At 69.2% G+C, this 54716-nt stretch carries 59 protein-coding genes (1 of these 59 only partly in view); 36 read left to right on the top strand and 23 right to left on the bottom strand.

Annotated elements, in window-relative coordinates; all coding sequences use genetic code 11:
• Positions 1-85 precede the first annotated feature (85 nt).
• Positions 86-1999: a galactose oxidase-like domain-containing protein gene (locus tag Ahu01nite_RS32935; RefSeq protein WP_203840601.1), complete on the bottom strand. Its 1914-nt coding sequence runs from the start codon at positions 1997-1999 to the stop codon at positions 86-88.
• A gap of 543 nt (positions 2000-2542) precedes the next feature.
• On the opposite strand from Ahu01nite_RS32935, the gene Ahu01nite_RS32930 reads away from it, so the two are divergent.
• Positions 2543-2974: a hypothetical protein gene (locus Ahu01nite_RS32930; protein ID WP_203840600.1), complete on the top strand. Its 432-nt coding sequence runs from the start codon at positions 2543-2545 to the stop codon at positions 2972-2974.
• A 47-nt stretch (positions 2975-3021) separates the two neighbouring features.
• Here the strand turns inward: Ahu01nite_RS32930 and Ahu01nite_RS50740 are convergent, their stop codons facing one another.
• Entirely contained in the window at positions 3022-3276 is a 255-nt protein-coding gene (locus tag Ahu01nite_RS50740) for a hypothetical protein (RefSeq protein WP_239159322.1), read from the bottom strand.
• Positions 3277-3566: 290 nt separating this feature from the next.
• A complete protein-coding gene (locus tag Ahu01nite_RS32920) occupies positions 3567-3860 on the bottom strand; it encodes a hypothetical protein (protein WP_203840598.1) in 294 nt (97 codons plus the stop codon).
• A gap of 342 nt (positions 3861-4202) precedes the next feature.
• Between Ahu01nite_RS32920 and Ahu01nite_RS32915 the strand changes: the two genes are divergently transcribed.
• The 5 genes from Ahu01nite_RS32915 (at position 4203) to Ahu01nite_RS32900 (ending at position 7167) form a co-directional block, all read left to right on the top strand.
• Entirely contained in the window at positions 4203-4745 is a 543-nt protein-coding gene (locus tag Ahu01nite_RS32915; RefSeq protein WP_203840597.1) for a fasciclin domain-containing protein, read from the top strand.
• 79 nt (positions 4746-4824) lie between these two features.
• Entirely contained in the window at positions 4825-5937 is a 1113-nt protein-coding gene (locus Ahu01nite_RS32910) for an NADH:flavin oxidoreductase (protein WP_203840596.1), read from the top strand.
• Between the two features lie 88 nt (positions 5938-6025).
• Positions 6026-6529 carry a peptide-methionine (S)-S-oxide reductase MsrA gene (gene msrA, locus Ahu01nite_RS32905; RefSeq protein WP_203840595.1) on the top strand — a complete coding sequence of 168 codons (504 nt, stop codon included), beginning with the start codon at positions 6026-6028 and terminating at the stop codon, positions 6527-6529.
• Complete coding sequence (locus tag Ahu01nite_RS51480) at positions 6529-6663, top strand: hypothetical protein (protein ID WP_275411798.1); 135 nt, start codon at positions 6529-6531, stop codon at positions 6661-6663. Before msrA ends, Ahu01nite_RS51480 begins: the two co-directional genes overlap by 1 nt.
• Before the next feature lie 6 nt (positions 6664-6669).
• Positions 6670-7167 (top strand): hypothetical protein, encoded by a 498-nt coding sequence (locus Ahu01nite_RS32900; protein ID WP_203840594.1) that lies wholly within the window; start codon positions 6670-6672, stop codon positions 7165-7167.
• Here Ahu01nite_RS32900 and Ahu01nite_RS32895 read toward each other — a convergent pair.
• The gene (locus tag Ahu01nite_RS32895; protein WP_203840593.1) at positions 7118-8062 is read right to left on the bottom strand and encodes an AraC family transcriptional regulator; all 945 of its coding nucleotides are present in this window, start codon (positions 8060-8062) and stop codon (positions 7118-7120) included. The genes Ahu01nite_RS32900 and Ahu01nite_RS32895 overlap by 50 nt on opposite strands.
• 70 nt (positions 8063-8132) lie before the next feature.
• Here Ahu01nite_RS32895 and Ahu01nite_RS32890 point away from each other — a divergent pair, with 70 nt between their 5' ends.
• From Ahu01nite_RS32890 to Ahu01nite_RS32880, 3 genes are all read left to right on the top strand, one after another.
• Positions 8133-8936, top strand: a complete 804-nt coding sequence (locus Ahu01nite_RS32890; RefSeq protein ID WP_203840592.1) for an NmrA family NAD(P)-binding protein — start codon at positions 8133-8135, stop codon at positions 8934-8936.
• 144 nt (positions 8937-9080) lie between these two features.
• On the top strand, positions 9081-9302 hold the full coding sequence (locus tag Ahu01nite_RS32885; RefSeq protein WP_203840591.1) for a hypothetical protein: 222 nt from the start codon (positions 9081-9083) through the stop codon (positions 9300-9302).
• A 326-nt stretch (positions 9303-9628) separates the two neighbouring features.
• Complete coding sequence (locus Ahu01nite_RS32880) at positions 9629-10615, top strand: pectate lyase family protein (RefSeq protein WP_203840590.1); 987 nt, start codon at positions 9629-9631, stop codon at positions 10613-10615.
• A 143-nt stretch (positions 10616-10758) separates the two neighbouring features.
• Here the strand turns inward: Ahu01nite_RS32880 and Ahu01nite_RS32875 are convergent, their stop codons facing one another.
• Positions 10759-11703 (bottom strand): AraC family transcriptional regulator, encoded by a 945-nt coding sequence (locus Ahu01nite_RS32875; protein ID WP_203840589.1) that lies wholly within the window; start codon positions 11701-11703, stop codon positions 10759-10761.
• A 91-nt stretch (positions 11704-11794) separates the two neighbouring features.
• Here Ahu01nite_RS32875 and Ahu01nite_RS32870 point away from each other — a divergent pair, with 91 nt between their 5' ends.
• The 4 genes from Ahu01nite_RS32870 (at position 11795) to Ahu01nite_RS32855 (ending at position 14630) form a co-directional block, all read left to right on the top strand.
• Positions 11795-13045: an NmrA family NAD(P)-binding protein gene (locus tag Ahu01nite_RS32870; RefSeq protein WP_203840588.1), complete on the top strand. Its 1251-nt coding sequence runs from the start codon at positions 11795-11797 to the stop codon at positions 13043-13045.
• Positions 13046-13094: 49 nt separating this feature from the next.
• Positions 13095-13787 (top strand): hypothetical protein, encoded by a 693-nt coding sequence (locus Ahu01nite_RS32865; protein WP_203840587.1) that lies wholly within the window; start codon positions 13095-13097, stop codon positions 13785-13787.
• Complete coding sequence (locus tag Ahu01nite_RS32860; RefSeq protein WP_203840586.1) at positions 13784-14122, top strand: transcriptional regulator; 339 nt, start codon at positions 13784-13786, stop codon at positions 14120-14122. The genes Ahu01nite_RS32865 and Ahu01nite_RS32860 overlap by 4 nt, the downstream gene beginning before the upstream one ends.
• A gap of 124 nt (positions 14123-14246) precedes the next feature.
• Positions 14247-14630 carry a hypothetical protein gene (locus tag Ahu01nite_RS32855; RefSeq protein WP_203840585.1) on the top strand — a complete coding sequence of 128 codons (384 nt, stop codon included), beginning with the start codon at positions 14247-14249 and terminating at the stop codon, positions 14628-14630.
• Between the two features lie 88 nt (positions 14631-14718).
• Here the strand turns inward: Ahu01nite_RS32855 and Ahu01nite_RS32850 are convergent, their stop codons facing one another.
• Positions 14719-15912 carry an HAD-IA family hydrolase gene (locus Ahu01nite_RS32850; protein WP_203840584.1) on the bottom strand — a complete coding sequence of 398 codons (1194 nt, stop codon included), beginning with the start codon at positions 15910-15912 and terminating at the stop codon, positions 14719-14721.
• Between the two features lie 151 nt (positions 15913-16063).
• Here Ahu01nite_RS32850 and Ahu01nite_RS32845 point away from each other — a divergent pair, with 151 nt between their 5' ends.
• Together Ahu01nite_RS32845 and Ahu01nite_RS32840 are read left to right on the top strand one after the other, a co-directional pair.
• Positions 16064-18328, top strand: a complete 2265-nt coding sequence (locus Ahu01nite_RS32845) for an FGGY family carbohydrate kinase (protein WP_239159328.1) — start codon at positions 16064-16066, stop codon at positions 18326-18328.
• 83 nt (positions 18329-18411) lie between these two features.
• Entirely contained in the window at positions 18412-19404 is a 993-nt protein-coding gene (locus Ahu01nite_RS32840) for a LacI family DNA-binding transcriptional regulator (protein WP_239159321.1), read from the top strand.
• 162 nt (positions 19405-19566) lie between these two features.
• On the opposite strand, the gene Ahu01nite_RS32835 is transcribed toward Ahu01nite_RS32840, so the two are convergent.
• Genes Ahu01nite_RS32835 through Ahu01nite_RS32820 form a run of 4 tightly spaced genes read right to left on the bottom strand, consistent with a single transcriptional unit; the run spans position 19567 to position 23526 of the window.
• Positions 19567-20604, bottom strand: a complete 1038-nt coding sequence (locus tag Ahu01nite_RS32835) for an ABC transporter substrate-binding protein (protein WP_203840582.1) — start codon at positions 20602-20604, stop codon at positions 19567-19569.
• Positions 20605-20615: 11 nt separating this feature from the next.
• Positions 20616-21695 carry an ABC transporter permease gene (locus tag Ahu01nite_RS32830; RefSeq protein ID WP_203840581.1) on the bottom strand — a complete coding sequence of 360 codons (1080 nt, stop codon included), beginning with the start codon at positions 21693-21695 and terminating at the stop codon, positions 20616-20618.
• Positions 21692-22468 (bottom strand): ATP-binding cassette domain-containing protein, encoded by a 777-nt coding sequence (locus Ahu01nite_RS32825; protein WP_203840580.1) that lies wholly within the window; start codon positions 22466-22468, stop codon positions 21692-21694. The genes Ahu01nite_RS32830 and Ahu01nite_RS32825 overlap by 4 nt, the downstream gene beginning before the upstream one ends.
• Before the next feature lie 32 nt (positions 22469-22500).
• Positions 22501-23526 (bottom strand): zinc-dependent alcohol dehydrogenase family protein, encoded by a 1026-nt coding sequence (locus Ahu01nite_RS32820; RefSeq protein ID WP_203840579.1) that lies wholly within the window; start codon positions 23524-23526, stop codon positions 22501-22503.
• Between the two features lie 524 nt (positions 23527-24050).
• On the opposite strand from Ahu01nite_RS32820, the gene Ahu01nite_RS32815 reads away from it, so the two are divergent.
• Positions 24051-25163 (top strand): LCP family protein, encoded by a 1113-nt coding sequence (locus tag Ahu01nite_RS32815; protein ID WP_203840578.1) that lies wholly within the window; start codon positions 24051-24053, stop codon positions 25161-25163.
• A gap of 7 nt (positions 25164-25170) precedes the next feature.
• Here the strand turns inward: Ahu01nite_RS32815 and Ahu01nite_RS32810 are convergent, their stop codons facing one another.
• From Ahu01nite_RS32810 to Ahu01nite_RS32800, 3 genes are read right to left on the bottom strand one after another with little or no spacing between them, the layout of a single operon-like run.
• Positions 25171-25743: a hypothetical protein gene (locus Ahu01nite_RS32810; protein ID WP_203840577.1), complete on the bottom strand. Its 573-nt coding sequence runs from the start codon at positions 25741-25743 to the stop codon at positions 25171-25173.
• Positions 25740-27116 (bottom strand): hypothetical protein, encoded by a 1377-nt coding sequence (locus Ahu01nite_RS32805; protein WP_203840576.1) that lies wholly within the window; start codon positions 27114-27116, stop codon positions 25740-25742. Before Ahu01nite_RS32805 ends, Ahu01nite_RS32810 begins: the two co-directional genes overlap by 4 nt.
• The gene (locus Ahu01nite_RS32800; protein WP_203840575.1) at positions 27113-27340 is read right to left on the bottom strand and encodes a hypothetical protein; all 228 of its coding nucleotides are present in this window, start codon (positions 27338-27340) and stop codon (positions 27113-27115) included. The genes Ahu01nite_RS32805 and Ahu01nite_RS32800 overlap by 4 nt, the downstream gene beginning before the upstream one ends.
• Positions 27341-27349: 9 nt before the next feature.
• Between Ahu01nite_RS32800 and Ahu01nite_RS51475 the strand changes: the two genes are divergently transcribed.
• Positions 27350-27478 carry a hypothetical protein gene (locus Ahu01nite_RS51475; protein WP_275411797.1) on the top strand — a complete coding sequence of 43 codons (129 nt, stop codon included), beginning with the start codon at positions 27350-27352 and terminating at the stop codon, positions 27476-27478.
• A 91-nt stretch (positions 27479-27569) separates the two neighbouring features.
• Here Ahu01nite_RS51475 and Ahu01nite_RS32795 read toward each other — a convergent pair whose 3' ends face one another.
• Both Ahu01nite_RS32795 and Ahu01nite_RS32790 read right to left on the bottom strand, forming a co-directional pair.
• On the bottom strand, positions 27570-28370 hold the full coding sequence (locus tag Ahu01nite_RS32795) for a siderophore-interacting protein (RefSeq protein ID WP_203840574.1): 801 nt from the start codon (positions 28368-28370) through the stop codon (positions 27570-27572).
• A 95-nt stretch (positions 28371-28465) separates the two neighbouring features.
• Positions 28466-28690 (bottom strand): hypothetical protein, encoded by a 225-nt coding sequence (locus Ahu01nite_RS32790; RefSeq protein ID WP_203840573.1) that lies wholly within the window; start codon positions 28688-28690, stop codon positions 28466-28468.
• A 143-nt stretch (positions 28691-28833) separates the two neighbouring features.
• On the opposite strand from Ahu01nite_RS32790, the gene Ahu01nite_RS32785 reads away from it, so the two are divergent.
• The 3 genes from Ahu01nite_RS32785 to Ahu01nite_RS32775 all read left to right on the top strand — a co-directional run bounded on the left by Ahu01nite_RS32785 (position 28834) and on the right by Ahu01nite_RS32775 (position 32249).
• The gene (locus Ahu01nite_RS32785) at positions 28834-30231 is read left to right on the top strand and encodes a M4 family metallopeptidase (protein ID WP_203840572.1); all 1398 of its coding nucleotides are present in this window, start codon (positions 28834-28836) and stop codon (positions 30229-30231) included.
• Between the two features lie 158 nt (positions 30232-30389).
• On the top strand, positions 30390-31757 hold the full coding sequence (locus Ahu01nite_RS32780) for an AAA family ATPase (protein WP_239159320.1): 1368 nt from the start codon (positions 30390-30392) through the stop codon (positions 31755-31757).
• Between the two features lie 27 nt (positions 31758-31784).
• Positions 31785-32249, top strand: a complete 465-nt coding sequence (locus Ahu01nite_RS32775; protein ID WP_203840571.1) for a hypothetical protein — start codon at positions 31785-31787, stop codon at positions 32247-32249.
• On the opposite strand, the gene Ahu01nite_RS32770 is transcribed toward Ahu01nite_RS32775, so the two are convergent.
• On the bottom strand, positions 32239-32643 hold the full coding sequence (locus Ahu01nite_RS32770) for a formyltransferase family protein (protein WP_203840570.1): 405 nt from the start codon (positions 32641-32643) through the stop codon (positions 32239-32241). The genes Ahu01nite_RS32775 and Ahu01nite_RS32770 overlap by 11 nt on opposite strands.
• 5 nt (positions 32644-32648) lie before the next feature.
• The gene (locus tag Ahu01nite_RS32765) at positions 32649-32831 is read right to left on the bottom strand and encodes a hypothetical protein (RefSeq protein ID WP_203840569.1); all 183 of its coding nucleotides are present in this window, start codon (positions 32829-32831) and stop codon (positions 32649-32651) included.
• Between the two features lie 48 nt (positions 32832-32879).
• On the opposite strand from Ahu01nite_RS32765, the gene Ahu01nite_RS32760 reads away from it, so the two are divergent.
• Complete coding sequence (locus Ahu01nite_RS32760; protein WP_203840568.1) at positions 32880-33314, top strand: hypothetical protein; 435 nt, start codon at positions 32880-32882, stop codon at positions 33312-33314.
• 24 nt (positions 33315-33338) lie between these two features.
• The gene (locus tag Ahu01nite_RS32755) at positions 33339-34655 is read left to right on the top strand and encodes a cytochrome P450 (protein ID WP_203840567.1); all 1317 of its coding nucleotides are present in this window, start codon (positions 33339-33341) and stop codon (positions 34653-34655) included.
• On the opposite strand, the gene mltG is transcribed toward Ahu01nite_RS32755, so the two are convergent.
• Positions 34652-35800, bottom strand: coding sequence for an endolytic transglycosylase MltG (gene mltG, locus Ahu01nite_RS32750; RefSeq protein WP_203840566.1), 1149 nt, complete (start codon positions 35798-35800; stop codon positions 34652-34654). The genes Ahu01nite_RS32755 and mltG overlap by 4 nt on opposite strands.
• A gap of 116 nt (positions 35801-35916) precedes the next feature.
• Between mltG and Ahu01nite_RS32745 the strand changes: the two genes are divergently transcribed.
• Positions 35917-36699 (top strand): PHP domain-containing protein, encoded by a 783-nt coding sequence (locus Ahu01nite_RS32745; protein WP_203840565.1) that lies wholly within the window; start codon positions 35917-35919, stop codon positions 36697-36699.
• Between the two features lie 169 nt (positions 36700-36868).
• On the opposite strand, the gene Ahu01nite_RS32740 is transcribed toward Ahu01nite_RS32745, so the two are convergent.
• A complete protein-coding gene (locus Ahu01nite_RS32740; RefSeq protein ID WP_203840564.1) occupies positions 36869-37810 on the bottom strand; it encodes a helix-turn-helix transcriptional regulator in 942 nt (313 codons plus the stop codon).
• A gap of 63 nt (positions 37811-37873) precedes the next feature.
• Here Ahu01nite_RS32740 and Ahu01nite_RS32735 point away from each other — a divergent pair, with 63 nt between their 5' ends.
• From Ahu01nite_RS32735 to Ahu01nite_RS32725, 3 genes are all read left to right on the top strand, one after another.
• Positions 37874-38263 carry a VOC family protein gene (locus Ahu01nite_RS32735; protein WP_203840563.1) on the top strand — a complete coding sequence of 130 codons (390 nt, stop codon included), beginning with the start codon at positions 37874-37876 and terminating at the stop codon, positions 38261-38263.
• Between the two features lie 190 nt (positions 38264-38453).
• A complete protein-coding gene (locus Ahu01nite_RS32730; RefSeq protein WP_203840562.1) occupies positions 38454-39365 on the top strand; it encodes a sulfotransferase in 912 nt (303 codons plus the stop codon).
• 393 nt (positions 39366-39758) lie between these two features.
• Complete coding sequence (locus tag Ahu01nite_RS32725; protein WP_239159319.1) at positions 39759-40352, top strand: DUF1062 domain-containing protein; 594 nt, start codon at positions 39759-39761, stop codon at positions 40350-40352.
• A 177-nt stretch (positions 40353-40529) separates the two neighbouring features.
• On the opposite strand, the gene Ahu01nite_RS32720 is transcribed toward Ahu01nite_RS32725, so the two are convergent.
• On the bottom strand, positions 40530-41813 hold the full coding sequence (locus Ahu01nite_RS32720) for a citrate synthase 2 (RefSeq protein ID WP_203840560.1): 1284 nt from the start codon (positions 41811-41813) through the stop codon (positions 40530-40532).
• A 68-nt stretch (positions 41814-41881) separates the two neighbouring features.
• Between Ahu01nite_RS32720 and Ahu01nite_RS32715 the strand changes: the two genes are divergently transcribed.
• Entirely contained in the window at positions 41882-43078 is a 1197-nt protein-coding gene (locus Ahu01nite_RS32715; protein ID WP_203840559.1) for a citrate synthase family protein, read from the top strand.
• Positions 43079-43308: 230 nt separating this feature from the next.
• On the opposite strand, the gene Ahu01nite_RS32710 is transcribed toward Ahu01nite_RS32715, so the two are convergent.
• A complete protein-coding gene (locus Ahu01nite_RS32710) occupies positions 43309-44433 on the bottom strand; it encodes an FAD-dependent oxidoreductase (protein WP_203840558.1) in 1125 nt (374 codons plus the stop codon).
• 28 nt (positions 44434-44461) lie between these two features.
• On the opposite strand from Ahu01nite_RS32710, the gene Ahu01nite_RS32705 reads away from it, so the two are divergent.
• Positions 44462-45334, top strand: coding sequence for a TetR/AcrR family transcriptional regulator (locus Ahu01nite_RS32705; protein WP_239159318.1), 873 nt, complete (start codon positions 44462-44464; stop codon positions 45332-45334).
• 21 nt (positions 45335-45355) lie between these two features.
• Here Ahu01nite_RS32705 and Ahu01nite_RS32700 read toward each other — a convergent pair whose 3' ends face one another.
• Both Ahu01nite_RS32700 and Ahu01nite_RS32695 read right to left on the bottom strand, forming a co-directional pair.
• On the bottom strand, positions 45356-45976 hold the full coding sequence (locus tag Ahu01nite_RS32700; RefSeq protein WP_203840557.1) for a 4a-hydroxytetrahydrobiopterin dehydratase family protein: 621 nt from the start codon (positions 45974-45976) through the stop codon (positions 45356-45358).
• Between the two features lie 27 nt (positions 45977-46003).
• Positions 46004-46660, bottom strand: a complete 657-nt coding sequence (locus Ahu01nite_RS32695; protein WP_203840556.1) for a GntR family transcriptional regulator — start codon at positions 46658-46660, stop codon at positions 46004-46006.
• Between the two features lie 107 nt (positions 46661-46767).
• Here Ahu01nite_RS32695 and Ahu01nite_RS32690 point away from each other — a divergent pair, with 107 nt between their 5' ends.
• The 8 genes in view from Ahu01nite_RS32690 to Ahu01nite_RS32655 are tightly spaced (at most 9 nt apart) and all read left to right on the top strand, a layout consistent with a single transcriptional unit that may run on beyond the window.
• Positions 46768-47805 (top strand): sugar ABC transporter substrate-binding protein, encoded by a 1038-nt coding sequence (locus Ahu01nite_RS32690; RefSeq protein WP_203840555.1) that lies wholly within the window; start codon positions 46768-46770, stop codon positions 47803-47805.
• A gap of 9 nt (positions 47806-47814) precedes the next feature.
• Complete coding sequence (locus Ahu01nite_RS32685; RefSeq protein ID WP_203840554.1) at positions 47815-48900, top strand: mandelate racemase/muconate lactonizing enzyme family protein; 1086 nt, start codon at positions 47815-47817, stop codon at positions 48898-48900.
• Positions 48897-49955 (top strand): ABC transporter permease, encoded by a 1059-nt coding sequence (locus tag Ahu01nite_RS32680; protein ID WP_203840553.1) that lies wholly within the window; start codon positions 48897-48899, stop codon positions 49953-49955. The genes Ahu01nite_RS32685 and Ahu01nite_RS32680 overlap by 4 nt, the downstream gene beginning before the upstream one ends.
• A complete protein-coding gene (locus Ahu01nite_RS32675; RefSeq protein WP_203840552.1) occupies positions 49952-50938 on the top strand; it encodes an ABC transporter permease in 987 nt (328 codons plus the stop codon). Before Ahu01nite_RS32680 ends, Ahu01nite_RS32675 begins: the two co-directional genes overlap by 4 nt.
• Positions 50938-52449 carry a sugar ABC transporter ATP-binding protein gene (locus Ahu01nite_RS32670; protein ID WP_203840551.1) on the top strand — a complete coding sequence of 504 codons (1512 nt, stop codon included), beginning with the start codon at positions 50938-50940 and terminating at the stop codon, positions 52447-52449. Before Ahu01nite_RS32675 ends, Ahu01nite_RS32670 begins: the two co-directional genes overlap by 1 nt.
• Positions 52446-53393, top strand: a complete 948-nt coding sequence (locus tag Ahu01nite_RS32665; protein WP_203840550.1) for an aldo/keto reductase — start codon at positions 52446-52448, stop codon at positions 53391-53393. Before Ahu01nite_RS32670 ends, Ahu01nite_RS32665 begins: the two co-directional genes overlap by 4 nt.
• Positions 53390-54214, top strand: a complete 825-nt coding sequence (locus Ahu01nite_RS32660) for an amidohydrolase family protein (RefSeq protein WP_203840549.1) — start codon at positions 53390-53392, stop codon at positions 54212-54214. Before Ahu01nite_RS32665 ends, Ahu01nite_RS32660 begins: the two co-directional genes overlap by 4 nt.
• Positions 54211-54716, top strand: partial view of a fumarylacetoacetate hydrolase family protein gene (locus tag Ahu01nite_RS32655; protein WP_203840548.1) — the 5' portion only. 328 nt of this gene lie beyond the right edge of the window; 506 of the gene's 834 nt are visible here — the first part of the coding sequence; it begins with the start codon at positions 54211-54213; its stop codon lies beyond the right edge, outside the window. Before Ahu01nite_RS32660 ends, Ahu01nite_RS32655 begins: the two co-directional genes overlap by 4 nt.

The raw sequence follows: 54716 nt of genomic DNA, 5'->3' as shown, positions 1-54716 counted from the left end.
CTGATCGTGGCCGGTCTTCCTCGGAAGACCGGCCACTTTCCGTTCACTGGTTTCCGTTCACTGGTTTCCGTTCATCGGGCTCGCCTCACCACTGCCATTTTTGCAGCGCGTTGCCGTTGCAGGTCGTGAGGAGGATCGCCGCTTTGCTGGCGGTCGAGGCGGCGGCCAGGCACAGCGTGGGCTTGCTGGCCGGGCGGATGGTGGCGTCCGTGCCGAACTGCCACGTCTGCGCGCCGAGCTTGTTGCAGGCATACGTCCAGATCTTCTGCCCGGTGACGAAGGTGCTGTAGGGGACGTCCAGGCAGTTACCGAGGACCCGCACCGTTCTGTCATCGGGCAACCTGGTCAGCGCCTGCGCCTTGGTGTTGTTGCAGGCGTACGCCTGCAGATAGGTGCGGATCGCCGTGGCGGAGTTCGGCAGGTCGACGCACTGGCCGGTGCTGTTCTTGACCGGGCTCATCACCGGGCTCGGGCCCTTGGCGACCTGGACGATCTTCGCGACGGACGGGACACCGGCGGTGTCGACGAGGAAGAGCAGGTAATAGCCCGGGGGTGACACGCCACCGTTCGGCGGGCCGGTGACCGTGAGCGTGGTGCCGGAAGCCGTGAACGTCAACGGGACGTACCGCTGGCCCTGGTCCACGCCGTGGGTGACGTCGCTCAGTCCGACCAGGGCGACCTTGGCGATCCCCGCCGCGTGCGGGGAGGAGACGGCGAACGTGGCGCCGATGCCGACGGTGGCCGGTGCGGTGGTGATGACCGGCCGGGCGGCGAGCCGGCCGCTGCCGTCCTTCTCGTACAGATAGGGCGGCGTGAAGTATTCGACGTTCTTCTCGAGATACCCGACATCCATGCAGACCCCGCAGATGCCGCCGCCCCCGGTCATGATCCGGCCGTCCGGCAGCAACGACGCCGTCGAATGGTATTGCCGGATGCGGCTCGCACTCGCCAGCACCGTCCACTGACCCGTCGCGGGATCCCAGCGCTCCGCCGTCGTCGCGGCATGGTCCAGGTCGACGAGGTCCGACTTCGCCACGCTGGTCATGCCGCCGGTCGCCACCACCGAACCGTCGGCCAGCAGGGTCGCGTTGAGCTGGCGCCGCCCGACCGACATCGAGCCGGTAGCGGTGACGGCAGGGGCCAGCCCGGCATTGCTGTTCAGGACGACGGCGGACGGGGCGGGCGCGTTGCCACCCCCGACAACCAGGGACTTACCGATGTCGTACGTGGAGAAGCTCCCGTAGGTCCGGTCCACAGAATCACGCGTGGTGGTCGCCGTGATCACACCGTTTCCGGCCGTGTTGATGGTGTACGCGGTGTCGTACGGCCCGAACAGCCCCAGCTGGGTGTCCGGGCGCGAACCCAGGAACGGATAGATCCGTGCGCTGAACTTCGTGAAGCCCGGCAGTGCGCGAACGGCACCGTTCGCCTGGTAGACCTCGGCGGTCGCGGGCCCGCCGCCGATGATGACCTCCTCGCCGTTCGCCGTCTCCGCGACCGACGGATACCAGCGCGGCGCTGCCATGTCCTTACCGCGGCTCCACGTCTCCTTCTGCCAATCGAAGACGTGAGTCTGCACCGTGCCGTCGAGTTGCGCGCTGGCATTGCCGCCGGCCACGAGGATGTTGCCGTTCGTGAGGTGGGCGAACCCCGCGCAGAAGATGTTGGACCCTTGTAGATCGACCCGTTTCTGCGTGTTAGTGGCGGGATTCCAGACCGCGGCACGCGTGAAACTGTGATCCGGGTACGACTCGGCCGCATTGTCACCGACGGAATCCCAGATCAATATCCTGCCGTTCGGCAGCACCGCCTGGAAAACGGGGACGACCGGCGTATTGACGACCGCGCCCCATGATCCCGCCTGCCCCGGGTCGGCGGCCACGGCTGCCTTGGATGCTGTGCCGGGGCGCTTTCCGGTCTTCTGCTGGATCCGCGCAGCGTTGCCCGCCGACTGCTCCTCGATGATCCGCATCGGCGTCCCCGCCAGGTCCTGCAGCATATGCTCGTGCGCGTCATCCTCGGCGTGAGCATGTGCGGTGTGATCATGGACAGCGTGATCATGGGCGGCGGCGGGCACGTCGCGCTCCGCTTGCAGGGAAAATCCTAGTGGTATCGATGCGTACAGTAGACCGGCGGCGATAGTTCTTCGGAATGTGGGCATGGAGTATCCCTTCGCCCGGCGGCGGCGAATCACAGCGTTGTAGATCCAACTGTTCGGCGCGCCTACTGTCCGATATGGCAGTGCGGTGAACGTATCCCGAAACAAAGCCGTAATCAACGCCGGGGCGATCGACCACTGTGGTGGAAATGGCCTGCTGAATCGCCGGCCGATATCGGCCGAACGGTCAGGCGGGCGCCCGCAAACGGGGGCAAACGCCATTCAATGTGGAGCCTGCTGCGCCATGATCTGCCGTTTGCCGTGCGATGTCGGATCAACGACCCGTTCCACCCGTTTCCGCCGGCATCCGGCGTCCCGCGTCCCGCACCCCGCGCCCGAAGATCATCGGCACTGATCACTGCGGACCTTTGGTAGAAAGTAGCGATGGCACAGAAGATCGAGGAGAAGACCGTTCCGGCAATCGTCGACTACAACCTGGTCGGCATCTCCGACGAAGGGTATGACGGACCGGACAAGCCGGTCTCCCCGCACGAGGTGGACAGTTGGTTCAGCACCTGTGCCGGAAACGTCTACCTGGATAGCGAGGAGACGATCGTCCAGGCGGAAATACACTTCGAGACCTGGGACGGGACGGCTGACTTCGCCGCCGGCGCCTGGCAGCGCAGCGACGTCATCGTGATGGACTGGCCGTCGGGGGCGCTCGCGCTCGACCAGATCACCGCGGGTGCCACCCCGGACGCCTACCGACTGCCGTCGGCGGGACCGTGGCACATGCGGCTCGCGTGGCGCGACGAACCGGCACCCGGGCCGGAGGAACTGCCCTGGGCGTCGATCCTCGTCCAGTTCTGGCGGTAGGAGAGCCGGGGCATGGCCCGGGACCGAGTGCGGGCCCGGGCCGTACCTCAGGGTTCGATCGGGCCCGGGTCGTCCGGGTCCGGGTCCTCGGGGTTGGGGTCAGGGATCGGCACCGGGCCGGTGTCGGTGGTGGTGACGAAGAACTTCTCGGTGTCGAGGATGCGGTCGACCTCGTACCAGCGGCCGATCCGGCGGCCGGCCTCCTGGTTCTGGTTGCGGTTCACCCAGCGTACGGAGTAGTCGAGCTGGTACTGGGGCCCTTCGAACTCCCAGCGTGCCGAACCCTCGTAGGTGGAGGCCATCGCGTACTCGTCGCAGTCGAACGGGCCGCCCGTCTCCGGTCGCGGCGGGGTTGGTCCGGGCGTCCTCGATGTGCCGAGCCGCGCCTTCGACGGCCGGGTCGGTCTCGTTGATGGACAGCCCCGGCACCGCCCGGTCGAAGACCGAACCGAGCTTGTCGGCGGCGGCGACGTTGAGGTACCACGCGGTGTCGAACCGCATGCCATCCTCGGGGCTCTCGGTGTCGAGGAACTCGATGAACCAGGGCAGGTCGAAGTCGTACTCGACGTGGAAGACGCCGGTGCCGAGCTGCTCACCGGAGCTCGCCGACGGCGAGGACGCCTGCGAAGCTGACCGGGTCGGCCAGGACGGCCGCGCGGCCGGTGAGCTTCGACGGCCCGTCCGCGGTGGCGGGTGCGACGCCCAGCGCGTCGAGGTTCTGGTGCTTCGCGAATTCCGTGATGACCCGCTGCGGGTTCTTCACCAGGGCGGGGTCGGAGATGACATAAGGGATGATCTTGTAGGTCTTCTTCTCGGGAGCAGCCTGCGCCCCCGTGGTGGCGGTCAGTGCGAGCACGAGCCCGGACACGGCCGCCCACACGAGCATTGACGCTCGTCGGTGCATGATTGCTTTCCTCCCCATTCACAAAAGCATTCTCCGCGGCGTACGCAGAATGCCGCGCGGGGGCCACATGCGCGTACGCCATCGCGGCGCCTCCCCGGGGCGCCGTGTGCTGCCATCCTGTCCGGCGGCGCTCGTCTCGCGCGCCGCCCCCGTGTCGCCGGGCCTGGTCAACTATGGTGATAAAGGCTCCGGCGAGCCGAGTATGCCAAATAGAAAAGATCAATTTTGCCCCGTACGGAGGAATAAAAAGAATCAATTTACATAGACGCACATAAAATTATCGGTTCTTACAGGCAGGTTCTGTCGATAGGCGATGATGGAACAATGAAACGTGTCCCGATCGCAGTGGTTCTGACCGTCGCCCTGTCCGGATGCGGCTACGTGCAGAGCCAGGTCATCACCGGCCAGCCGCTACCCTCCGGCACGGCGCCCGCCGACGCGTGCGCCCCGCAGAACCTGGCCGCGATGGCGGGAAAGCCGGCGACCGCCGCGATCGCGGCCAACCCCGGGTTGTCCGGGATGCTGGCCGGGCTGGACCGGGCAGGCCTGCGAACCCTCGACGACGCGCCCGCGCTGACCCTCTTCGCGACCTCGGACCGCTTCCTCGCGTACTTCCCGTTCCGGAACATCCCCGCGCTGTGGGACAACCCGAAGGAGCTGGCGCAGATCCTGAAGCAGGCCGCCGTCGGGGAACGCCTGGATCCGGCCCGGCTTCCCGGCACGCACACCACGATGGGCGGCACCCGGGTCATCGGCGGCGGCGAGCCCGGCAGCCTGCGCGTCAACGACACGAAGGTGGTCTGCCAGCAGCTCGGCACGGCCAACGCGGCGGTCTACATCGTCGATCAGCTGGTGACCCAGCGGTGAGTGCGGTCACACAAGCTTGAATCTCACGTGCACGTCAGATCCTACGGTGGCGGCAGACCACTGAAAGGGATCGATTGCTGTGACAACCCGTGCTGCCCGTCTGCTGTCCCGTCCGCTCACCCTGGGCGGGATCACCGTCCCGAACCGGATCGCCATGGCGCCGATGACGCGCTTCCACTCGCCGGACGGGGTGCCGAGCGAGGCCACCGCCGCGTACTTCGCCCGCCGCGCCGCAGGGGGAGCGGGCCTGGTCATCACCGAGGGCACGTACATCGACCATCCCTCGGCCGGCCAGTTCGACCAGGTGTCACGCCTCTACGGTGACGCCGCGCCGGCGAGCTGGTCGCGGGTCGTCGAGGCCGTGCACGCCGAGAACGGCCTGATCTTCGCGCAGCTCATGCACGTCGGCATGTTCCGGCACACCGGTGGCGCCACACCCCCGCACCCCGAGGCAGGTGCGATCGGTCCCTCCGGCCTTCCGATGGGTACGCCCGGAGCAGGCCACGTGATGACTCAGGCAGACATCGACGACGTCGTCCGCGCGTTCGGGGACGCCGCGGCGACCGCCGAGCGGCTCGGTTTCGACGGTGTCGAGGTGCACGCCGCCCACGGCTACCTCATCGACCAGTTCCTGTGGTCCGAAACCAATCACCGCACCGACGCGTACGGCGGCGACCTCAGCTCCCGCTCCCGTTTCGCCGCGGAGGTCGTCGCCGCGATCCGTGCCGCGGTGGCACCGGGATTCCCGATCGTGGTACGGCTGTCGCAGTGGAAGGAGCACGACTTCACCGCCCGGATCGCCGACGGCCCCGAGGAGTTCGGCATCATCCTCGGCAAGCTCGTCGACGCGGGTGCCGACGCGTTCCACGCCTCCACCCGCCGCTACTGGGAGCCGGCGTTCGACGACTCCGACCTCAACCTGGCCGGCTGGGCCAGAAAGCTCTCCGGCAAACCGGCGATCACCGTCGGATCCGTCGGCCTCGACAACGACTTCCGCAGCAACCTGGCCGGCGGCCACACCGGCGCGACCGGCATCGACGGGCTGCTCGACCGGCTGGAGGCCGACGAGTTCGACATGGTCGCCGTCGGCCGGCTCTTCCTCTCCGACCCCGCCTGGGCGAGAAAGATCCTCGATGGCCGGGAGGATGAGGTCACGGCGTTCACCCGGGAGGCGCTGAACGCGTTGTACTGACATCCGCGGGCGGTGACCGAGGTGACAGTAGGCGGGCGGCGGTGCGTGGGTAATGCTGGGAGGCACACGACGAAGTGAGGTGGGCGGTATGGCTACGGAAAAGGCGATTCTGGCCGGCGGTTGTTTCTGGGGGATGCAGGACCTGATCCGGCGGCGTCCCGGTGTGGTGTCGACCCGCGTCGGCTACACCGGCGGTGAGGTGGCGAACGCTACGTACCGCAACCACCGGGGTCACGCGGAGGCCATCGAGATCAGCTTCGATCCGGCGCTCACGTCGTACCGTGATCTCCTGGAATTCTTCTTCCAGATCCACGACCCGACGACCCTGAACCGTCAGGGCAACGACATCGGCGACAGCTACCGCTCGGCGATCTTCTACGAGACCGACGACCAGAAGCAGGTCGCCGAGGACACGATCGCCGACGTCGAGGCCTCGGGCCTGTGGCCGGGCAAGGTCGTCACCGAGGTGACCGCGGCCGGCCCGTTCTGGGAGGCCGAGCCGGAGCACCAGGACTACCTGGAGCGCATCCCCGACGGCTACACCTGCCACTTCCCCCGCCCCGACTGGAAGCTTCCGCGTCGCTCCCGGTAATGCCGGACCTGACCGAGCTCTGGAACGCAGCGGTTGACCTCGGCGTGGACGGCGACGTCCCGCCGGGGACTCCCGTGGGCACGACCAAACTCTCGTACGCCCTGGGGCCGGAGGATTTCGGCCTTCAGGGATGATCGGGCATGGACGATTTGTGGATGCGGGAGATGACGGCCCGGATCGCTGAGCCCGTCGCAGCCCTCGGTGCCCGGGAGCGGATCGAGCTGATGGCGGACGCCCTGGAATTCGCGGCCTACCGGTCCGCCACCGGGTTGTACCGCTGGTTCACGCCGGAGGTCGACCGGCTCCTGCGTACGGCGTTGCGGACGGCCCGGGCAGGTGCCGTTCCCGGTTCCGTGGGGTTCGAGGAGTTCTGCGACGCCATCGGCCCGCTGATCGACGTGGTGTCGCCCGCGAATTCGGCCCTGCTGATGACCGCCATGGACCTGGTGTCCGCCACGGTCGAAGGCGCCCGGCCCGGTGATGTGACCAACCTGCTGTCCAACTGCTACGACGTCACGATGCAGGCGCAGGGCTTCGGCCGGAGGATCACCCTCGCCGACCAGTTGGGGAGTGAGCCGTGCCTCGAGATCATCCGGCAGCAGCAGCGACTGCTCGCCGGCGCCACACCGAGGGACTGACGCCGTAGGCGCGTTTGAAGGCGACGCTGAACGCGAAGGCGTCGAGATAGCCGACCTTACGCGCGACCGAGGCGACCGTGCGGTCGGTGTCGTGCAGCAGGTCAGCGGCGAGGGTCATGCGCCAGGCGGTGAGGTACGTCAGCGGCGGCTCGCCGACGTGGGCGGTGAACCTGGCCGCGAAGGTGGCGCGGGACATCCCCGTCCTGGTGGCGAGTTCACCGACGGTCCAGCGGTGGGCGGGTTCGGTGTGCAGCAGGGTCAGCGCGCCGCCGATGGCGGGATCGGTCAGAGCCCTCCACCAGGCCGGTGGGGTCGCGTGCGGGCCGGCGCACCATGATCGCAACGCCATCACGAGCACGAGGTCGAGCAGCCGGCCGAGGACGGCGTCCTGGCCCGGCTCGTCGCGGGCGGCCTCCGCGGTCAGAAGGTTCAGCGCTGCCCCGACCCGGGGTCCGGCGGGAACCACGGCCAGTGGGGGCAGCAGGTCGAGCAGGCGCGCGCCGGCACCGCTGCGAAGCTCGTACACGCCGCGGACCATCGTCGTCGCGCCCGGCAGGCCGTCGCCGTAGGTGCGTGGAGCGAGGCCCGGCACCGGCGAGGAGGTCGCGGCGACGTACTTCTTCCCCTGGCCGATCACCATCTGTGGTGGTGTGCGGGGGCTGTCGGCAATCGTGTAACGACCGGTTATGAGGGCGATGTCGCCGTCCGTGAGCAGGACCGGTGCGCCCCGGGTGTCGTCGGGCCGTATCGAGGCGGGGCCGCCGAGGGCCGCCACGAGGGTGAGCGGGGTCGCGTCGGTGTATGAGATCGACCACGGAGGGCTCTGGATCAACTGCCTGACCAGGGCGTTGCTGGCTCGGGCCCGGTGCAGCAGATCGCTGAGGACGTCCGTCACGGACGATCACCCATGACTTCGCGACGTTCTCCCATGGACCATCCGGTGCCTGAGTAGTTGCGTGGAGGGCATGGAAAGCATCCTCATTATCGGCGGGACCGGCAAGACCGGGCGCCGCATCGCCGCACGGCTGCGTGCCGCCGGCCGTCCGGTGCGTACGGTGTCCCGCCGGACCGGTTTCGACCTGGGCGATCCGGCGACCTGGTCGTTCGACGGTGTCGCCGCCGCGTATCTGATCGAGCCCGACCTGCAGGCGGCGGCGATGAATCCGGACGGACGGGTTCCCGCTTTCGTGGCAGCGGCGGTCGCGGCCGGGGTGGGCCGGTTCGTGCTGCTCTCCGCGGGTGGCGCCGATGCTGAGCACCATCCGCTCAGACCGGCGGAACAGGCGGTTCGTGGCTCCGGCGCGGGATGGACGGTGTTGCGGCCGACCTGGTTCGCGCAGAACTTCAGCGAGGGGCCGTGGCGGGCCGGCGTACTCAGCGGAAGTTTGAGCCTGCCTACCGGGAACGGCCGGGTGCCGTTCGTCGACGCCGAGGACATCGCCGCGGTCGCCGTCGCGGCGCTGACCGAGGATCACCACGACGGCCGGACGTACGTGCTCACCGGCGGGCGGGCGATCAGCTTCGGCGAGGCCACCGGCATCATCGGGCGGGCCGCCGGGCGTACGGTCCGTCATGTCGATATCGACCCTGGGGCGTATACCGAGCGGCAGGTCGCCGACGGGGTTCCCCTCCCGATCGCGCAGATGTTCACCGGGATCCTCACCGCCATCCGCGACGGCCGGGATGCGGTCTGCGCCGACGGGGTCGAACGAGCGCTCGGACGGGCACCGCGGCCGTTCGAGGAGTACGTCGCCGCGGCGGATTTTTGATCTTGAGGCGCGCTTGAGTTCCCGGGACCGTGGCTATGGATCTGCTCAAGGCTCGGGTGGTGCGCTCAGGTGCCGCCGCGGCGGGACGATCCGGTGAGCCACGGTGCAGCCGCACCCGTTCTGCTACCGGGAAGGTTGCCTCGCATGATGCAGAACTCGCACACACCCCACGACCTGTCCACGCACTACGACGTCGACCCCGGCCGCGTGACGGCGTCGGCCTCCGCGCAGCAGCACCTGCTGGCGCAGCAGGGAGCCGCGGCGCAGCGGGCCGCGTACGTCCAGGAGTCGGCGGCCCTGCAGGCCGTCGCGGTGCAGCGGCTGATCGCGGCACAGCATGCCGCGGGCGGCGCCGGGCGGTCCTGACGGCCGTCCAGGCGGCGTCCCAGGCGGCGACGCGGTCGATCGTCGATGACGGGATCACGAGGGCGGGTATCGGCCGGGGGCCGGTGCCCGCCCTCGGCCGTGCAGTGGAAACAAACGTTTCGATTGACACATGTCGATATGAGGCTTAGCGTTCGGGTAAGCGCTTACCTGAGAGACATTCCCCCTGCCGCGGGTCATCCCCGGCCGGGAGGCTCCTCGGTCCTCACCGCGCCGCACCGGCTCGCCGCTACCACCGACAGCGGATTTGGCCGGTCCCCCTCTGCACCCGCTGCTGTCGCAGCAATCCGCTCCCAATGGAGGAATCCATGTCAGCACTGCCGAAGCCGACCTTGGGCGGTACCCGCCGCCGTACGGTCATCGCCGCCCTCTCGGCCACCGTCCTGGCCGTCGGCGCTGCCCAGGTCATCGGCCCTGCCAACGCGTACGCCGCGGAGTCCAGCCCGGTCGGGTTCGCCAGCCTCAACGGCGGCACCACCGGCGGCTCCACGAGCACCGTGGTCACCGTGACCTCGGCCTCCGCGCTGAAGACGGCGCTCAGCTCCAGCACGTCGCAGACCGTCAAGGTCTCCGGCCTGATCACGATCTCCGGCATGTACAGCGTCGCGTCGAACAAGACGGTCCTCGGCGTCGGCTCCAGCTCGGGCATCACCGGCGGCGGGCTCAACCTGTCCGGCGTCAAGAACGTGATCATCCGCAACCTGGTGTTCAAGAACGCCGCCGACGACTCCATCAACGTCCAGTCCAGCACCACCAACGTCTGGATCGACCACAACGACCTGTCCAACGGCTACGACGGGCTGATCGACATCAAGCGCGGCTCGGACTACATCACGGTCTCGTGGAACCACCTGCACGACCACGACAAGTCCATGCTCCTGGGCCACAGCGACGACAACGCCGCCGAGGACACCGGCCACCTGCGGGTCACCTACGTGCACAACTGGTTCGACGGCACCAACCAGCGCCACCCGCGCGTACGTTTCGCCAACCCCGTGCACGTCCTGAACAACTACTACAGCAACGTCGGCTCGTACGGCGTCGCGTCCACCGAGAACGCCGGCGTCTACGTCGAGCGCAACTACTTCGAGAACGTCGCCAACCCGACGGTCACCCAGACCGGTGACTCCGACGCGGGCAACATCAAGGTCCTCAACAACTACAAGGTCAACTCGGGCACGGAGCAGGTCCGCAACGGCGCCAGCGTCGCCGCGATCCCGTACTCCTACACCCCCGAGGCCAACACCTCGGTCAAGGCCACCGTCACCGCGGGCGCCGGCACCGGCAAGATCTGATCCCCGCCGCGCTGCCCGGTCCCTCAGGGCCGGGCAGCGCACCGCGAAGGCCGGCCTCAGCCACCCCAGCACCCTGGCGTCACCGTCGGTCCTGCTCAGGTCCCTCATGGTCAACCTGCGCCACCGCGGCTGACCGGATCGCGTCAGAAGATGTGCACGGTGTCGGTGATGTCCGGGCGGGCGGCGACCCGATCGAGTTCCTCGCGGCGCCAGGTGCCGGGAGCCCGCTGGTGATGCCGGTTGAAGGCCGTGGCGAATGCGTATGGCGAGCCGTACCCGGTGAGTTCGGCGATCTGGGCCAGTGTCAGGTCACTGGTGCGCAGATGGTCACGGGCCAGCGCCATGCGCCAGTCGGTCAGATACTGCATCGGCGTCTGATCGAGGGCCTGCGTGAAGATGCGGGCGAACGCCGCCCGGGACAGTCCACTGAGCGCGGCGAGCTCGGGCACCGTCCAAGGGTGGGCGGCGTCCTCGTGCACCGCGCGTAACGCCGGACTGAGCCGCGGATCGGCGGAGGCCCGGAACCATCGCGGGGCGTCGGGGCTCTGGGTGAGGCCGGTGCGCAGGGCGAGCACGAGCAGGACGTCGAGGAGCCGGTCGAGGATGGTCTGCCGCCCGGGTTCGTCGGTGCTCAGCTCTCGCGACAGCACCGCGATGATGTCGTGCAGCGGGTCACCGACGCCGGCCGAGAGGGGGATGACCTCGGGCAGCGCGTCGAGCAGGCCCTGGCCGATGTCGCCGGAGAAGCGGTAGGCGCCGCAGAGGAACACGCTCAGCCGCCGGCCGGGATCGGGCAAAGGTTCGGCGTGGCGTACTGCGAACTCGCCGGGGTCCAGGCAGTCCGCTCCGGGCTCGTGGGCGATGTGGTGGGCGCGGCCCCCGCGGACGAGGGCCAGGTCGCCCGGCGCGAGTTCGAAGGCCGCCGCCGGGTCGTCGAACCACAGCCACGCACGGCCCTGGACGACGGTGTGCACGGACAGCTGGATCGTTCCGGCCAGGCGCAGTCCCCACGGCGGGGTGGCCGCGGTCCGCGCGAAGACGCCCCCGGAGGCGCGGGCCCGGGTGAGGTGGTCCTGCAGCAGATCCATGGGCTCATTGTCGCTGCCATGAGCGTCTGAAACAAACAATCAACGACTTTGAGCCATTGGTACGCCACCAGCGGCCGCGCAGGATGAACCCATGACGAATTTCCTAGTTCTCGGCGGCACCGGGCGTACCGGATCGCTGGTCGCGAAGAACCTGCGCGACCGCGGCCTCGCCGCCCGGACCGCGGCCCGCCACGACGCCGACGTCGTGTTCGACTGGGACGACCCGGATACCCAGCGCTCCGCCCTGACCGGCGTCGACGGTGTCTACCTGGTCGCACCCGTTCCCCGGGTCCGGTACGCCGCGCAGGTGTCGGCCTTCCTCGACCTGGCCGAGGCCGCCGGCGTCCGGCACGTGACCTACCTGAGCACCTACCGCGCGGAGCAGGCCCCGGCGACGACGGATTTCCGCGCTGTTGAACGCGACCTGGCCGCCCGGACCGCGTTCACCCATACGATCCTGCAGCCCGGCTGGGTCATGCAGAACTTCGCCGACCAGCACGTGCCGATCATCGACGGCGTGATCACGGTCCCGGGTGGCACCGGGGCGGAGGCCTTCGTCGACGCGGCCGACATCGCTGCCGTGGCCGTCGAGACGCTGGTCCACCCCGAGGACCATGCCGCGGCGCGCTACACGCTCACCGGACCCGAGGCGCTCACCTTCGCGCAGGTCGCCGCGATCATCAGTGAAGTGACCGGGAGTCCTGTCCGCTACCAGGACATCGATCGTGCGGCCTGGATCGGCGCGGTCGTCGCCACCGGGTTCGTCCCCGCGGACTACGGCGTGGTCCTCGACTGGCAGACCAGCACTGTGGAGTCTGGCAACGGCTCACGGCCCACTGACGACGTCTACAAGGTGACCGGCCGGCAGCCGACCGATCTCGCCGCGTTCGCCCGCCGCGCGTTCCGTGCCCCGCAGATCTCGGATCTCGGGGACTTTGTGGCATTGGAGCCGTTCTTCCGCATCGTCGAGCAGGGCCTCGCCGGTCTGGTCGACGAGGGGCACTACTTCGACCAGCTCGCGGACGACGCGGTCTTCGAGTACGTCATCTCCGTACCCGGATATCCGCGGCAGGTCGTCGGCCGTGAAGCCGTTGCCGGGCTGTACCGCGGTTACGGCGCCAACTTCGTCCTGCACAGCGCCGACGAGCTGGCAGTGCACCACGATCGGGAGAAGTCGGTGGTGGTCCTCGAGTACGCGGTCCACGGGCGGGTCGTCGCGACCGGGAACGCGTACACCAATCGCTTCGTCTCGGTCGTCACCATCAAGGATCGGAAAGTGACCCACTGGCGCGACTACCTCGATCCGGTTGCCGTCTTTGACGCCCTGGGCTGGCCGGTCTGATTGCAGCGAAACGCTGGCGCCAATCGGTTTGCTGTGCAAACCTATTGGCATGACCGCTGACTCGATGCCCGCCGCGAACGATCCTCGCCGGTTGCTGTCGGAGCTGCGCGCGCTCGCTCATCGCGTGCGGCTCGAACAAAGAATGACGTGGGTGGCACTGCTGGTCCTGGCCGCGGTGACGTTCGCCGCGATCCCGGTCGACTGGTTCGCCATGCAGGTGCGGTGCCACCCCGACGGCAGCTGCGAATTCGCACGCCAGGGGATGCTGTACTACTGGCCGCCGGCGACGCTCCTGGCGTACGGTGCGATCGCTTTCTTCTATCTGCGGGCCGCCCGGGCGCGGGGGCTGGGCACCCGGGTCCTGCCGTACGCCATCACCGGTGCCGTGACGACCGTCGTGTTCCCCGCCGCGTGGCTGGCGGTGCACCTGTACTTCCAGAGCCACCCCTATCCGGACGGCCCGCTCCCGTACTGGTATTTCGTGCTGGACCGGCTGGTCATGCCGTGGGGCATGATCGGTGTGACGCTGCTGCTTCTGGCCTGGCTGGAACGCAGTCTCGCACTGCTGCTGTTCACGTCGGGCTATCTCGTGCTCGTGCTGCTGGTGCTGCCGATGAGCGACGGTTTCGGCGCACCGCACTTCGGGATCCGAGCGGGGATGGCGGTGCCTCAGGTCATCGCCGGCGTGGTGCTGTTGCTGGGCGCGGCCGGGTTCCGGGCAGTCCAGCGGCGACACCGGTGACGGCGGTGACCGGCACGCACGACGAGGACGCCGCGCACCCCGCCAACGGCCTCGACGAGGTGGTCCATCAGCGGGTGCGGCTGGGGATCCTCACCATCACGCATGAGGCTCGCCGGGTCGAGTTCGGCTATCTGCGTACCCAGCTGGAACTGACCGCGGGCAACCTGTCCAAGCACCTGAGCGTGCTGGAGGAGGCCGGCCTGATCGAGGTGGAGAAGGGCTACGAGGGCCGCCGTGGCCGCACGTGGATCACCCTCACCGCGCTCGGTGCCAAGGCGCTCGCCGACGAGATCGGACGACTCAAGAAGCTCATCGCACGAGTGGAGGATCGATGATCACCCGCCGAAGTCTGCTCGCGGCGGTTGCCGGGCGGCACCCGTGGTCACGGTCGACCATCCGTAGGACTCGTACGGCGAGCTCCCCGACGGCCGGCCGGCCGTGCCCGACGACGACGTGTCCGTGACTCCGTGGGACCACGCCCACGACGTCCGCACGGTCCTCGACGCCATAGAAGACCCGTTCATGCTGATGACCGCCGAGAACACGGAGGACAACGAGGACTCCGGTGTCGCCGAGTTCCTGCCGCTGATGCACGGCTGGCACCTCAACGTGCACGCCGTCGGCGCGCTCCACGGGGCCTTCTGCGACCACCAGTGGCTGATCCCCCAGCTGCCGTTGAGCGACGAGGACCTCGCCGGCTGGATCGGCACCCTCGCGCCGGCCCGGGCGGTGCGCATTCAGCAGGCGTACCCGCTCGCCTTCTTCGACCTGCACCTGCGCGGCCGGCGGCAGCGCCTGCTCGAAGGCCCGAGCCCAGCCTTCCCGGAGCTGCTGTTCACCTGAAGGCGTGCCCGGCAACCTTCCACGGGTACGGCCGCAGCTCGGCTCGGCGTCAGCGAACGCCAGCTGCTTTTGCCTCGGGCCGTCTTCCTCAGCCGACGCCCTGTACGGAGCTGATCCGCAAGCTCGTGGTGGCCTCGACGCGCAGCTGATCCAGGGCGTCGACGATCAGGTCGGCCTCGTGGAGCTCGTCCGCCGGAGACGTGCCGGTGATCGCGATGACCGCGCAGCCCGCCGCCTTCGCCGAGCGGATCCCGGCGACCGCGTCCTCCACGGCGAGGCAGCGTTGCGGGTCGACGCCGAGGCGCCGGGCGGCGAGCAGGTACGGCTCCGGGTCGGGTTTGCCGCGCCGGATGTCGTCCGCGGTGACCATGACGGGCGGCACCGGGATGCCCGCGCCGTGCAGCCGAGCCGTTGCAAGGCGGGCGGCGCCGGACGTCACGATGGCGCGGCGTGACTCGGGGACGCTTTCGTAGAACGCGAGGGCTCCGGGCGTACGCGGAAGGGTCTGCGCGTCAGCGATCTCGATGTCGGTGATCCGGGTCAGGCCGGCCTCGACGCGCTCGGGCGGCAGCAGCTTGGCGAGCAGGTGCCGGGCCGGTTGACCGTGGTTCTCGGCGACGGCCCGGGCGGGGATGCCGATCTCGGCGGCGAAGCGGCGCCACGAGCGCAGGACCGAGGCGGTGGAGTCGGCGAGCGTGCCGTCCAGGTCGAACAGGACGGCGTCAAAGTCGCGGTGGAGCACGGCATTCGAGACCCCGATGGGGGTACGCCGCCCGAGCGCGACCAGCACCCGCACCAGCTGCTGCTCGGTGGTGAGCTCCGCGTCGACCGTGATGACGGGTATGGCCGGGGGAGCAGTGGGCACGTCCGGCGCGCGGTGCTGGTCGCGATCTGCGGCCCGCTGTGCGCGGCGGGCGTCGAGCAGGTCGGGGCCGGCGACGAGGTGGACGACGTGGAGCTCGGCTTTGCCGGCGGCGTCGCGGAGCAGCTCCCATTCCTCGCCGCCGCGTAGCTCGGCGGTGAACGGGGCGACCAGCACAGCGTGACCCGCGGTCGTGACGACGTCGCCGGTCACGGAGCGCAGGGCGGCGTAGCGGCCGGAGCGGACGGCGTCGCGGTGCGGTGCGGCGAGCCAGTGCCCGCCGAGGGTGTCCGCGGGCAGGGCGTCGAGCAGCGGATTGGTGATCGCGTCGAGGTCGAGCAGGGGCGCCGCGAGGGCTGTCGCGAGGGCACGGCCGAGTGTCGTCTTGCCGCTGCCGGCAGTGCCGGCGACGGCGATCACGACGGGTCCGGCCGGTTGACAATCCGTTGACGGGCGCCACATCATGAGGCCATGTTACCGGTGTCATGGCTATTCGCGACACCGGTGACATGATGTAATCCACGACACCGGTGACATGGTCACTCACCTGCGGCTAGGGAGAACTCCTGTGATGGATTCCGCCGGCGCCCCGGCGCCCCTGGTCGCGGGCATCGACCTGGGCAGCACCGCCATGAAGATGCTCGTCACCGACGCGGCCGGCACCGAGGTCGCCGCCGCGCAGGTCCCGACCCCGTGGCGGTCCGGCCCGGGCGGCACGACCGAGATGGACGCCGACGCGCTGCTCGGCGCCGTCCGCGCCCTGGCCGACACCACCGCGCACCGCGTCGCCGAGGTGACCGGCGCGCCGATCGCCGCCGTCGCCGTCTCCGGGATGGGCGAGACCGGGATGCTCGTCGACGCCTCCGGTTTCGCCGTCGCCCCCGCCTTCGCGTGGTTCGACCCGCGCGGCGCCGCCCAGGCAGCGGCGTTCCCTGCCACGATCCGCGCCGAGTTCGCCGGGCGCACCGGGCTGCCGCTGGGCGCCCAGGTCAGCGTGGCGAAGCTGGCGTACCTGCGGGATCAGGGTCTTGACCTGGCCGGGCTGCGCTGGCTCAACCTGCCCGAGTTCGTCACCGCGTCCCTCGGTGGTCACACCGCCGTGGAATATTCGCTGACGTCGCGGACGGGGCTGATCGACCAGGACACCGGCCGTCCCTGGACCGAGATGCTGCACGTCCTCGGTGTCGGCGAGACGTTCCTGCCACCGCTGGTCGACGCGGGCAGCCCGTTCGGCGAGATCCACGGCGCCGTCCCCGCGAACCTCGCCGGCGCGCTGCTCACCGTCGCCGGCCACGACCACCTCGTCGCTGCCGAGGCGACCGGGGGGCTGCCCGCGGACCACTACCACGTGTCGCTGGGCACCGCCGAGGTCCTGCTCCGGGTCATCGACGCGCCGCTCGGTTACGAGGCCCGCGGCCGGCTCGCCGCGCACCTGATCAACGAGGTCCGGCACGTCGTCCCCGGCAAACACGTCCTCGTCGCCGGCGTCAAGACCGGCCTGCTGCTGCGCCGGGTCCTGCAGTCCGCCGGGATCAACGACCGGGCCGGGCGCGACGTCCTCGACGCCGCCGTCATGGCCCTGCCCTACGAGGGCGCGCTGCCCGCCGGCGCCATCCACGTGTCCGGCGCCCGCAACGACGACGGCGTGCTGAAGCTGACCGTGCGCACCGACGGGGTCAGCCCCGCCGAGCTGTTCAGCGCCGTGCTGCGGCACAGCAACGACGAGATCGGGCTGCTGATCGGTGCCATGGACCGGGAGCTGCCCCCAGCGGTGACCGCCACCTTGACCGGCGGCTGGGCGGGCATGGCCGCGGTGCGGCGCGCACGAGCGCACGCCCTGCCCGCGATGACCGCGTCCACCCGCGAACAGGAAACCGCGTACGGCGCCACGAGGGCCGCCGTCCGGCTGCTGAGCACCATCCCCACCGAAGATTGGAACCGTACCGTGAACCCGCTCACCACCATCGAACGCCGCGGCATGTCCGCGATCTCCACCCCGGCCGGCCGGATGCTCATCGTCGCCGCGGACCAGCGCAACGGCATGAAGGCCGCGATGAAGGACGCCCCCGGCGGCCCCGAGTCGATCAGCACGGCCGAGCTCGCCGAGGCCAAGGCGGACCTGCTGCGCTATCTCGCCAACAACGCCCCCGCCATCCTGCTCGACCCCGAGGTGGCGCTGCCCGGCATCGTCGACGACGGCGTCCTCGCCCGCGGCACCTCCCTGGTCGTCGGTCTCGACGCGTCCGGCTTCGAGACGACCGACGGGCTGCGCTACACCCGTTTCGTCCCCGGCGTCAGCGCGAAAACCGTCCGCGAGCTGGGCGGCGACGTCGCGAAGATGCTCTGGTACACCCGCCCCGACAAGCAGGACGCCCACTCCCGCGTCGCGGGCGAGATGCGCAAACTCATCACCGAATGTACGGCCGAAGGTGTCCTGCTGATCGTCGAGCTGCTCACCTACCAGCTCGAGGACGAAACCGCCGGGGAGTATGCGGCGGCGTTCCCGAGCCTGGTCGCCGATGGCGCGAAGCTGGCCGTCGACTGCGGCGCCAAGGTGCTGAAGCTGCAGTACCCCGGCTCGGCCGAGGCATGCGCCGCTGTGACCGCCGCGGCGAACGGCGTCCCGTGGGCGGTGCTCTCCGCCGGCGTCGACCACGAGACGTTCCTCGGTCAGGTCACCACCGCCATGGCCAACGGCGCCGCCGGAGCCATGGCCGGCCGCTCCCTGTGGAAGGACAGCCTGTCGGTGTCGCACGACCTGCGCGAGGACTACCTGACCAAGCGCGCCCTGCCCCGCCTGCGCGAGCTCGCCGACGTCGTGGACGGCCGCCACTGATCTTTGCCCGAGTAGCTCCAAGCCGTCGCAGCACGTCAGATATGCTGCGGCGGCTCTGACATTTAGGACAGGCGGAGGTGCCCATGGCGACGATGCGCGATGTCGCCGCCCGCGCCGGTGTGAGCGCGAAGACGGTTTCCCGGGTCTTCAACGACGACCCGCACGTGCTCCCCGAGACCCGCGCCCACGTGGAACAGGTCATGCGGGAGCTGAACTACGTCCCCAACATCCTCGCCACGACGTTCCGCTCCGGGAAGTCGTCGGCCATCGGCGTCGCCGTCCCCGACGTCGTCGACCCCTACTTCGCCGCGATCGCCGGCGCCGTCGACGACGTCGCCGCCCGCCGCGACACCGCGACCCTGCTCACCAACCTGGGCAACGACCCCGCCCGCGAGCGCGACATCCTCGAATCCCTGCTGAGCCGCCGGCTCGCGGGCCTCGTCGTCGCCCCGATCGGCACCGACCACTCGTGGCTCAAACGGTGGAAGGACAGCACGCCGGTCGTCTTCGTCGACCGCGCTCCGATCGGCCTGTCCGCCGACACGTTCGCCGACAACGACGAGGCCGGCGGCTACCTCGCCACCCGCCACCTCATCGAGCACGGCCACCGCCGCATCGCGTACGTCGGCGACATGATCCACCTCTCCACCGAGATCAACCGCCTCGCCGGTTACCGCCGAGCCCTCGCGGAAGCCGGCATCACCCCCGACGACACGCTGGTCTCGGTCTACGTCAGCGACCGCGACACCACCCAGGCCGCCATCACCCGCCTGCGAGCCCTGCAGGCCCCGCCCACCGCCATCTTCTCGGCGAACGCCCGCAGCTCCATGCTGCTCGTCTACGTCCTGCCCGAGGACGAGCTCGCCGTCGTCGGTTTCGGCGACTTCCCCATGGCCGACCGCCTCCGCCCCACCCTCACGGTCATCGACCAGGACCCCGGCCAACTCGGCCGCTACGCCGCCGAACGCGTCTTCGAACGCGTCGAGCACCCCAAACGCCGCCTCAAACGAACCACCATCCTCGACGTCACCCTCATCGAACGCGAGTCCTGCAAGGTCGGCCACCCACCCGCCTAGCGCCCTCGATTCGTTTGCAGCAGATGGCGAGGGCGGCCGGATCTGGCCACGGGGCACGAAGTTGCGCCCTCTTCGACGTCATCGCCGGCGCGATCCGGGCATGACGGAAGGCCGGGCGGCTGCTTTCGCTGTGCCGCCCGGCCCGGGCCGGTGGGGGTCAGATCAGCAAGCCGACTGGTACGCCGCCGCGGCGCCCTCGGTGTCGACGTTGTCCTTGGTGATCGTGCTGAAGCCGGTCTGCACCTTCGGGTTCACCGTGCCGCCGTCGAGGGCGGCGACGGCCGAGTCGACGCCGTCCTTGCCGATGCCGGAGGGCTGCTGCGCGACGAGGGCCTGCACAGTGCCCTCCTTGAGCGCCTTGATCTGGTTGGGGCCCGCGTCGAAGCCGACGATCTTCACGTTGCCGGTCTTGCCGGCCTGGCGCACACCGGTCGCGGTGCCCTCGGCGGCGAACAGGTTCGCGGCGAACACGCCCACGATGTCGGGGTCCTTCTGCAGCGCGGAGCTCATCAGGTTGGCCGCGGTGGCCGCGTCGTTGTGGGAGTACTGCACCGGCAGGTACGAGAACGCGGAGTCAGCTTTCGCCGCCTCCTCGAAACCCTTGACCCGGGCGTCGGCGGTGGAGATGCCGGGGTCGGTCGACATCACCATGACCTTGCCGCCGTTCGGGTTGAGCGCCTTGATGGCGTCGAATGCCGCCTTGCCGCCGCCCTCGTTGTCGGAGGCGATCGCGGCGGTCGCGTAGGACGGGTTCTCGGTGGTGGTGTCGACCAGCACGACCTTGATCCCGGCGGCGGCCGCCGCCTTGAGCGGGGCCTCCATCGCGGTGACGTCGGTCGGCGCGATCAGGATCGCGTCCGGTTTCGCGGCCACCACCGAGTCGAGGATCGGCTTCTGCAGCGTCGGGTCGAACTTCTGCGGGCCCTGCGTCGTGACCGTGACACCGAGCTTGGCGGCCTCGGCCTGCGCGCCGCACTGCATGCTGATGTAGAACTCGTCGCCGGCGACACCCTGGATGAACTGGATGTTGTAGTCCTTCGCCGCCTTGTCCACCGGGGCGGCGGCCGACGCGGCCGGGGCACTCGGGTCGGCGGCGCTGCCGGCCGCGTTCTCGGCGGGCTTCGAGCTCGTGCACGCCGACAGCGCGGTGGCGAGGGCTATTCCGGCGGCGGTGACCGCGACAGTGGTGGTTCGCTTCATATCGGGGGTCCTTACTTTTTGAGTCCGAGAACGGAGAGCAGTGGTTTCCGGGCGGCGCCTCGTAGCGCCGCGGCCCGGCGGGACTGGTCGACGTAGACGGCGGCGACCAGCACGGAGCCGACGGCGACGCCCTGCCAGAACGACTCGACGCCGACGATCACGAAGCCGGCCTGGAGCACGGCGGGGATGAACAGCCCGATGACGGTGCCGAAGATCGAGCCCTCGCCGCCGAAGACCGAGGTTCCGCCGATGACGACGGCCGCGATGACGTTGAGGTTGGTCAGCGACTGCCCGGCGATCGTGGTCGTGCCGAACTGCGCGAGCGACAACATCGCGCCGAGCCCGGCCATCGCCCCGGACAGCCCGTAGACGAACACCAGGTGCCGGTCGACCTTGATGCCGACGCGTCGCGCGCCGAGTTCGTTCGAGCCGATGGCGTACGTGTATCGGCCGAACTTGGTCTTGTGAAGCACGACGCCACCGATGACCAGCACGATCAGGGCGACGAACGGCAGCGCCGGGATCCCGAGGATCTTGATGTAGATGTTGAAGTCGGTGAGGACCTCCGGCACCGAGCGGATGTCGATGCCCCCGGTGACCACCTGGGCCAGGCCGAGCGCGACGGACAGCGCCCCGAGCGTCACGATCAGCGGCGGGATCTTCGCCTTCGCGATCAGGAACCCGTTGAGCGAGCCCCACGCGATCCCGGCGACCAGCGCCGCGGCGACGCCGATCAGCGCGGTGGACCAGCCGTCCCCGCCGGCGGACTGCATGACCTTCGCCGCGATGACCGAGGAGAACACCAGCACCGAGCCGATGGACAGGTCGATGCCGGACGTGATGATCACGAACGTCATGCCGACGCCGAGCACCGCCCAGACGGCGACGTTCTGCGCGATCAGCGAGAAGTTGCTGACCGACAGGAACTTGTCGCCGGCCGCCACGGAGAACGCGACGATGATGACGAGCAGGACCCCGAGGATCCACACCTGCTGCAGGTTGGCGATCCGCTTGAGGTACGAGTCTGCCTTCGGCTTGTCCACGGCGGCCTCCGGATCGGTGGCCTGCCCGGTCGGGGTGATCACGCTCATGACACGCCTTCCTTGCGGGTGATCGTGCTGTCCAGGGCGCCGGTCATCGCGCCGACCAGCTCTTCCACGCTCGTTCCCGCGCTTTTCAGCGTCGCGACGCGGGTGCCCAGCCGCATGACCTGCACCCGGTCGGCGACCTCGAGCACGTGCGGCATCGAGTGGGAGATGAGCACCACGGCGATGCCCTTGTCCCGGACCCGCTTGATGGTGTCGAGCACGTTGCGGGTCTGCACCACGCCGAGCGCGGCGGTGGGCTCGTCGAGGAACACGACCTTGTCGGCCCAGCTGATCGCGCGGACGATGGCGATCTGCTGACGCTGGCCACCGGACATCGCGCCGACCTGCGCGGTCAGCGAGCGGACCGTGCCGCCGAGCTCGCGGAACCCCTGCTCGGCCCGGGCGCGCATCGTCTTGTCGTCCATGAAGCCGAGCTTGCCGAGCAGGCCGCGGCGGGGGATCTCCCGGCCGAGGAACATGTTCTGTACGGGGTTGAGGTGCGGTGCCAGCGCGAGATCCTGGTAGACGACCTCCATCCCCAGCGCGGACGCCTGCTGCGGCGACGTGATGGCGATCGGGCGGCCGTCGTAGAGCAGCTCGCCCGAGTCGACATCCAGGTTGCCGGTCAGCGCCTTGACCATCGTCGACTTGCCGGCGCCGTTGTCACCGATGAGCGCGACGACCTCGCCGGCGTCGATGTCGAAGGACGCGTTGTCCAGTGCGCGTACGTGTCCGAAGCTCCGGCTCAGGCCACGCGCCTCGAGAAGGGGTGCCATGTGGGGGGTCACCTTTCCGGTGGAGGGGCTGCTTACGGGACGATCACGACTTTGTGTACGGCGGGGTCGTGCTCCAGCGCGTCCAGCGCCTTGGCGTAGTCGTCCAGGGAGAAGCGGTGGGTGATGATGCCTCCGGTGGCCACCCGCCCACCGCGCAGCGCGGCGATCGCCGCCGCGAACGACGTGATCTCGGCGAACGATCCCTTGATGGTGATCTCGCGCCGGAACACGTCGAAGGGATGGAAACTGACGATTTCCTCCGCACGGGTGACCCCGTAGACCAGCACGGTGCCGCCGTTGCGGGTGAGCGGAACGCACAACTCGCCGATCGCCGGGGACCCGGTCGCCTCGACGACCACGTCATAGCCGGCGCCACCGGGGGAGGCCTGCCGTAACGCGGCGAGGTTGCCCTCGGCGTCGTCGCGGTTGATCAGCACCGTGTTGTCGATGCCGAGCTCGATCGCGGTGTCGAGCTTGAACTGCGACGGCGCGGCGACCGTGACCGAGGACGCGCCGCCGCTCGCGATGAGCTGGGCGAGCAGCAGCCCGGTCGGACCGGCGCCGAGGACCAGGACGCTCGACCCGGGGCGCAGGGCGAGTGTCTCCAGGCCGTGCATGGCGCAGGCGGCCGGCTCGGTGAACACCGCCGTGTCCGCGGGCAGGCCTTCGACGGAGAACACCAGGGTCTCGGGTGCTGTCACGTACTCGGCGAAGAAACCGGGGAAGTTGCTGCCGTACCCCTTGAGGTTCTCGCACAGGATGAGCCGCCCGGCCCGGCAGTAATCGCACAGGCCGCAGTGCACGTTCGGATTGACGGTGACCTGCTCGCCGAGCACGAACCGGGTGACGCCCGCACCGAGCTGATCGACGACGCCGACCAGCTCGTGCCCCGGGATCAGGGGGAACACGGCGTTGAAGTCGCCGGCGTGAATGTGCAGGTCGGTGCCGCACACGCCGACCTGGCGCACCTTGATCCGCACCTCACCGGCGCCGGCCTCGGGCTGCGGGATCTCCCGTACGGCGTACTGGCGCGGGGCGTCGTACACGACAGCCTTCATGCGAACCCCTCCTGGACTGTGATCAGCGCAACTGTTAACTCAACTGAAACGCACAGTAAGCCATGGTGCGGGTGCGTGTCACCGGTGACATCGAGAATTTTTCGCAGGCATGTCATCGGTGACATCGGTCGGACTGAAGGGGATCATGCCTGCCCGGGCACTGTGTCCCGATCCGAAGCCCGCGGTCCTCGGGTGGTCCCACAGGGTGGCACTGCCCTGAGTAATCGAACTCCTACGCAGAGTGCGCGTCGATGCCATCATGGCGACGGGCGCCGGGTCCGCGCTTGTTGTCCTCGAGACGGTGGCCGGCACGCCTGTCTCTCGCGACTCCGAGCCTCCACGGAATGCGGTGAACAGTGAATGTATAGGCGATGGACCCATGAAGAATGGCGGCCGATTAATGCGGAAAACCGTCGCCGATATCGACTCCGGTTTGACTATCGGAACGTGAAGATATATCCATTCGGATGGTCCACGGCCCCATTCTCGATCGTCAGGTCCACCTCAGCTGGAGGAGCCCACCCATGCCGGACACGACCACCCCGGTCCGACCGCCCCGGGCTCCGCTGTGGACCCGGCTGCTGATCGCCGCCGGCCTCGTTCTCACCATGGCCAGCGTCTTCGGCATCGTCTCGGTCAAATACTTCCTGGGCCGGCTCACCGGCGGCATCCAGACCACCTCCAGCGTCCTCGCCGACTCCGGAGTGGGCGGCGCCTCGTCGGGCAAACTCCCCGACGGCGCCATGAACCTGCTGATGCTGGGCCTGGACACCCGCGCCGGCTGGGAGGCCAAGGGCGAGCTCTCCCGCTCCGACACCATCCTCGTCCTGCACATCGCGGCCTCCCACGACCGCGTCTACATGATCTCCATCCCCCGCGACATGGTGGCCGACATCCCCGCCGACCCCGCCATCGGCTTCAAGGGCACCCGCGAGAAAATCAACTCCGCCTACGCGTACGGCTCCCAGAACGGCCGAGGCTGGACCGGCGGCGCGAAACTGGCCGCCAAAGCCGTCCACAACCTCACCGGCATCACCTTCGAAGGCCTCGTCGTCATCGACTTCGACGGCTTCCGCGGCCTCCTCGAAGCCATGGGCGGCGTCCACATGTGCGTCGACAAGGACATGTGGTCCAGCCACTACGTCGTCGACGCCAAAGGCAAGGTCTCCTACGCCGAGGGCGCCGACCCCGTCACGCCCCCGTCGAACGCCCTCTGGTTCAAAAAGGGCTGCCGCGACATGCAACCGTGGGAAGCCCTCGAATTCTCCCGGTTACGCCACTCGACCAACGGCGACTACGACCGCCAACGCCACCAGCAGCAACTGTTGCGAGCCATGGCCGAGAAGGCCACCAGCGCCGGCATCCTGACCAATCCGGGCAAGGTCTCGCGCATCCTGGAAGCGGCGGGCTCATCGCTGAAAATGGACACCCACGGCGTACCCGTCGCAGACTTCGTCTTCGGCCAGAAAGGCCTGGCCGCAGCCGACCTCATCCCCATCAAAACCAACGCCGGCGCCTTCAACGACGTAGGCGGCGGCGAAGGCGCCACCCCCACCACCCAGGCCCTCTTCCAAGCCACCGCCGCCGACAAACTCGACGACTTCCTCCTCACCCAGCCGGGCCTGCTCATCAGCTGAAAAGGTCCTACTGCCCGGAAGGCTCGCCATCCGGGCCCATCACGTAACCGAACTGAGCCATGGAACCCGCCCGGTCGATCTCGTCGAGGTCATCGGCGCCAAAACTCGGCAGCGCGGGATCGGTGGCACGCCTGCGCCAGCCGGCAAGGCGCACCGACTTCCATTCGAGGTTCACTTCACCGTTCTCGGTGTGGAAACCCCCGCCGCGTTCGAAGAGAACCAGCAGAGGCGCGAACGGATCCTCCAGATCCGCGGGCAACTCGACACCGGGAGTGGCACGCAATGCTGCCCAGCGCAAGATGAAGGGCGTCAGGTTGGTGATGTCCCAGCCCCCGGCCTGAACGTTCTGCAGAGTCTCGTCCAGAACGCTCTGATCCAGCTGAACACCAGGGTGGACGCACCCGGCAATGTCGAAGAACGGCGTCCGGGTGTCACATTCGCAAGCGTCGGCCAGGCGCGCGGCACGGCGGAAATACTCCTTCAACAGCGCAGCCTTCGACCACGCCTTGTCGCCGCGCCGCTCCCAGTCGACGGCGCTCAGCCGGGCCGCCATCTCGCGTACAGCTTCGTCGGGTTTCATCGTCCCAATCCTCGCAGGGCCGCGACGACGACCTCATCCAGGTTCGAGAGGTCGCCGGCAATCTCCAGGTTCGAGCCGTCCAGACCGAAGGCACGCCAGTGCGCGAAGGGCGTGGCGGGCTTCCACTCGTTGGGTGCGAGGTCGTGTGCGCCCGGGTGATTCGGATTGATCATCGGGTCACCACTTTTGTCGAACGAATCGGGATGGGTGGACCGGTAGGGAATCCCGGCCTCCATCAGCTTGTTCTCGACATACTCGTGCCCGGCGAGGTTGCGGAACTGGTCCAGTTGGCTCGGAGTCAGCTTGCCGCTGACCGCGCCCTCCCATAGATCCGCGATGCGCTCGTGCGGTGTGAAATATCCGCTCTCCACATGCCCCGGGCTGATAGGGACATCGTGCTGCTGGACGAACAAGTTCTGGCGCATGCCTTCGATGATTCTGGGATCGACGCCGGTATTCGCGGCAACAACGGGAGTGTCTTCCGGACTGTTGCGGGCCCTCCGGTATGCGTCGATGGCTCGTTCCGAGAGGGGGTCGCCGTCATCGATGAAATAGTCGGAGCCGTGCGGGAAACCGGGCTTGAACTCGCTGGTGGTGGGGTCGGTGCGGGCGAGGGCTCGGTTGCGGCCGCTCAGGTTGGTGAAGACGGTGGCGAGGTTGTCGAGCATCGGGTGGAGGCGGCGGAGGCTGTTGAGGAGGCCTCGGACGAAATGCTGGATCTTGTTGACCCATTTGGCGACCAGGGCGGAGACCTGGCCGATGACCACCGGTGTCGCGAGGCCGAGGGTCAGGCCCTCTTCGGCGAGCCACTGGGGGAGGCGTGCGGCCAGGGTGCCGATGAATTCGGCGATCAGGTCGCGGACGATGCCGCGGACGAGGGCGACCAGCAGGCCGGCGCCCTCTACGGCGTACGAGAGGCCCTGTGCCGCGGTGGCCAGGCCTTCAAGGACATGCATCTGCGCGGCGGCGTACTCGCGGTAAGCGTCACCGGAGCGCCCGAACCATTCGGAGACCTCGGCGCCGAGGCGGTCGGCGTACTGCTGCCGGGCCTGGTCGGTGAAAGCGGCGACGTTCGACCATGTTGCCGCGTGGGCGGCGACCTCGTCGGCGTTGCCGGCGAGCCAGTCGAGCGCGTCCTTGAGCGGCTTGACGTGCTCCATCAGCCAGGAGACACCCCAGGACACAAGGGTGCCCAGCGGGTCGACGGCGAGGGAGAGCATGTCGAGCGAGGCGCCTACGCCGCCCAGTGTGCCGTCGACCCAGCTGTTGCTGCGGATGCCGTTGGTGATGTCCGCGGCGTCCTCTACCAGACCGAGACCGGTGTACCGGGTTGTCGAGTCGTGGCTCTGGGCGACGAGGGGGTTGGTGCTCACAACGGCAGTTCGGGCAGCGGCCCCGGCCCGCCGCCCGCGGCACGGACGTTCTGGCTGGTCAGGTCGTCGGTCGAGGTGGTGCCGGCGACCACGGCACGAAGCTTGTCGGCGGTCTCCCGGAGCGAGTCGTCGGCGTCGTCGAACGCTCCGATCGCGATCGCGAAGATCGGGCTCAGCAGGCCGGGCAGGAACTGGCAGAGTTGCCCGTACGCCTGCGTGTCCATGGTGATCTCGTGGACCGCGGACCTTGCCTGCCTTACGGCGTCGGCAACACCGTCCACGCCGGCGGCATGCTGCTGGACGGCCACCGCGGGAAACTGGATGTCATCCCCGGCCACGGCGGTCCCGCCGCGCGTTCCTGACGTTGACGCCCATCGCGGTCCCTCCCCTTTTGCCGCACTTTAGAAGCGTGCTGATGCGCGCCGCAACCCCGGAACCGGGTCGATCCGGCGGTCAGTGTTTCCAGAAGCCGGAGAACGTGATGCGGTCCTTGGGCAGGCCGATGTGGTGCAGATGGCGGCGGCCGTGGGTGGCCAGTTTTGCTTCGCCGACGACGAAGGCGTACCCGTGGGGGTCGAGGTTTTCCAGGGTTTGCAGGGCTTGGAGGGCTTTGACGCCGGGGATGGCGGTGGGGTCGTCGCGGTCGATCCAGGTGATGGTGATGCCGGCCGGGCCGGAGAGGTCGCGGCGGTCGGCGGGGGTGGGGACTTCCTGGATGACGCGGCCGGTGGTGTCGGCCGGCAGGGAGCGGAGGATGCCGGTGACGGCGGGCAGGCCGCTTTCGTCGGCCACGATGGTGACCTCGGTGGTGTCGGTGGGTGGGGCGAAGAGGATGCCCTGGTCGAAGATGGCGATTTTTTCGCCGGGGGTGGCGGCGCAGGCCCAGATGGCGGCGGGGCCTTCCGGTTCGCCCGAGGGGCCGAGGTGGACGACGAAGTCGATGTCCAGTTCGGCGTCGGCGGCGCGGAAGTCGGCGATGGTGTAGTTCGCGCAGTGGGGGCGGGTCTTCTCCGCGGCTGCCAGGTACTTCAGCCACCACTGTTTGCCGGAGATCTCCGGCATGGCGAAGCCGTTCTGGTGGGGGAGGCGTACGAACAGGCGGAACCAGTGGTCGAAGCCCATCCACGGGAAGTCCGCGAGGGCTGTGCCGCCGACGGTGACGCGCTGCATGTGCGGGGTGAGTCGTTCGGTCCGGAGGACCTCGACGCGGTACAGCTGGGGCTTCTTCGGGGTTGTCCGAGGCCGTTTCACCATGGTGTGAGGTTAGCCTAGGCTAACTTGCGGGTTCGCAGAGACATCGGGACCCGGACCAGCGCGTACGCGGATCCGGGTCCCTGGTGAGGCTTCGGTCAGCCGCTGCGGCGGTTGCCGTACTGGCGGGGGCTCTGGACGGCGCCGCGACCCACCGGGGGCTGGCCCTTCGCGAAGACCTCGGGCTTCACGCCGCCCTTGCCCTTCGCCCGGCGGGCGGCCCGGTTGGTGAAGACCGCGGGCTCCGGCTCGCCGTCACCTTCCGGCACGGACCCGTTCTCCTGCGCGCTCACGTCTTCCGGCGCGCTCTCATTCTCGGGCATAGGGGTCTCCTGACATGTAGACGGCGACACACGCTATCCCAGGAACGTCTGCCCCGAAGGCCCAAACCCCGCCCGCCACCGTATCGGGATCAACGACACAGCGACTAGCATCGATCGATCTACGCACGACTGTGGGGGAAGCGTTGAAAAAGACATCGCTCGTGCTCGCCTCGGTGCTCGCCACCTGCCTCACGACGGCAGTGGCACTACCCGCGTACGCCGCCCCGGCGGCGCTGCCCGGCGACCTGCGACAGATCCAGATCCGGCATTCTCTGACGGGTACGCACACCTGGTACCAGCAGACCTACCAGGGCATCCCGGTGTTCGGCGGCTACTACGCCACCCACAAGGGCACCGACGGGACGGTGACCGTCGACGACGGGCGCGTACCCGTCAAGGGCCTGGCCGGCACCGCCGCGGCCCTGACCGAGCAGCGGGCCCGGACCTCGGTCGCCGGCCGCCTCGGCGAACAGCCCGCCGACAGTGAACTCGTCATCGTCCCGGGTACGACCGCCAAACTGGCCTGGAAGACCCTGACCCCTGCCGACCGGGGCACGATCCGCTCGCTGGTCGACGCGGCCAGCGGCGCCGTCCTGCGCGAGGAGAACACCGCCCGCGAGGCCAACGGCACCGGCCAGGTCTTCGACCCCAACCCGGTCGTCGCCCTGCAGAACGAGACACTCACCGACCAGGACGACGCCGACTACCCGGCGCTGGCCCCGGCCTACCGCAGAGTCGTCCTGCGCCACCTCGACCCCGGCAAGGACACCCTGCAGGGCTCGTACGCGAACAACCTCAGCGAACCCGCCGTCACCTCGGCCCGCCGCGTCTACAAGTACCAGCGGGACGAGCCCGGTTTCGAGCAGGTCAACGCGTACCACAGCATCACCTCCGCGGAGGACTACATCCACCGCCTAGGCTTCATCGACGTCAACAACGAAGCCCAGGACTACTACACCACCGGCTTCACCGACGACAACTCCTACTACGACCCCTCGGTCGACGCCATCACCTTCGGCACCGGCGGCGTCGACGACGCCGAGGACAACGAGGTCATCTGGCACGAGTACGGCCACGCCATCCAGGACGACCAGGTCCCCGGCTTCGGCGAATCCGAGGAGGCCGGCTCCATCGGGGAGGGCTTCGGCGACTACTGGGCGGTCACGATGTCGCAGGCCACCAGCCCCAATACGGCCGTGACGCCGTGGGCCTGCGTCATGGACTGGGACGCCACGTCGTACACCGACGACGAGCCGCACTGCCTGCGCCGCACCGACACGGCGAAGGTCTACCCGGACGACCTGGAGGGCGAGGTCCACGCCGACGGGGAGATCTGGTCGCACGCGATCTGGGACGTCAACCGGGCCCTCGGGCGTACCAAGGCGAACCGGGTGATCCTCGAGGCACAGTTCCGCTTCACCCCGGACGTCACCATGCCCCAGGCTGCCGAGGCGACTGTGGCTACCGCGCGGTTGCTGTACGGGGCTCGCGCTGCCGCCCAGACCCGAAAGGCTTTCCAGGACCGCGGCATTCTCGCCTAGCCGCAGTAGGCCCGCCACCCATGTAACTATAGTTACCGTAACTATAGTTACATGGGGGTGTGGTGGAGAAGCCTGCAGAGATTTTCGATCGGGATGCTGAGTGGGCCGAGCTTGTCCGGTATTCGAGCGCGCCGGTCCGAGGGGCAACTCTGGGCGTGGTGTCAGGTCGTCGGCGGCAAGGGAAGACGTTCCTGCTCGACGCCCTGGTTCAAGCGTCCGGCGGATTCATGTTCACCGCTACCGAGTCGTCGGAGGCGGATGCACTACGCCAGTACGGTGACGCGCTGGGTGCTCATCTCGGTGAGTCGACCCCGCTGCGATTCGCGAACTGGGATGAGGCCATGACGCGTACGTTCACGCTCGCACCGGACGGTCCGTTGCCGGTCGTGATCGACGAGTTCCCGTTCCTGGCGCGGGTGAGCCCGGCATTGCCGTCGATCATCCAGCGGGCACTCGACCCGGCTGAACAGCGCTCCAATACACAGGTACGCCTTCTGCTGTGCGGGTCGGCTCTGTCTTTCATGGGTGGCCTGCTGTCGGGGACCGCCCCGCTACGTGGACGTGCGGGTCTCGAACTTGTCGTGCCGACGCTGGACTACCGGGCCGCCGGGCGGTTCTGGGACATCACCGACCCGCGAACCGCCCTGCTGGTCAACTCAGTCGTCGGGGGTACTCCGGCGTACCGGCACGAGTTCACGCAGGACGACACACCGAACGGGCCGGAGGACTTCGACGCCTGGATGGTCCGGGCCGTACTGAACCCGGCTCGGCCGCTGTTTCGTGAAGCCCGGTATCTGCTCGCCGAGGAACCGGACCTCAGAGATCCCGCCCTCTACCACTCGGTGCTGGCAGCGATCGCCGAAGGCAACACCCGTCGCGGCGCGATCGCGAACTACCTCGGCCGCAACCCGTCCGACCTCAACCATGCACTGCGCATCCTGGAAGACGTCGGAATGGTCGTCCGGGAGCCGGATGCCTTCCGGAGCACCATCGGCGACTATCGCATCGCCGAACCGCTCGTGACGTTCTATCACGCGGTGATGCGCCCGGTCTGGGGTGATCTCGAGAGGGCCGGCCGTGCGGCGCGGGTCTGGCCACGCCTGCAAGCGACGTTTCTCAGCAAGGTTGTCGGCCCGCATTTCGAGTCCGTCTGCCGACAATGGACCCGCTGGGAGGCCGACGCCGACCTGCTCGGCGGGTACGCGCACCGGGTGGCAGCCGGCACGGTCGCCGACCCGGCCGCACGAACCCAGCACGAGGTGGACGTCGCGGCCTTCGGACGGAGCCCCGACGGGCGTGAGGAACTGCTCGCCATCGGCGAAGCGAAGTGGAACGAGACGATCGGCATCAAACATCTGCAGCGGCTGAAGAACATCCGGGACCTGCTGAATGCCAAACCGAGCGTCCATGCCGACACATGCCGGCTGATGCTGTTCAGCGGTGCCGGCTTCACACCCGAGCTCGCCGCGATCGCCGACACCGATCCGGCCGTGCAGCTCGTTGGTCTGGGCAGTCTTTACGGCTGACCTCGCAAGCCCGGCACAATGATCGGCATGGAGTTGTACGGGAGCCGGGCGGATCTGCTGCCGAGCTGGATGGCGAAAGTGGTTCGCGCGCCTGAGGGGTCGGAGCGGCTGCTGACGTGGGCCGGGCGGCCGGGGATTCGGCTGTTGGATTACGCCGACCATGAGCAGTGCGAGCGCGACAGCCTCCGGCGGTTCCCGCAGGCCCGCGACGGCTGCGTCGACTGGGCCGGGGTGGCGGATGACCACGTTGCGAAGGGTGGCGATCGCCTGGTTGAGGAGTTTCTGGGCGGGGGCGGCGAGGTGGTGATCATGTGGGGGAGCCTGAGCGTCCCGAGTGTGGCGCTGGACGGAGCCGCGGCGGTGTCCAGGGTGGCGGAGATTCTTGATGTTGACGCTGTCGTGTGGATGGTCCGCTCGGGGCTGCTGCTCGAGCGGAACTATTTTGATGACACGGTGCGGGTTGCCCGCGTACCCGTGATGGTCAGTGGGTGAGACGGACCGCGCCCTCGCCGGCCCGGACCGTCCCGCCGTCCGCGTGGGTCAGCAGGACCGTGCCGGGGGTGGTGGCGCCGGCTGTCGTGGGGACGATGTCGACGTGGCGGATGACGACCGTGCCGATCGGGTCCGGGAGCGTGACCTGGGCCGAGGGGAACAGGACGTTGAGGGCTACGGCCCTGCGGCGGATGACGGCTGCTGGTTCTCTCAGATCGAGGATGCGTTCGGCGTCGGTGCGGTGCAGGGTGGCGCCGAGGGTTGACGCGCCTTCGTAGAGCTGGCGGGCGGGGTTAGGGCCGCGGCCGGCCGGGAGCGCGGACGGGTGCACGTTCACCGCGCCGTACTTCGGCACTGCCAGTAGTGACGGCGGGATGAGCCGCGGGTAGCCCACCGAGATCAGGAGGTCGGGGCCATGGCGGCGATGACCGGTACGGCGACCTTCTCCAGCTGCGAGGTGACCAGGACGCTGGTCGTGGGTGGCTCGGTGGCGACCAGCACGATCTCGTGGCCGTGGCGTTGCGCCCACGAGGTGAGCACCTGGAAGTTGGCGGTGAAACCGGTCAGGAGCACGACGCGCAACGAAGATCCATCCACCGTGAGGTTGGCCCTTCACTATAGGGTCGGCCGATGCGTGACGCGGACGTATTACGGGAGGCCCTGCCGGGGGAGTGGCGGGTGCTGGCTACGACGTTCCCCATGTGGCTGTCCGGGCGGCGGCTTCAACCGGTCTTCACGTACGCGCTGCTGCCCGGCCCGTCGCTGACCCTCAGCGACGACGTCACCTACCGCACCCGGTCCGGCGCCACCAAGAAGATCTCCGGCGTCGACAGGTTCGACGCGGGAACCGGGGCGTTCACCTGGCGCGGGCGGGGCCTGCTCGGCGTGCTGACCAGCCGGTGGAGCGTCGAGCATCTCAGCGACGACCACGAGCTGATCGTGCTCACGTTCGCCCGCTCGCCGGTCACCCCGGCGGGCACGGACGTGATCGGACGCGGGCTGGGGGAGCGGCCCACCGCCCGCGACAACGTTCCGTACGACGACGCGTTGCACTGGCTCGGGTAGCGCGCCCGCGCCAGAATGCACGGCATGGCCGTCTTACCGCTCCCCCCGGTCGTTCCCGGGATTCCGCTGCTCGGTAACGCTCTGCCGATGATGGGTGACGTCCAGCGGTTCCTCGTGGACACCCACCTGCGGATGGGCCCGGTTTTCCGGGTGCGGGCCCTCAACCAGGCGTTTGTCATCATGGCGGGCGAGCGCGCGAACCGTTTCCTGCTCGAGCGCGGCGACGAGGTGTTCTCCAGCGAGGAGAGCTTCGGCGGCCTCAATCGTGAGTGGACGATGCGGGTCCACGTGCTGCGCGGACGCCCGCACCGGCATCTTCGCAAGATCCTCGCGACCGGGCTGTCGCGGGACCTGCTGGCCGCCCGCTGGGATGACGTCGTCGCCGAGACCGAGCGGACCTTCCACGGCTGGCAGGGCCGGTCCGCGCTGCCGGTGGTGGACCAGTTCCAGCGGCTCGCCGCCGCGCAGCTGTCCATCGCGTTGACGGGGGAGAGCTCCGCGGCCCAGTTCGAGAAACTGCGGTCGGCGTTCGAGTTGGTCCTCGACGTCACCGTCACCGGCAAGTGGCCGGCGGCGGCGCTGAAACGGCCCTCCTATCGCCGGGCCCGTGCGGAGATTCACGATTTCGCCCGGAACGCCCTTTCGGAACGCGCGGCGAATCCTCGTCACGACACCACGGATCTGCTCGACCGGGCCTTGGCGGCTGTGGACGAGAACGGGGACCCTTATCCGCTGGATGTCCGGGCGGGAATGGCGTTGCAGGGCTATTTCGCCGGCGTCAACACCGTCGCCTACCTCTACAGTTTCATGGTGTACGCGATGCTGCGTCACCCCGGTGTTCTCGCGCGCGTGACGGCGGAGGTCGATGCCGCGTACGACGACGGCGGGCTCACGTTCGAACGGCTCCGGGGGATGCCTGCGCTGCACGGGCTCGTGATGGAGACGTTGCGGGTGTATCCGCCTGCGCCGGGCTCCGCGCGTACGGTGATGAAGGCCTTTGACTTCGAGGGTTTCCGCATTGAGGAAGGGCGGCGGGTGCTCGTCGCGACGTCGGTGCCGCATCAGCTGCCGGAGCATTTCCCCGATCCGGGCACGTTCGACATCGACCGGGATTTCGCCGGCGGCCGGAAAGCATCGGTGTACGCGCCGTTCTCGGTCGGCAGCCACACCTGCCTGGGCGCGGGAATGACCGAGGTCCTCGCCGTGGCGACCATGGCGATCCTGGTCCGCAACCTGAATGCCACGCTGCCCCGGCCGGACCAGCCGTTGCGGATCACCGCCACGCCCGGCCCGAACCCGGGAAAGCGTTTCAAGGTCGCCGTCACGGAACGGACGATCTAGAGCACGCCGTTCTTCTTCGACGTCTCGATGTTCTGCAGGTGCTTCTGGTAATCGCGGGTGAACACCGAATGGCCCTGCTTGTCGGTCGCGACGAAGAACAGCCAGTCGCCCTTCGGCGGGTCGAGGGCGCCCTCCAGGGCCGCTTTCCCCGGATTGTTGATCGGGGTCGGCGTGAGGCCTTCCTTGTCGTGCAGCCGGTACGGGTTCTTCGGGTCACGCAGCTCCGCGCGGGTCATCTTGCCCGACGGTTTCGTGGGCTTCCCGGTGAGCTGGTAGTAGTAGTTGATGCCCACGTCGTACTCCAGGCATTTGCACGGTAGTTGGTCGGAGTTGTCGCCGTAGAGCCGGTTGTACGCCGTCCGCGACACCTTGCCCAGGTCATCCTTGTTACCGGCCTCGGCCTGCGACAACGACGCGACGGTCAGCACCTCGTACGGGCTGATCTTCCGGTCGTCCTCGGCCCGTTTCACGAAATTGATGCTGTCCGCGACGGTCATGAACTGCTTGACCATCAGCTTGAGGTATTCCGCGGCTGTGCCCTTCTTCGGGAACTCGTACGTCGCCGGGAACAGGAAACCCTCGATCGATTTCGTAACCCGCTGGCCATCGGTGCGCTCGAACCACAGATCGGGGACGCCCAGCGCCTTCGGGTCCTTGGCAGCCTTCTTGAAATCGTCGACCTTCAGTCCGGTCGACTCGGCGAGAATGGCGTAGACGCCGTTCGCGGTCGTCCCCTCGGGAATCGGCACACCGTTGACGACCCGGGCCTTCGGGTCCAGCAGCAGCGTCACCGCCGCCGCCCCCGACATGTGCTTCTTCAGGTTGTAGGTGCCGGGTCCGATGTTCTGCCCCTTGGGGTTCGCGTCGGCGGCATCGACAAACGCCCGCGTGCTCTGCACGACATCCTTGGTGACCAGCGTGTCACCCATCGTCGTGAGGGTCGAGTGCTGGGCGATCGTGACCTGCACCGCCTCGGTCCCCGCGCCGTCGTAGTCCGCCGCGGGCAGGTAGGCCTGGATCCGCGACCGCCCCAGGTATCCGCCGATGCCGAGCACACCGACAAGCACCACTACCACCAGCAGCGCGATGGGCGCCCTGCCCTCGCCGGGCCGCCGGTGACGGGATCGATAACGCTCGTCGCTCATGTCGTCCGCCTCCGCTGTCGGTCCGGACGACTGTGCATGATCAGTACCGTCCTCGGCAACCCGGCAGGTCGCACGCCATGATGATCATGTGTTTCACCCGGAGGAGAGGAACGCCGATGCGGCTTCCCGCTGACAGTCATGTGCACAGTGAATGGTCCTGGGACGCCGTCCAACGCGGCGCGTCGATGGAGAAGACCTGCGCGCGGGCGGTCGAGATCGGTTTGCCCGCGCTCGCCTTCACGGAACACATGGACCTCGTCACCTGGGGTGACTTCACCCCGCCGCCCTTCGACGTCGACGGCTACCTCGCGAGCATCGAACGCTGCCGTGACCTGTTCCCCGGCCTGCGCATCCTCACCGGCGTCGAGCTCGGCGAACCCCACTGGTTCGGTGACCAGGTCACCCAGCTGCTGGCGGGCGGTCACTTCGACCGGGTGCTGGGCTCACTGCATTCACTTCCGGTCGCCGGCCGGCTCGCCGAGGCCAATGAGGTGTACGCCAACCGCGCACCCGCCGACGTCATCCGCGACTACCTCGCGGAGATCCCCCACCTGGTCGCGGGTTCTGACGCCTTCCACTCGCTCACCCACATCGACTACGCCGTCCGTAGCTGGCCCCAGGACGCCGGCCCGTTCGACCCCCACACGTTCGAGGACGAATTCCGCCACGCCCTGCACACCCTGGCGGACAGCGGCCGCGCCCTCGAGATCAACACCCGCCTCCCCCTGGCCGCCGTCATCGTCCGCTGGTGGCGCGACGAGGGCGGCCAGGCCGTCACCTTCGGCAGCGACGCCCACGTCCCCGAGGCCCTCGCCCACGGCTTCACCGACGCCGCCGCCCTCGCCGAGGCCGCCGGCTTCCACCCCACCACCTCCCCGTACGACTGGTGGTCCCGCTGATCGCCGTTGCCTCCGCTCCGTCGGTCCTCCGTGCGGCTGGTCCCCGCTGGCCGCCGGTGCTATCGACCCGGCCGCCGAGGAAGCCGGCGGCGGCGGTCCCGGTGGTCCCGGCGGCCCGCCACCGAGTGGTCCCCCGCCTTCGGGAAGCCCGTCACCCTCCGCATAACCCTTATCGGTACGCCGTGACGAGCTCGCCGCCGATGCGGGCCAGCTCTTCCCGCACCGGCGGCGGCTCGACAACCTCGGCCAGCGCGCCCCACCCCGCGAGCTGCCGGGCGATGTCCAACGCCGTCGGCGCCCCCAGCCGCACCCGGGCACGGCCGTCCGCCAGCTGCGCCTCGACGTGGCAGTGCCGGCCGAAATGGGTACGCAGGATGCGTACAAAATCGGCTCTGATCATGATGGTCGCCCACGTGCGGGACCGGCGCTCCTCCATCTCGCCGACGATCTGCTCCCAGACCTTGTCCAGATCGAAGCCGGCGGGACGATCCGCGGCCTCGTCCATGGGCTCGGCCGTGACGATGCGCTCGACCCGGAAGGTCCGGCGGCCTTTCTCCGTGCCCGCGATCAGATACCAGACGTCGTCCTTGTCGACCAGACCCCACGGATCCACGATGCGTACGCTGCCCTGCCCGCCCCCGCTCTTGTAGGTGAGCCGCACCTTGCGGCGGCGCACCACCGCCTCCTGCAACCGGTCGACGATTTCGGGGCGGTGCCGCTCCGGCTCACCCCAGCGGGCGGAATCGACCAGCGTCGCGCCGGCAGCTGCCTCCGCCTCGGCCCGGAACGTCTGCGGCAGCGCCCGCACCAGCTTGCGCAGCGCCGCCCGAGCCTGCCCCGATGCCGCCGCGGCCGGGCCCACCAGCAGGAACAATGCCTGTGCCTCCGACTGCGACAGGCCACTGAGATCGGTACGCGCCCCGCCCAGCAGCGACCAGCCACCGTGCCGCCCGGGCTGCGGATAGACCGGCACCCCGGCGGCGGACAGCGCCTCCAGGTCGCGGCGCGCCGTGGCGACCGACACCTCCAGCTCGGCCGCGAGCTCGGCGGCGGTGACCCGGCCCCGGGACTGCATCAGCAGCAGCATGGCAACAAGACGATCAGCGCGCATGGGGTCAATCTTGCGGGAAAAAGTGCTCAGAAGGTGAGCACTTAACGGTCGGATGATGAACCCATGTTGCGAGGACTCACCACCATCACCTATTTCGCCGACGACGTCGCGGCCGCTGCCGCCTGGTACGCCGAGGTGCTCGGCGCGCAGCCGTACTTCGACCGGCTCCCCGCGTACACCGAATTCCGGATCGGCGACTACCAGCACGAACTCGGCATCCTCGACCGCCGCTACGCACCGCACGACACCAACGGTCCCGGCGGCGTGATCACCTACTGGGCGGTCGACGACCTCAACGCCGCCTACGCGCGTCTGCTCCAGCTCGGCGCCACCGAGCATGACAAGCCCACCGAACGCGGCCCCGGCTTCGTCACCGCCTCCGTCCTCGACCCCTTCGGCAACATCCTCGGCATCATGGCCAACCAGCACTACCTCGACATGCTCGCGCACTGATCGTCGGGGAGTGCCCGGTCGGCTGGCTCCGTCCGCTGGCTTTGCCGGCTGGCTTCGTCCTGCTGGCTTCGTCCGGCTGGCTTCGTCCGGCTGGGTCTGGTCGGCCGGGTCTGGTCGGCCGGCTCCTTCCTTAGGGATGACAAAGGATGATCATCGGCGCCTCATAGGGTCCGGCACTACAAAGCTGCTGGTGAAGGTGCTCTATATCGCCGGCTGGGGCCGGAGCGGAACGACGATCCTCGACAACATCCTCGGCTCGTACGGCCCGGTCTTCACCACCGGTGAGCTGTTCTACCTGTGGCGCCGGGGCCTCAACCAGGGCCGCATCTGCGGTTGCGGCACCGGCCTGCGTCTCTGCAGGACGTGGCGCGACATCCTCGACGTCGCCTACGCGGGCCGCACGCTGCGACCCAAACGTACGGCGGCACTGCAACGCAGGGTCGCCCGCGTGCGCGACACCTGCCGGCTGTCGCGTGCTGAGCTGACCGGCGAGCAACTCGACTACCGAGACGAGATGTACCGGTTGTACGCCGCCATCCACACCGTCACCGGCGCCGACCTGATCGTCGACTCGTCCAAGGTGCCCTCAGGGGCAGCGGTGCTCGCCCAGATGCCCGAGGTCGAGTCCTATCTGGTGCACATGGTGCGGGACCCGCGCGCGGTGGCGTACTCGTGGATGCGTCCCAAAGATCTCCCCGATGTCGCCGTCGCGCGGACGATGGCGGAACACGGGGCAGCCGAGAGCAGCACCAACTGGCTGACCTGGAACCTGCTGATCGAAAGCCTGGCCCGGGGCAGGTTCGCGGGCCGCGCCCAGCGCATCCGCTACGAGGACTTCGTCGCCGCACCACGCGACATGGTGGAGTCACTGCTGGGCCTGGTCGGGTTGGCCGCCGAACCAGGGCCGTTCGAGGGTGACGCCTCTGTCCGGCTGAACATCAACCACACGGTTTCTGGCAACCCGAGCAGGTTCCGGACCGGCCCGGTAACCCTGCGCGCCGACAACGCCTGGCAGGCACACCAGCCATGGCGCCCGCGTGCTGTCAGTACGGCGATCTCGCTGCCGCTGCTGCACCGCTACGGCTACACCCCTCGACGCTGAAATCGGTCGCCGTTGCTGTACCGCCATGGCTTTGCTCTCGACGGTGAAGCCGGTTGCCCAGTCGCCCCTGCGGCGTCGCCCTCTAAATTCGGTTGCCCGCCTGCCGCTGTTTGAACAGTATGGCGCGCATGGGTCGGTAGGTAGTGACGCACGTGCGGGACGAAGACGGGTTGAGTAACTCCCCGTCTCGCTCCGGCGTGCCGCAGAGAGCCCGCACCTTCTGATCGGTGCGGGCTTCCCCCATGCGCGACGTGATCCTCGGCGTCGCGCCCACCGGCGTGCTCCGATGCAGGCGCCGGTTCGTCTGCCGCCGTACCCGGGAGTCAGCGCCGCTGCGCCTCCCCGTCACCTTTGGAACCCGCCATAGCCATGAACAATCATCACCATGTCCCGATGCCGGCCGGCATCGACCGCAAAGCCCTGTGGGTCGTCCGGGAACTCGGCCTGCCCGCCATCGTCAAAGCCTGCGTGGCGTGCAGGTCCACCCGGCACCGCCCCACCGGCAAGATCCGCGTCAACGCCAACGGCAAACTCCTCGACGTCTGGCTGCTCATCGGCTGCGACCTGTGCGACCGTACGTCGAAAATCCCCGTCCACGAACGCATCAACGTGAAAGCACTCGACCACGATCGCCTCCTGATGTTCGAGAACAACGATCCGGCCATGGTGCGCGAGCTGACCATGGACACGATGCTTGCCGCCAGGTCCGCGTACCGGCTCGACTGGACCGGCACCTGGGAACTGGAGACCGACATGCCGTTCTACGACCTCACCGGCGCGGACCCGGCATCATTCGAGGTCGTCGTCCGGTTCGAACTCCCGGCACCCGTCCGGGTCGAGAACCTGCTCACGGCGGGGTTCGGGCTCAGCCGTCCCGTCGTGCGTGGCTTGGTCAGCTCCGGACGGATCCGGTTGCCGCTGCCCGTCGATGCTAAAGCCCGCGAAGACTTCAGCTTCTTCGTGCTCCGGGGTGGCGCTCCTTCGTGATCCGGCGCGGCCACGGAACCCAGGGCCGCGCTTGAGTATCCGGTCGGCGGGAAGCCTCTGCGCCTACCCGTCGGCCGGTTCCGCGACGGTGAGCTCGTTGCGCAGGCATTCGAGGGCTCGCCGGTTTGTAGCTCTGCCGGCAACTGGCGGCGGCGGTCGTGATGGTGGCGGGCGGGGTCAGCGAGCGGTGATGCGGGACCAGCCCGAGACCTCGGTCGGGGTGCGGCCGGCGGGGCCGGTGTACACGGCGGAGGGGCGGATGATTTTTGCGAGGCGCTTCTGTTCGATGATGTGGGCGCTCCAGCCTGCCGTTCGTGCGCAGGTGAAGAGCGGTGTGAACAGTTCTGCGGGTACGCCGGCGAAGTCCAGGACGATGGCGGCCCAGAACTCGACGTTGGTTTCGAGGACGCGGTCCGGTTTGCGTTCGCGTAGCTCGGCCAGGGCGGCGGCTTCCAGGTCGAGGGCGGCTTCGTAGCGCGGGGCGCCCAGTTCTTTGGCGGCGGCGCGCAGGATTCTGGCGCGGGGGTCCTGTGCGCGGTAGATCGGGTGGCCGAAGCCCATCAGGCGCTTGCCGCTGTCGAGGACCTGGCGGACGTAGCCGCGGGCGTCGCCGGTGCGCTCGACGGCTTCGACCATGCCGAGTGCCCGCGCCGGGGCGCCGCCGTGCAACGGGCCGGACATGGAGCCGACAGCCCCGGAGAGCGCGGCAGCGACGTCCGCTCCTGTGCTGGCCACGACCCGGGCCGTGAACGTTGATGCGTTCATGCCGTGCTCTGCCGCGCAGACCCAGTACCGGTCGATCGCCGCCACGTGACGTGGGTCCGGATCCCCCTGCCACTGGATCATGAACCGTTCCGTGGCGGACCGGCCCTCGTCGACCCGGGCCTGCGGGACGGCAGCGCTTCGCGCCGCCTGCGGGACGGTCGTGCCTCGCGCCGAGCCTGAGGCGATCACGCCTCGCGCTGTCTGCGAAGTGGTCGCGTCTCGCGCCGCGCGTGAGGCAGTCGCGTCTCGCGCCGGGCGTGAGGCAGTCGCGTCTCGCGCCGGGCGTGAGGCACTCGCGCTTCGGGCTGTTTGGGAAACGGTCATGTTTCTGGCGGCCTGTGCCACGAACGACGGCATCATGGCTGAGGTGCGTGCGAGGTCGTCCCGGGCTTGCGCCTCGTCGATGTCGATCAGGGGCCGCAACCCCCATGTCGGTGCCAGCAGGGCCGTAGCTGCCTGGATGTCGGCGCGGATGTCACCGGAATGGACCGGTAGGGCGAGGGGTTCGGCGGGGGCGAGCTCGCGGCCGAAGTCACCGTCGACCAGGAGGCCCCACACGTCGGCGAAGGTAGCCTGGCCGACGAGCTGCTCGACGTTGATGCCGCGGTATCTCAGCGACCCGCCGTCGCGGTCGGGTTCGGCGATCTGGGTCTCGAAGGCCACGACGTCCGCGAGGCCCGGTTTCACGGTCAGCATGGAATCAATGTCGCTCCGGCAAAATCAACCTGTCAACGTTGATCCAGTCAACATGAGAGGATGTCCACATGACTGATGGACGTCTGCTCACGACCGACGAGGTGGCCCGGCGGCTGGGCGTCAAAAAGGCGACCGTTTATTCGTACGTCAGCCGGGGGTTGCTGGTCAGGCGGCGCAACGGGAGCGGTAAGGAAAGCCTGTTCGCCGAGGCTGATGTCACCGCGTTCGGCGCCGACCGCCGGCCGACCGTGCCCGGCACCGAGACGACGTCCATCCACACGGGCATCACGCTCATCGCGGACGGGCGTCTACACTACCGCGGTCACGACGCATGCACCCTGGCGCACACGGTGTCGTACGAGTCGGTGGTCACCCTGCTGTGGACCGGGGAGCTGGAGGACTTTCGTTTCGACCCCGACCCGGACCTGCGGGAACTGGCCGAAGCCGTCACCGCGCCGCTGCCGCCGCAAGCACGGCTGACCGACCGGCTACGGGTCATTGTCGCCGCCATCGCCGCCGCGGACCGCCTCCGTTTCGACACCACAGCCACCGCCGTGGCGACGACCGGCCGGACGATCATCAGCACCATGGTGTCCGCGCTGCCGCGACGCGCATTCGCGGCCGAAGGAACGACCGCGGCCGAGTTGTGGAGCAGGCTCACCACCCTCAAGCCGACACCGGCCCGCACCGCCGCGCTGAACAGCGCACTGATCCTGCTCGCCGATCACGACCTCGCCGCCTCGACCTTCGCCGCCCGGGTCGCGGCGTCCACGCGCGCCCACCCGTACGCCGTCGTCGGTGCCGGCCTCGCCGCTCTCGACGGCCCCCTGCACGGCGCGGCCAGCACCCAGGTGATCGACCTGCTCCACACCGCGGTGCGTACGGCGGACCCCGTCGGCACGATCTCCAACCGCCTCCGCACCGCAGGCACGGTGCCCGGCTTCGGCCACCCGCTCTATCCCGGCGGCGACCCCCGCGCGGTCACCCTGCTCGACATCCTGGCCCGGCTACCCGCAGCGTCGCGCTCCGCTCATGACGTCATCGCCGGGGTCGCGGACGCGATGGCGCAACGCTCGGGGATCAAGCCGAACATCGACTTCGCACTGGCCGCCTTCGCCCTGCTCCACGACATGGACGACGGCGCCGGCGAGGCGATCTTCGCCATCGCGCGCACGGCGGGGTGGCTCGCGCACGCGCTGGAGGAGTACGAGAACAAGCCCGGCCGCTTCCGCCCCAGCGGCCAGTACCAGCAGCAAGCCGGCTGACTTTCGGTCCACAGGGGTGAATGCGCGGGTGCGCGCAGGCCCACGGCCATGTCCAGGTTCGGTTGCGCGGGTGCGCGCAGGCCCACGGCCATGTCCAGGTTCGGTTGCGCGGGTGCGCGGTTGCGCGGGTTCGTAGCCATGTCCAGATTCGGTTGCGCGGTTGCGCAGGTTCATCGCCATGTCCAGGTCGGTTGCGCGCAAGCCCGTCGCCCGTCAACGCTGGTGGGTTCTCAGGCCGTGGGGGCCGGTTGTTTGGGGCGGGGGGTGAAGAAGCGGACGAGGTCCTGGGCGGCGGTGGGGGACAGCATCATTGATTGGATCCGTGCGGACATCTCGGCTACCGGGCGGATCCTGGTGAACATCGCCTCCTCGTACGAGTGGATGGCCGCGTCCAGGTCGTCGGGGCGGGTGGCAAGTTCGGTGGCGAGTTCGGCGGCGTCGAGCATGGCCTGGTTGGCGCCCTCGCCCACCGGGGGGAGGAGGTGCGCGGCGTCGCCGATGAGGGTGACGCCGGGACGGCCGGGCCAGCGCGTACCCGTGGGCATTGTTTCGATTCTTCGGGGTGTCGGCGTGTTGTCGGCGGCTTCGATGAGTGCGGTGAGGCGGGGATCCCAGCCGTCGAAGAGGGCGAGCAGCGAAGGCTTGTCGCGGTATCTGTCGAGCGGGCGATCGGTGGCACGCAATGAGATGCCGACGCGGATGCTGCCGTCGCCGAGGCGTTGTGCTGACAGGATCTGATTGACGCCGACGCACCACAGGTTTCCGGGGCCGACCAGGTCGGCGAGGTCCGGATGGCGCCGGTCGGCGTCGGCGATTCCCAGCTCCACGATCGTCGACACGGGGGTGAGTGCGACGTCGGTGAGTAGCGGCCGCACCACTGAGCGGGCGCCGTCGGCGCCGACGAGGATGTCGCAGCCGGTGTGGTGACCGCCGTCGGACGTCAGCTCCCAGCCTCCGCCGGGTCGCGGGGCCGCCGCAATGATCCGCTGCCCCCAGGCAACCGTGTCGCCGGGGAGGGAGTCGAGCAGGAGATCGCGCAGGGCGCGGCGGTCGATCTCGGGACGTCCGGAGAACGAGCCGGGAGCCGGGACGTGGTGCACGAGGGTGCGTCCTGCCGGGTCGAGGATGCGATGTTCCTCGCCCTCGGGTCGTGCCTCGGAGCGGAAGCCGTCGGCGAGACCCGCCTCGGCCAGTGCGCGCTGTCCGGACTCCGGGTGCAGGTCGAGCATGCCGCCCTGCCATCGAGCTGCCCGGCTCGCCTCGCGCTCGTACACCACCGTGCTGATCCCGTGCCGATGCAGAATCCGTGCCAGTGTCAGGCCGCCGACGCCACCACCGGCGATTGCGATGTGCATTCCGATCCCCTTACCGTACGCTGTACTTGTGGATACACCGTACGGTAGCGAGCCGCTGGCCATTTGGGAACGCCCCGAACCGCAGCCCCGGGCAGCGCCGGTCCCGTTGAGCCGGGCGAAGATCGTCGCCGTGGCGATCCGGCTGGCCGATGAGCAGGGCCTCGACGGGCTGTCGATTCGCAAGATCGCCAAGGAGCTCGGCGTCGGCCCGATGCGGCTTTACGACTACGTGACCAACCGGGCCGAGCTACTCGATCTGATGGTCGACGCGGTCTACGGCCAGATCGCCGATGCCAGCGGCCAGACCGCGCAGACGGGCGGGCGGGCTGCCGAGACGGGCGGCCAGAGGGTGGAGGCGGGCGGGCGGGCTGCCGAGACGGGCGGCCAGAGGGTGGAGACGGGTGGGCGGGCTGCCGGGGCCGGCCGGCGGCGGGTTGCGGGGGCTGGAGAGCAGGCCGAGTGGCGTGCCACCGTGCTGGCTGTTGCGCGGGCGACCCGGGTCGCTGCTCTTGAGCATGAATGGTTCGCCGATCTGCTCGGCGGACGGCCGCATCTGGGGCCGCACACCCTCGCCGTAGGCGAATTGAACGCGGCGGCGCTCAGTCAAGCACCCGCAGTGCACGACATCGACGACCTGCAGCGAACCATCGGTGCGCTCAACTCGTTCCTCATCGGAGCCCTCCGCAGGGAGGTCACCGAGCGCCGCACCGCCCGTACCACCGGCACTGACGTGCCCGCGTTCCAGGCCGGGCTCGGCCCCTACCTCACCCGCATGTTCACGACTGGCCGTTACCCCACGATCGCCCGGCTGGTCGTCGACGGCAGCCACCTGGACGCGGAGGAAACCTTCAATCGCACCCTGACCACCGTCCTGGACGGCATCACGGGCGCCCCGGCGTAGCGGGCATCGGCGGCGGCTGAATCAGTCGCGGCCGACCCAGGTGGCGATGCAGGCCTCGTTGCCTTCGGCGTCGGCGAGGGTCCACCATTTCGGGGCGTGCTCGTCGGAGACCAGGTGGCCGCCGGCGGCGAGGGCGGCGGCGATGCGGGTTTCGGCCTGGTCGTGGGGGACGGCTATGTCGAGGTGGATGCGGTTGCGCTGGGGTCGGGGCTCGTCCATGCGCTGGAAGTCGAGGCCGGGGTGGCGGCGGGCGGGGTCGGTCAGGTAGTCGTCGCCGATCGGGTCGTACCCGAGGATCGCCTGCCAGAACGGCAGGATCGAGGGGGCGTCAAGGGCATCAAGACAGATGCTCAGCAGTTGTACGCGCGCCGGCTCAGCAATCAGCTCCAGCTCCGTGGCAGCGGCGGAGATGCGGCGTGCCAGGGCGACGTCGCGGCGCAACAGATTCACGGTGACGCCGTCGTGGCGCAGGTCGACGGTGACGTAATCCTCGTCGGTGAGCCGGCCGATCGCGTCGACCAGCGTGATGCCCTCGGCCAGCGAGCGGGCCCGGAAGTATGCCGAGGTCACGTGGTAGAGGCAGCGCCAGTCGCCGACCCCCTCGGCGGCGTGGAACCGGGTGGCCGTGATCTGCGTCGTCATGACGGCGAACCTAACACCGCCGCGACGTCACTCGTCGAAGGCGACGAGGTGGCGGGCGCGGGCGTGGATGAGGTGCTCGCGCATGGCCGATTCGGCGCGGTCGGGGTCGTGGTCGCTGATGGCGGCGGCGAGGAGTTGGTGCTCGTCGTTGGTGACGGCTGTCTGGGCGTACGGAAAATAGCGGCGGTGCAGGTGCAGATGCGCGTGGAGCCGGGTGATGCTCTCCCTCAGCAGCGGGCTCGCCGACGCCTGCGCGACCAGGTCGTGGACGTGGGCGTCGAGCGCCGTGAACGCCGCATGCCAGGCGTGCTCGTCGCCGCCCTCGACCGTGCGGGCCGCCTCGGTGACCAGCGTGCCGCGCTGCTCGGGCGTGGCCCGTTCGGCTGCCCAGCGGGCGGCGGCACACTCCAGCAGCAGGCGCATGTCGAACATGTCGTTGAACTCGGCGCGGGTGAGCAGCGGGCTGACCGTGTAGCCGGCCAGGGGGCGTTTGCGGACCAGGCCCTCGGATTCCAGCCGGGCCAGTGCTTCGCGTACGGGGGTGGGGGACACCTCCAGGTCGCGCGCGAGGGCGTCGATGTTGACCCGGTCGCCGGGCGCGAGGGTGTGCTCGAGGACGGCGGCGCGCAGGGAGTCGTACACGTCATCGCCCAGGGTTGATCTCTTCAGCCGCGGCAGCGTCATGGTGTTTCCGATCGATTTCTCATATGTGTCTTGACGGCTGTGGATGTGACCGGGTACACATCCACAGGAAAGATCCTATAGGATCTACGAAGGCGAAAGGAAGCCGCATGAAGCGGATCCCGTTAGCTCTGGTGGCCGTGTTGGGCCTGGTCACGACCGCTGGGTGCACCAAGAAGGCCGACAACGACGAGGCAGCTGCCGCAGGCAAAAAGCCCGCGGACGTGCGGATCGCGCTGATCCCGGGCGGGGCGCACCCCTATTTCCAGCCGTGGAAGACCACCGCCGCCACCGCGAAGACCGACTTCACGCTCGGCGACGTGACGTTCAACGAGACGTCCGGCTGGGACCAGACGAAGCAGAACGACGTGGTCAAGTCGCTCGCCGCGCAGGGCTACAACGCGTTCGGGATCTTCGGTGTGGCTCCCGAGAACATCAACTCCACGTTCGAGGACCTCAAGCGGCAGGGCTTCCCCGTCGCCTCGCTCGCGTCGTGCCCGGCCGGTGACGTCGACAAGGCGGACTTCTGCCTCTCCACCGACGTCGAGCAGGCCGCCTACAAGGCCGCCAAGGCGGCGATCGACGCGATCGGCGGGTCCGGCACCCTCGCCCACCTGACCGGCAACAAGGTCGACTCGAACACCCAGCGGCGCATCGCCGGCGTGGAGAAGGCCGTCGCCGAGACCGGCGGCAAGGTGACGATCGTGCAGGTCGTCACCGACATCGACACCGACCTGCAGACCGCGCAGAAGGCCGTCGCCGACCTGCTCGCCGCGAAGGGCAGCCAGATCAGCGCGATCGTCAACACCGCCTACAACCCCGCCGTCGCCGCCGCCGAGGGGGTCGCGCAGGCCAAGCTGCCGATCAAGGTCATCGCGATCGACGACGACAAGACCATTCTCGACGGCATCAAGGACGGCTCCGTCGCGGGCACGGTGCTGCAGAACCCCGTCGGGCAGGCACTGGTCGGCTCGTACGCGCTGATGAGGCTCTCCGGTGGCTGCACGATGGCCCAGCCCGGTGTGGAGGTCGACTCGGGGTCGTTCGTCGTCACCAAGGCCAACGTCGCGAACTACGAGACGGACCGGCAGGCCAAGACCGGCGAACTGCGCAAGGACTTCGACAGCAAGTACCTCGTCTGCCAGTAGGGGAGTGCCGTGCCCGTCATCACCCACGCCGAGGCGTACCTGATCGACCTGCCCGTCGAGACCCTGCGCACCGATGCCCTGCAGCAGTTCGTCAAGCAGGAGACCGTCTTCGTCGACATCCGCACCGACGACGGCGGCGAAGGTACCGGTTACAGCTACACGATCGGCACCGGGGGCACCGCCGTGCTCGCCCTGCTGCGCGACAGCCTGGTGCCGCTGCTGCCCGGCCGTGATCCGCGCCGCATCGAGGCGGTGTGGCGCGAGCTTTTCCTGGCCACCAAGGCCACCACCGTCGGCGCCATCACCTCCCTGGCGCTCGCGGCGATCGACACCGCGCTGTGGGACTGGCGCTGCCGGGCCGCGGGCCAGCCACTGTGGATGGTCGCGGGTGGTGCCAAGGACCGCATCCCGCTGTACGACACCGAGGGCGGCTGGCTGCACCTGAGCACCGAGGAGCTCGTCGCCGGTGCCAAGAACAGCCAGGCCGCGGGCTGGCCCGGCATCAAGATGAAAGTGGGGCGCTCACCCGCGCAGGACGCCGAACGCCTCGCTGCCGTGCGCGCCGCGACCGGTTCCGACTTCGACATCATGCTCGACGCCAACCAGTCCCTCACAGCCTCCGACGCGATCCGCCGCGCCCGGCTGCTGGAGGTGTACGACCCTTACTGGTTCGAGGAACCCCTGCCGGCCGAGGACGTCGCCGGGCACGCGGCGGTCGCCGCCGCCACCTCGATCCCGGTCGCGGTGGGGGAGTCGATGTACTCCGCCGGGCAGTTCGCCGAATACCTGCGCCGCGGCGCCGCCGGGGTCGTCCAGGTCGACGTCGCGCGGATCGGCGGCATCACCCCCTGGCTCAAGGTCGCGCATCTCGCCGAGACCGCGAACGTGACCGTCTGCCCGCATTTCCTCATGGAGCTGCACGTCAGCCTCTGCTGCGCGGTCCCCAACAGCCGCTACCTCGAGCACATCCCGCAGCTGCGCGCGATCACCCACGACGAGATCGAGGTCGCCGACGGGTACGCCCTGGCCCCCGCCACCCCGGGGCTCGGCATCAGCTGGGACCGCGACGCGATCGACGACCGGAGGGTCCGGTGACCGCCCAGCTCGAGACCCCGGCGCCCCCGGACGCGCCACCGCGTACACCGCACCGCGTCCCGCTCTGGGCCAACCCCCGGGTGGGCCTGGTCGTCCTGCTGATCGCGCTCGTCGTGCTGTTCAGCGTGCTGCGCCCGGCATTCCTCAACACCCGGCTCACGCTGACCCCGCTGCAGTCCGACATCAGCGTCTACCTCGTGGTCGGCCTCGCCCAGCTCAGCGTCCTGTCGCTCGGGCACATGAACATGGCCGTCGGCCGGATGGCCGCCACCAGCGCGTTCACCATGGGCCTCGTGCACGACAAGCTCGGCGCCGGGCTCGTGCTCAGCCTCATCGCCGGGCTCGCCGTCGGAGCCCTGCTCGGCGCGCTCGCGGGCCTGATCATCTCCCGCACCGGCGTCAACTCGTTCGTCGTCACCCTCGCCATGGACTTCGCCCTCGCCGGGCTCATCACGATCCTCTACAGCGGCGTCACCGGCGGCGTGGCCTTCCCGGCGATGCCCGCCGGCATGAGCGAGCTGCGCTCCGACACGTTCGCCGACTACTGCATCGGCGATGTCTGCGGGCCACGCGTGCCCCTGGTCGTACCGTTCGCGATCCTCGCCGCTCTGCTCGTCGGGCTGTTGTTCCGGTTGTCCCGCCTCGGCCGCGAGATCCTCATGACCGGCGCCAACCAGCGCGCCGCCGAGCTGTCCGGCATCCCCACGAAGGACCGCATCGTCCAGGCGCACGCCGTGAGCGGGTTGCTCGCCGCGCTCGGCGGGTTCCTGCTCGCCGCCAACAACGGCGCGTTCTCCGCCAGCCTCGGCGACTCGTTCCTGCTCCCGTCGTTCCTCGCCCCGGTCCTCGGCGGCACCCTGCTGGCCGGCGGCGCGGTCAGCGTCCTGGGCACCGTGCTCGGCGCGGCGCTGACCCAGGTGATCTACAAGGGACTCAACCTGCTGCAGTTCCAGCTCGATCGGCTCCAGCTCTACATCGGACTCGTCCTGCTCGCCGCACTCTCACTGGACCGGGCCCGCCACGTCCTCGCCGAACGACGGGGGAACCGGGCATGACCCTCACCGCCACGCAACGCAGCACCCTGCCCGGCAGGCATCTCTGGCAGGCCCCCGAATTCACGCTCGCCGTCATCGCCGTCGCCGGGTTCGCCGCCCTCGCCGTCGCCACCGGCGGGAATCTGCTGTCCGCCGGCACTCTCGGGGCGTTCTTCCGCTTTCTGGCCGTACCCATCGTCATCGGGTTGTCCCAGATGGTCGTGCTCGCCGTCGGGCAGATGAACCTCTCCGTCGGCGCCCTCACCGGTTTCTGCGCGATGGCCGCCGCCTGGCTCATGCTCGAGGCCGGGCTCCCCGCACCCCTGGCCGTGCTCGCCGCGCTCCTGCTCGGCCTGCTCGTCGGCGTCACCAACGGTTTCCTCGTCGTGCTGACCAGGATCAACGGCTTCATCGTCACGCTCGCGACGATGACGATCATTCAAGGCTTACGGTACGGAGTGAACGGCCCCGACACCTTCCAGGGCTACTCGCCGGGGCTGCGGGCGTTCGGCCGGGCGTCGATCCTCGGGCTCCCCGCCGTGTTCCTCGTCGCGCTGGCGGTCGCCGCCCTCGTCGCGCTGTTCTTCTCGCGTACGGTCCCCGGCCGGCACCTGCTCGCCAGCGGCGGAAGCCCCTTCGCAGCAAGGCTTTCCGGCATCTCCAACGACCGGTCGTTGATCGTCGCCCACGGCCTCTCCGGGCTGCTCGCCGGTGTCGCCGCGGTGCTGACCGTCGCCGCGTCCGGTTCGGTCAACGCCACCATCGGCGATGACCTGCTGCTGCCCAGCTTCGCCGCACCGATCATCGGCGGGGTGGCCCTGACCGGCGGCATGGTGAGCGTCACCGGCACCCTGCTGGCCGCGTTCCTGGTCCGGCTCGTCGACGTGATGCAGGCCCAGTTCGGCATCAACCCCCGCTGGGTCGACCTCATCATCGGCGCGGTCGTGCTGGGCGCCGTGCTGCTCGGAACCGTCCGTAGCAAGCTGCAGGAGAGGTCGGACTGATGCTCGTCGCGGAGAATCTCGTCAAGACGTTCCCCGGCGTCCGGGCCCTGGACGGCGTGTCGCTGAGCCTGCGACCCGGCAGCGTGCACGCCCTGCTCGGGGAGAACGGCGCCGGCAAGAGCACCCTGGTCAAACTGCTCACCGGCGTCTACCGCCCCGACGGCGGCCGGATCACTCTCGACGGCGAGGAGCGGCACTTCGCCGGCCCGCTCGACGCCCAGCGCGCCGGCATCGGCGTCGTGCACCAGGAACGCAACCTGATCCCCGCGTTCTCGGTCGCGGAGAACATCGTCCTGCACCACCTGCCGTCGCGCGGCGGGCGCCTCGACAAACGGCGGATGCGCGCCGAAGCGGTGCGCTGCCTGGAACTGCTCGAGGTCGACCTCGACCCGGACATCCCGGTCTCCCGGCTGTCGGTGGCCCAGGCCCAGCTCGTCGAGATCGCCAAGGCGCTCAGCCTGGACACCAAAGTGCTGCTGCTCGACGAGCCGACCGCGTCGCTGACCGGTGACGAGGCCGACCGGCTCTACACCGTCGTGCGGCGCCTGCGCGACGCCGGGCACGCCGTCGCGCTGGTCAGCCACAAACTGGAGGAGGTCTTCGCGGTCGCCGACACCGTGACCGTGCTGCGTGACGGGCGCAGCGTGGCCCAGGACGCTCCACTCACCGGGTACACCCAGGCGCAGGTCGTCGACCTCATGGTCGGTCGCGCTTTCGCGTCGATCGCGCTCCCCGACCGTACGGTCGACGGGGAAGTGACCCCGGCCCTGCAGCTGAGCGACGTCAGCACGGCCCTCGGCCACCGCGGCATCTCCCTGACCGTGCGCCCCGGCGAGATCCTCGGCCTCTACGGCCTGGTCGGCGCGGGCCGCAGCGAGCTTGCCAAAGCCGTCCTGGGCCTCGAACGCATCACCTCCGGCACCGTGCGGATCCACGGCAGACCCGCGCGGATCCGTACGGTCGGCGAAGCCCTGCACCGCTACCGCATCGGCTACGTGACCGAGGATCGCAAGGGTGAGGGCCTGTTCCTGGATCAGCCGGTGTCGCGCAACATCGCCGTCACCGTCTGGCGGCGGCTCGCCCGGGCGGGCCTGGTGCGCGACCGCAGCGAACGCGAGCTCGCCGGCACGTACGCCGATCGGCTCGGCATCCGGATCTCGTCGCCGCGGCAACCGGCCGGGCAGCTCTCCGGCGGCAACCAGCAGAAGGTGAGCCTCGCCAAGTGGCTCGCCGCCGAGTGCGACATCCTCATCGTCGACGAGCCGACCGTCGGCATCGACGTGCGGACCAAGGCGGCGTTCCACGAGCTGATCGCCGGGCTCGCCGCCGACGGCCTCGCCCTGCTGCTGATCTCCTCGGACCTGCCCGAGACCGTCGGGCTCGCCGACCGCATCGCGGTCATGAACGGCCTGCGCATCGTGGGCGAGCTCGCCAACGACCACGACTACCCCCGGATGAGCCAGCAGATCATCCGCCTCATCCACGCCGCAGAAACAGTGAGCGCCGCATGAATCCACTCGAACTCGTCCCGCTCGGGACGACGGACGTCCGCGTCACCAGGCTCGGCCTCGGGCTCGCTCCGCTCGGCGGGCTCTACACCCCGGTCGCCGACCAGCAGGCCCGCGACACCGTCGAACGCGCGTGGGACCTCGGTATCCGCTATTTCGACGTGGCCCCGCTCTACGGCAACGGACTCGCCGAACGCCGGAGTGGGCCGGTGCTCGCCGGAAAACCCCGCGACGAGTTCACTCTGTCCACAAAGGTGGGACGCGTGTTGCGGCCCGGCGGCGGGGACGAGCAGGACATCTGGGCCGAGGCGACAGGTGTCACCCCGCAGTTCGACTTCTCGGCGGCGGGGGTGCGGACGTCGTACGCCGAAAGCCTGGAACGTCTGGGTCTGGACCGCGCCGATCTGGTGCACCTGCACGATCCCGACGACCACTTCGAGCAGGCGGTCACCGAGGCGTTGCCGGCCTTGAAGACCCTGAACGTGGGCGCGATCTCGGCGGGGATGAATCAGGCTCCGATGCTGGCAGATCTCGTACGCACGGGAGCGCTGGACTGCGTGCTGCTCGCCGGACGGTTCACGCTGCTCGACCAGTCCGGCGCCGACGAACTGCTGCCGCTGTGCGCCTCCCGCAACGTCAGCGTGATCGCCGCCGGGGTGTTCAACTCCGGGCTGCTCGCCGACCCGCGACCCGGCGCGACGTTCGACTACGTTCCCGCTCCGGCCGGGCTGATCGGCCGGGCGCAGGCGATCCAGCGGGTGTGCACCCGGCACGGCGTGCCACTGCGGGCGGCGGCGATCCAGTTCCCGTTCACCCACCCGGCCGTGACCTGCGTACTCGTCGGCGCCCGCACCCCGGACGAGGTCACCGACGCCGTCGCGATGGCGGGCCTGCCGATCCCCGCTGTCCTCTGGAAGGACCTGCGCGGCGAGGGACTGATCGCATGATCATCGACGCGCACCAGCACCTGTGGACGGCCGATTACGCGTGGCTGCAGGATCCTTCGCTGACCCGCATCCGCCGCGATTACACGATCGAGGATCTGCGCGGGGCTCTGCGGGGGACCGGCGTCGAGCGGACGATCCTGGTCGAGGCCGGTCGTGGCGATGCCGCGGAGACCACGTCGTTCCTGCGGATCGCCCGGGACACCCCGGAGATCGCGGGCGTGGTCGGCTGGGCGTCGCTGACCGACCCTGCTCTCGGCGACACCCTTGCCGCGCACCGGGCCGGCTACGGCGGCGAGCTGCTGGCCGGCGTGCGTGATCAGGTCCAGGCCAGGGCCGACAACCATCTGGACCGCCCCGATGTACGCGCTGGGCTGGCCACGGTCGCCGCTGCCGGCCTGGTCAACGAGGTCGTGGTCCGCGCCCCGCAATTACCGTCACTGGCCCGGGCCGCCGCCGCGCTGCCCGGCTCGACGTTCGTCCTCGACCACCTCGGCAAACCCGCGATCGCCGCCGGACGGCTTTCGGCCTGGCGCGAGTTGATCGCGCCGGTCGCCGCGCAGCCCAACGTGATCGCCAAGGTTTCCGGGCTGGTCGCCGAGGCGGACTGGGCGACCTGGACGCCCGCCGATCTCGAGCCCTACGTCACGACCGCCGTCGAGCTTTTCGGGGTTTCCCGGCTCATGTTCGGCTCGGACTGGCCCGTGCTCGAGGTCGCCGCAACCTACGCGCAGGTCAAGGGCGTCATGGCCGACCTCCTCGACAACTCACCGGCCATCTTTTCCGGCACCGCGATCCGCACCTACCACCTGGAGCTCACGTGAAATACCTGCGAGTCGGACCCGCCGGCCAGGAGAAGCCCGTCGCCGGCGTCGGCGGACGGTTCTACGACCTGACCCCGGTCACGCCCGACATCACCGGCGCGTTCCTCGCCGCCGGCGGTGTTTCCACCGTGACCGGCCTGACCGAGGTGGACATCACCGGGCAGCGCCTCGGCGCCCCGATCGCGCGGCCCGGCGTGGTGCTGTGCATCGGCCAGAACTACGCGGCCCACGCCGCCGAATCGGGTGCCACCCCGCCCACCACACCGATCATGTTCTACAAGGCACCCTCCACAGTGGTTGGCCCCGACGACGACGTTCTCATTCCGCGCGGCTCCACGCGTACCGACTGGGAGGTCGAACTCGGGGTTGTGATCGGTAGGACCGCGCGCTATCTCGACTCTCCCGAGGCCGCCGCCGCGCACATCGCGGGATTTGTGCTGTCCAACGACGTCTCCGAGCGGACGTTCCAGCTCGACGACTCCGGCGGCCAGTGGTCCAAGGG

Origin of the sequence: Winogradskya humida (genome assembly GCF_016862215.1) — a bacterium.
Lineage (GTDB): Bacteria > Actinomycetota > Actinomycetes > Mycobacteriales > Micromonosporaceae > Actinoplanes > Actinoplanes humidus.
The sequence above is the reverse complement of the archived record's forward strand: the minus strand, read 5'-3'. Positions and strand labels throughout refer to the sequence as shown.

Coding starts and splice junctions, on each gene's coding strand:
- Ahu01nite_RS32715 (WP_203840559.1), top strand. CDS start 41,882: ATGACTGATGGACGTCTGCTCACGACCGACGAGGTGGCCCGGCGGCTG.
- Ahu01nite_RS32810 (WP_203840577.1), bottom strand. CDS start 25,743: ATGAAACCCGACGAAGCTGTACGCGAGATGGCGGCCCGGCTGAGCGCC.
- Ahu01nite_RS32870 (WP_203840588.1), top strand. CDS start 11,795: ATGACGAATTTCCTAGTTCTCGGCGGCACCGGGCGTACCGGATCGCTG.
- Ahu01nite_RS32760 (WP_203840568.1), top strand. CDS start 32,880: ATGCGTGACGCGGACGTATTACGGGAGGCCCTGCCGGGGGAGTGGCGG.
- Ahu01nite_RS32915 (WP_203840597.1), top strand. CDS start 4,203: ATGAAACGTGTCCCGATCGCAGTGGTTCTGACCGTCGCCCTGTCCGGA.
- Ahu01nite_RS32900 (WP_203840594.1), top strand. CDS start 6,670: ATGGACGATTTGTGGATGCGGGAGATGACGGCCCGGATCGCTGAGCCC.
- mltG (WP_203840566.1), bottom strand. CDS start 35,800: ATGAGCGACGAGCGTTATCGATCCCGTCACCGGCGGCCCGGCGAGGGC.
- Ahu01nite_RS32825 (WP_203840580.1), bottom strand. CDS start 22,468: ATGGCACCCCTTCTCGAGGCGCGTGGCCTGAGCCGGAGCTTCGGACAC.
- Ahu01nite_RS32795 (WP_203840574.1), bottom strand. CDS start 28,370: ATGGTGAAACGGCCTCGGACAACCCCGAAGAAGCCCCAGCTGTACCGC.
- Ahu01nite_RS32790 (WP_203840573.1), bottom strand. CDS start 28,690: ATGCCCGAGAATGAGAGCGCGCCGGAAGACGTGAGCGCGCAGGAGAAC.
- Ahu01nite_RS32800 (WP_203840575.1), bottom strand. CDS start 27,340: ATGGACACGCAGGCGTACGGGCAACTCTGCCAGTTCCTGCCCGGCCTG.
- Ahu01nite_RS32885 (WP_203840591.1), top strand. CDS start 9,081: ATGATGCAGAACTCGCACACACCCCACGACCTGTCCACGCACTACGAC.
- Ahu01nite_RS32840 (WP_239159321.1), top strand. CDS start 18,412: ATGGCGACGATGCGCGATGTCGCCGCCCGCGCCGGTGTGAGCGCGAAG.
- Ahu01nite_RS32725 (WP_239159319.1), top strand. CDS start 39,759: ATGCCGGCCGGCATCGACCGCAAAGCCCTGTGGGTCGTCCGGGAACTC.
- Ahu01nite_RS32675 (WP_203840552.1), top strand. CDS start 49,952: ATGACCCTCACCGCCACGCAACGCAGCACCCTGCCCGGCAGGCATCTC.
- Ahu01nite_RS32865 (WP_203840587.1), top strand. CDS start 13,095: ATGACCGCTGACTCGATGCCCGCCGCGAACGATCCTCGCCGGTTGCTG.
- Ahu01nite_RS32740 (WP_203840564.1), bottom strand. CDS start 37,810: ATGCGCGCTGATCGTCTTGTTGCCATGCTGCTGCTGATGCAGTCCCGG.
- Ahu01nite_RS32755 (WP_203840567.1), top strand. CDS start 33,339: ATGGCCGTCTTACCGCTCCCCCCGGTCGTTCCCGGGATTCCGCTGCTC.
- Ahu01nite_RS32845 (WP_239159328.1), top strand. CDS start 16,064: ATGGATTCCGCCGGCGCCCCGGCGCCCCTGGTCGCGGGCATCGACCTG.
- Ahu01nite_RS50740 (WP_239159322.1), bottom strand. CDS start 3,276: ATGGCCTCCACCTACGAGGGTTCGGCACGCTGGGAGTTCGAAGGGCCC.
- Ahu01nite_RS32665 (WP_203840550.1), top strand. CDS start 52,446: ATGAATCCACTCGAACTCGTCCCGCTCGGGACGACGGACGTCCGCGTC.
- Ahu01nite_RS32920 (WP_203840598.1), bottom strand. CDS start 3,860: ATGCTCGTGTGGGCGGCCGTGTCCGGGCTCGTGCTCGCACTGACCGCC.
- Ahu01nite_RS32775 (WP_203840571.1), top strand. CDS start 31,785: ATGGAGTTGTACGGGAGCCGGGCGGATCTGCTGCCGAGCTGGATGGCG.
- Ahu01nite_RS32890 (WP_203840592.1), top strand. CDS start 8,133: ATGGAAAGCATCCTCATTATCGGCGGGACCGGCAAGACCGGGCGCCGC.
- Ahu01nite_RS32660 (WP_203840549.1), top strand. CDS start 53,390: ATGATCATCGACGCGCACCAGCACCTGTGGACGGCCGATTACGCGTGG.
- Ahu01nite_RS32695 (WP_203840556.1), bottom strand. CDS start 46,660: ATGACGCTGCCGCGGCTGAAGAGATCAACCCTGGGCGATGACGTGTAC.
- Ahu01nite_RS32820 (WP_203840579.1), bottom strand. CDS start 23,526: ATGAAGGCTGTCGTGTACGACGCCCCGCGCCAGTACGCCGTACGGGAG.
- Ahu01nite_RS32735 (WP_203840563.1), top strand. CDS start 37,874: ATGTTGCGAGGACTCACCACCATCACCTATTTCGCCGACGACGTCGCG.
- Ahu01nite_RS32700 (WP_203840557.1), bottom strand. CDS start 45,976: ATGACGACGCAGATCACGGCCACCCGGTTCCACGCCGCCGAGGGGGTC.
- Ahu01nite_RS32830 (WP_203840581.1), bottom strand. CDS start 21,695: ATGAGCGTGATCACCCCGACCGGGCAGGCCACCGATCCGGAGGCCGCC.
- Ahu01nite_RS32875 (WP_203840589.1), bottom strand. CDS start 11,703: ATGGATCTGCTGCAGGACCACCTCACCCGGGCCCGCGCCTCCGGGGGC.
- Ahu01nite_RS32720 (WP_203840560.1), bottom strand. CDS start 41,813: ATGCTGACCGTGAAACCGGGCCTCGCGGACGTCGTGGCCTTCGAGACC.
- Ahu01nite_RS32670 (WP_203840551.1), top strand. CDS start 50,938: ATGCTCGTCGCGGAGAATCTCGTCAAGACGTTCCCCGGCGTCCGGGCC.
- Ahu01nite_RS32815 (WP_203840578.1), top strand. CDS start 24,051: ATGCCGGACACGACCACCCCGGTCCGACCGCCCCGGGCTCCGCTGTGG.
- Ahu01nite_RS32935 (WP_203840601.1), bottom strand. CDS start 1,999: ATGCTGCAGGACCTGGCGGGGACGCCGATGCGGATCATCGAGGAGCAG.
- Ahu01nite_RS32880 (WP_203840590.1), top strand. CDS start 9,629: ATGTCAGCACTGCCGAAGCCGACCTTGGGCGGTACCCGCCGCCGTACG.
- Ahu01nite_RS51480 (WP_275411798.1), top strand. CDS start 6,529: ATGCCGGACCTGACCGAGCTCTGGAACGCAGCGGTTGACCTCGGCGTG.
- Ahu01nite_RS32835 (WP_203840582.1), bottom strand. CDS start 20,604: ATGAAGCGAACCACCACTGTCGCGGTCACCGCCGCCGGAATAGCCCTC.
- Ahu01nite_RS32930 (WP_203840600.1), top strand. CDS start 2,543: ATGGCACAGAAGATCGAGGAGAAGACCGTTCCGGCAATCGTCGACTAC.
- Ahu01nite_RS32710 (WP_203840558.1), bottom strand. CDS start 44,433: ATGCACATCGCAATCGCCGGTGGTGGCGTCGGCGGCCTGACACTGGCA.
- Ahu01nite_RS32690 (WP_203840555.1), top strand. CDS start 46,768: ATGAAGCGGATCCCGTTAGCTCTGGTGGCCGTGTTGGGCCTGGTCACG.
- msrA (WP_203840595.1), top strand. CDS start 6,026: ATGGCTACGGAAAAGGCGATTCTGGCCGGCGGTTGTTTCTGGGGGATG.
- Ahu01nite_RS32745 (WP_203840565.1), top strand. CDS start 35,917: ATGCGGCTTCCCGCTGACAGTCATGTGCACAGTGAATGGTCCTGGGAC.